Origin of the sequence: Ectobacillus ponti, from assembly GCF_024294785.1 — a bacterium.
GTDB lineage: Bacteria > Bacillota > Bacilli > Bacillales > Bacillaceae_G > Ectobacillus > Ectobacillus ponti.
Genome location: NZ_JANCLT010000009.1, coordinates 1 through 56,013 on the forward strand (window position 1 = coordinate 1; position 56,013 = coordinate 56,013).

The 56,013-nt window shown below is 52.6% G+C and carries 60 protein-coding genes, 1 rRNA gene and 1 riboswitch (1 of these 62 only partly in view); of the genes, 39 read left to right on the forward strand and 22 right to left on the reverse strand.

Annotation, left to right across the window (positions count from 1 at the left end):
- Positions 1-73: ribosomal RNA gene (gene rrf, locus NK662_RS24365) — 5S ribosomal RNA — on the forward strand; the annotation flags it as partial.
- 298 nt (positions 74-371) lie between these two features.
- Here the strand turns inward: rrf and NK662_RS15770 are convergent.
- Entirely contained in the window at positions 372-593 is a 222-nt protein-coding gene (locus NK662_RS15770) for a hypothetical protein (protein ID WP_254759902.1), read from the reverse strand.
- Positions 594-752: 159 nt separating this feature from the next.
- Here NK662_RS15770 and NK662_RS15775 point away from each other — a divergent pair, with 159 nt between their 5' ends.
- Both NK662_RS15775 and NK662_RS15780 read left to right on the forward strand, forming a co-directional pair.
- Positions 753-962, forward strand: coding sequence for a hypothetical protein (locus NK662_RS15775; protein ID WP_254759903.1), 210 nt, complete (start codon positions 753-755; stop codon positions 960-962).
- Between the two features lie 120 nt (positions 963-1,082).
- Positions 1,083-1,952, forward strand: coding sequence for a polysaccharide deacetylase family protein (locus NK662_RS15780; protein ID WP_254759904.1), 870 nt, complete (start codon positions 1,083-1,085; stop codon positions 1,950-1,952).
- A gap of 50 nt (positions 1,953-2,002) precedes the next feature.
- Here NK662_RS15780 and NK662_RS15785 read toward each other — a convergent pair whose 3' ends face one another.
- The 3 genes from NK662_RS15785 to NK662_RS15795 form a co-directional block, all read right to left on the reverse strand.
- Positions 2,003-3,133, reverse strand: coding sequence for a toxic anion resistance protein (locus NK662_RS15785; protein WP_254759905.1), 1,131 nt, complete (start codon positions 3,131-3,133; stop codon positions 2,003-2,005).
- Positions 3,130-3,774, reverse strand: coding sequence for a 5-bromo-4-chloroindolyl phosphate hydrolysis family protein (locus tag NK662_RS15790; protein ID WP_254759906.1), 645 nt, complete (start codon positions 3,772-3,774; stop codon positions 3,130-3,132). Before NK662_RS15790 ends, NK662_RS15785 begins: the two co-directional genes overlap by 4 nt.
- A gap of 113 nt (positions 3,775-3,887) precedes the next feature.
- Positions 3,888-4,511 (reverse strand): nitroreductase family protein, encoded by a 624-nt coding sequence (locus NK662_RS15795; RefSeq protein WP_254759907.1) that lies wholly within the window; start codon positions 4,509-4,511, stop codon positions 3,888-3,890.
- Between the two features lie 156 nt (positions 4,512-4,667).
- Here NK662_RS15795 and NK662_RS15800 point away from each other — a divergent pair, with 156 nt between their 5' ends.
- Positions 4,668-5,570, forward strand: coding sequence for an AEC family transporter (locus tag NK662_RS15800; protein WP_254759908.1), 903 nt, complete (start codon positions 4,668-4,670; stop codon positions 5,568-5,570).
- Here the strand turns inward: NK662_RS15800 and NK662_RS15805 are convergent.
- Positions 5,548-6,414, reverse strand: coding sequence for a LysR family transcriptional regulator (locus tag NK662_RS15805; protein WP_254759909.1), 867 nt, complete (start codon positions 6,412-6,414; stop codon positions 5,548-5,550). The two genes, NK662_RS15800 and NK662_RS15805, sit on opposite strands and share 23 nt — an antisense overlap.
- Before the next feature lie 125 nt (positions 6,415-6,539).
- On the opposite strand from NK662_RS15805, the gene NK662_RS15810 reads away from it, so the two are divergent.
- A complete protein-coding gene (locus NK662_RS15810) occupies positions 6,540-7,505 on the forward strand; it encodes a cupin domain-containing protein (RefSeq protein WP_254759910.1) in 966 nt (321 codons plus the stop codon).
- The gene (locus NK662_RS15815; RefSeq protein ID WP_254759911.1) at positions 7,495-7,716 is read left to right on the forward strand and encodes a DUF1450 domain-containing protein; all 222 of its coding nucleotides are present in this window, start codon (positions 7,495-7,497) and stop codon (positions 7,714-7,716) included. The genes NK662_RS15810 and NK662_RS15815 overlap by 11 nt, the downstream gene beginning before the upstream one ends.
- On the opposite strand, the gene NK662_RS15820 is transcribed toward NK662_RS15815, so the two are convergent.
- Entirely contained in the window at positions 7,713-8,474 is a 762-nt protein-coding gene (locus tag NK662_RS15820) for a MurR/RpiR family transcriptional regulator (RefSeq protein ID WP_254759912.1), read from the reverse strand. The two genes, NK662_RS15815 and NK662_RS15820, sit on opposite strands and share 4 nt — an antisense overlap.
- A 189-nt stretch (positions 8,475-8,663) precedes the next feature.
- Between NK662_RS15820 and NK662_RS15825 the strand changes: the two genes are divergently transcribed.
- The 4 genes from NK662_RS15825 to NK662_RS15840 are packed head-to-tail and all read left to right on the forward strand — an operon-like array spanning position 8,664 to position 12,400.
- On the forward strand, positions 8,664-9,380 hold the full coding sequence (locus NK662_RS15825; RefSeq protein WP_254760068.1) for a ThuA domain-containing protein: 717 nt from the start codon (positions 8,664-8,666) through the stop codon (positions 9,378-9,380).
- A 1-nt stretch (position 9,381) separates the two neighbouring features.
- Positions 9,382-10,416, forward strand: coding sequence for a Gfo/Idh/MocA family protein (locus NK662_RS15830; protein WP_254759913.1), 1,035 nt, complete (start codon positions 9,382-9,384; stop codon positions 10,414-10,416).
- A complete protein-coding gene (locus NK662_RS15835) occupies positions 10,413-11,435 on the forward strand; it encodes a Gfo/Idh/MocA family protein (protein WP_254759914.1) in 1,023 nt (340 codons plus the stop codon). The genes NK662_RS15830 and NK662_RS15835 overlap by 4 nt, the downstream gene beginning before the upstream one ends.
- Positions 11,432-12,400 carry a sugar phosphate isomerase/epimerase family protein gene (locus NK662_RS15840; protein WP_254759915.1) on the forward strand — a complete coding sequence of 323 codons (969 nt, stop codon included), beginning with the start codon at positions 11,432-11,434 and terminating at the stop codon, positions 12,398-12,400. Before NK662_RS15835 ends, NK662_RS15840 begins: the two co-directional genes overlap by 4 nt.
- A 90-nt stretch (positions 12,401-12,490) precedes the next feature.
- Here NK662_RS15840 and NK662_RS15845 read toward each other — a convergent pair whose 3' ends face one another.
- Positions 12,491-13,414, reverse strand: a complete 924-nt coding sequence (locus NK662_RS15845; protein ID WP_254759916.1) for an exonuclease domain-containing protein — start codon at positions 13,412-13,414, stop codon at positions 12,491-12,493.
- Positions 13,415-13,471: 57 nt separating this feature from the next.
- Entirely contained in the window at positions 13,472-14,668 is a 1,197-nt protein-coding gene (locus NK662_RS15850) for a multidrug effflux MFS transporter (protein WP_254759917.1), read from the reverse strand.
- 198 nt (positions 14,669-14,866) lie between these two features.
- On the opposite strand from NK662_RS15850, the gene NK662_RS15855 reads away from it, so the two are divergent.
- From NK662_RS15855 to NK662_RS15865, 3 genes are all read left to right on the forward strand, one after another.
- A complete protein-coding gene (locus NK662_RS15855) occupies positions 14,867-15,229 on the forward strand; it encodes a CidA/LrgA family holin-like protein (RefSeq protein WP_254759918.1) in 363 nt (120 codons plus the stop codon).
- Positions 15,229-15,897 (forward strand): LrgB family protein, encoded by a 669-nt coding sequence (locus NK662_RS15860; RefSeq protein WP_254759919.1) that lies wholly within the window; start codon positions 15,229-15,231, stop codon positions 15,895-15,897. The genes NK662_RS15855 and NK662_RS15860 overlap by 1 nt, the downstream gene beginning before the upstream one ends.
- A 74-nt stretch (positions 15,898-15,971) precedes the next feature.
- On the forward strand, positions 15,972-16,685 hold the full coding sequence (locus tag NK662_RS15865; RefSeq protein ID WP_254759920.1) for an HAD family hydrolase: 714 nt from the start codon (positions 15,972-15,974) through the stop codon (positions 16,683-16,685).
- A 38-nt stretch (positions 16,686-16,723) separates the two neighbouring features.
- Here the strand turns inward: NK662_RS15865 and NK662_RS15870 are convergent, their stop codons facing one another.
- Together NK662_RS15870 and NK662_RS15875 are read right to left on the reverse strand one after the other, a co-directional pair.
- Positions 16,724-17,305 (reverse strand): hypothetical protein, encoded by a 582-nt coding sequence (locus NK662_RS15870; protein ID WP_254759921.1) that lies wholly within the window; start codon positions 17,303-17,305, stop codon positions 16,724-16,726.
- Positions 17,306-17,450: 145 nt separating this feature from the next.
- Positions 17,451-18,800 carry an MFS transporter gene (locus NK662_RS15875; RefSeq protein WP_254759922.1) on the reverse strand — a complete coding sequence of 450 codons (1,350 nt, stop codon included), beginning with the start codon at positions 18,798-18,800 and terminating at the stop codon, positions 17,451-17,453.
- 131 nt (positions 18,801-18,931) lie between these two features.
- Here NK662_RS15875 and NK662_RS15880 point away from each other — a divergent pair, with 131 nt between their 5' ends.
- Positions 18,932-19,690, forward strand: coding sequence for a MerR family transcriptional regulator (locus NK662_RS15880; protein WP_254759923.1), 759 nt, complete (start codon positions 18,932-18,934; stop codon positions 19,688-19,690).
- Positions 19,691-19,726: 36 nt separating this feature from the next.
- Here NK662_RS15880 and NK662_RS15885 read toward each other — a convergent pair whose 3' ends face one another.
- The 5 genes from NK662_RS15885 to NK662_RS15905 form a co-directional block, all read right to left on the reverse strand.
- A complete protein-coding gene (locus NK662_RS15885) occupies positions 19,727-20,713 on the reverse strand; it encodes an inorganic phosphate transporter (protein ID WP_254759924.1) in 987 nt (328 codons plus the stop codon).
- A 44-nt stretch (positions 20,714-20,757) separates the two neighbouring features.
- Positions 20,758-21,369, reverse strand: a complete 612-nt coding sequence (locus NK662_RS15890; protein ID WP_254759925.1) for a DUF47 domain-containing protein — start codon at positions 21,367-21,369, stop codon at positions 20,758-20,760.
- A gap of 129 nt (positions 21,370-21,498) precedes the next feature.
- The gene (locus NK662_RS15895; protein ID WP_254759926.1) at positions 21,499-21,669 is read right to left on the reverse strand and encodes a hypothetical protein; all 171 of its coding nucleotides are present in this window, start codon (positions 21,667-21,669) and stop codon (positions 21,499-21,501) included.
- The gene (gene thiC / locus NK662_RS15900) at positions 21,669-23,408 is read right to left on the reverse strand and encodes a phosphomethylpyrimidine synthase ThiC (RefSeq protein ID WP_254759927.1); all 1,740 of its coding nucleotides are present in this window, start codon (positions 23,406-23,408) and stop codon (positions 21,669-21,671) included. The genes NK662_RS15895 and thiC overlap by 1 nt, the downstream gene beginning before the upstream one ends.
- A gap of 118 nt (positions 23,409-23,526) precedes the next feature.
- Positions 23,527-23,637, reverse strand: a riboswitch (TPP riboswitch).
- Positions 23,638-23,699: 62 nt separating this feature from the next.
- Positions 23,700-24,593, reverse strand: coding sequence for a LysR family transcriptional regulator (locus NK662_RS15905; protein WP_254759928.1), 894 nt, complete (start codon positions 24,591-24,593; stop codon positions 23,700-23,702).
- 76 nt (positions 24,594-24,669) lie between these two features.
- On the opposite strand from NK662_RS15905, the gene NK662_RS15910 reads away from it, so the two are divergent.
- Positions 24,670-25,098, forward strand: coding sequence for an NUDIX domain-containing protein (locus NK662_RS15910; protein ID WP_254759929.1), 429 nt, complete (start codon positions 24,670-24,672; stop codon positions 25,096-25,098).
- The gene (locus NK662_RS15915) at positions 25,095-25,628 is read left to right on the forward strand and encodes a GNAT family N-acetyltransferase (protein ID WP_254759930.1); all 534 of its coding nucleotides are present in this window, start codon (positions 25,095-25,097) and stop codon (positions 25,626-25,628) included. The genes NK662_RS15910 and NK662_RS15915 overlap by 4 nt, the downstream gene beginning before the upstream one ends.
- Positions 25,629-25,716: 88 nt before the next feature.
- Here NK662_RS15915 and NK662_RS15920 read toward each other — a convergent pair whose 3' ends face one another.
- Together NK662_RS15920 and NK662_RS15925 are read right to left on the reverse strand one after the other, a co-directional pair.
- The gene (locus tag NK662_RS15920) at positions 25,717-26,349 is read right to left on the reverse strand and encodes a signal peptidase I (protein ID WP_254759931.1); all 633 of its coding nucleotides are present in this window, start codon (positions 26,347-26,349) and stop codon (positions 25,717-25,719) included.
- Between the two features lie 158 nt (positions 26,350-26,507).
- The gene (locus tag NK662_RS15925) at positions 26,508-27,155 is read right to left on the reverse strand and encodes a hypothetical protein (protein WP_254759932.1); all 648 of its coding nucleotides are present in this window, start codon (positions 27,153-27,155) and stop codon (positions 26,508-26,510) included.
- A gap of 764 nt (positions 27,156-27,919) precedes the next feature.
- On the opposite strand from NK662_RS15925, the gene NK662_RS15930 reads away from it, so the two are divergent.
- Positions 27,920-28,033, forward strand: coding sequence for a beta-galactosidase trimerization domain-containing protein (locus NK662_RS15930; protein WP_368736071.1), 114 nt, complete (start codon positions 27,920-27,922; stop codon positions 28,031-28,033).
- 14 nt (positions 28,034-28,047) lie between these two features.
- Complete coding sequence (locus NK662_RS15935) at positions 28,048-28,389, forward strand: beta-galactosidase trimerization domain-containing protein (protein ID WP_368736072.1); 342 nt, start codon at positions 28,048-28,050, stop codon at positions 28,387-28,389.
- A 94-nt stretch (positions 28,390-28,483) separates the two neighbouring features.
- Here NK662_RS15935 and NK662_RS15940 read toward each other — a convergent pair whose 3' ends face one another.
- Positions 28,484-29,032: a hypothetical protein gene (locus NK662_RS15940; RefSeq protein ID WP_254759934.1), complete on the reverse strand. Its 549-nt coding sequence runs from the start codon at positions 29,030-29,032 to the stop codon at positions 28,484-28,486.
- Positions 29,033-29,250: 218 nt separating this feature from the next.
- On the opposite strand from NK662_RS15940, the gene NK662_RS15945 reads away from it, so the two are divergent.
- On the forward strand, positions 29,251-29,466 hold the full coding sequence (locus NK662_RS15945) for a hypothetical protein (protein WP_254759935.1): 216 nt from the start codon (positions 29,251-29,253) through the stop codon (positions 29,464-29,466).
- 41 nt (positions 29,467-29,507) lie between these two features.
- Here NK662_RS15945 and NK662_RS15950 read toward each other — a convergent pair whose 3' ends face one another.
- Entirely contained in the window at positions 29,508-29,729 is a 222-nt protein-coding gene (locus NK662_RS15950; RefSeq protein WP_254759936.1) for a WYL domain-containing protein, read from the reverse strand.
- Positions 29,730-29,893: 164 nt separating this feature from the next.
- On the opposite strand from NK662_RS15950, the gene mgrA reads away from it, so the two are divergent.
- Complete coding sequence (gene mgrA, locus NK662_RS15955; protein ID WP_254759937.1) at positions 29,894-30,883, forward strand: L-glyceraldehyde 3-phosphate reductase; 990 nt, start codon at positions 29,894-29,896, stop codon at positions 30,881-30,883.
- A gap of 32 nt (positions 30,884-30,915) precedes the next feature.
- Here mgrA and NK662_RS15960 read toward each other — a convergent pair whose 3' ends face one another.
- The 3 genes from NK662_RS15960 to NK662_RS15970 form a co-directional block, all read right to left on the reverse strand.
- Positions 30,916-31,578: a GGDEF domain-containing protein gene (locus tag NK662_RS15960; protein ID WP_254759938.1), complete on the reverse strand. Its 663-nt coding sequence runs from the start codon at positions 31,576-31,578 to the stop codon at positions 30,916-30,918.
- 120 nt (positions 31,579-31,698) lie between these two features.
- The gene (locus NK662_RS15965) at positions 31,699-33,330 is read right to left on the reverse strand and encodes a catalase (protein WP_254759939.1); all 1,632 of its coding nucleotides are present in this window, start codon (positions 33,328-33,330) and stop codon (positions 31,699-31,701) included.
- Positions 33,331-33,478: 148 nt separating this feature from the next.
- Positions 33,479-34,255 carry a coiled-coil domain-containing protein gene (locus NK662_RS15970; RefSeq protein ID WP_254759940.1) on the reverse strand — a complete coding sequence of 259 codons (777 nt, stop codon included), beginning with the start codon at positions 34,253-34,255 and terminating at the stop codon, positions 33,479-33,481.
- A gap of 237 nt (positions 34,256-34,492) precedes the next feature.
- Here NK662_RS15970 and NK662_RS15975 point away from each other — a divergent pair, with 237 nt between their 5' ends.
- From NK662_RS15975 to NK662_RS16065, 19 genes are all read left to right on the forward strand, one after another.
- Positions 34,493-34,873, forward strand: coding sequence for an ArsR/SmtB family transcription factor (locus NK662_RS15975; protein ID WP_254759941.1), 381 nt, complete (start codon positions 34,493-34,495; stop codon positions 34,871-34,873).
- Positions 34,874-34,888: 15 nt separating this feature from the next.
- The gene (locus NK662_RS15980; RefSeq protein ID WP_254759942.1) at positions 34,889-37,237 is read left to right on the forward strand and encodes a heavy metal translocating P-type ATPase; all 2,349 of its coding nucleotides are present in this window, start codon (positions 34,889-34,891) and stop codon (positions 37,235-37,237) included.
- Between the two features lie 164 nt (positions 37,238-37,401).
- Positions 37,402-38,007 (forward strand): methyltransferase domain-containing protein, encoded by a 606-nt coding sequence (locus NK662_RS15985; protein WP_254759943.1) that lies wholly within the window; start codon positions 37,402-37,404, stop codon positions 38,005-38,007.
- A 335-nt stretch (positions 38,008-38,342) separates the two neighbouring features.
- Positions 38,343-39,077, forward strand: a complete 735-nt coding sequence (locus tag NK662_RS15990; protein WP_254759944.1) for a GntR family transcriptional regulator — start codon at positions 38,343-38,345, stop codon at positions 39,075-39,077.
- Positions 39,078-39,134: 57 nt separating this feature from the next.
- On the forward strand, positions 39,135-39,944 hold the full coding sequence (locus NK662_RS15995; RefSeq protein WP_254759945.1) for a fructoselysine 6-kinase: 810 nt from the start codon (positions 39,135-39,137) through the stop codon (positions 39,942-39,944).
- A gap of 37 nt (positions 39,945-39,981) precedes the next feature.
- Complete coding sequence (locus NK662_RS16000; RefSeq protein WP_254759946.1) at positions 39,982-41,280, forward strand: ABC transporter substrate-binding protein; 1,299 nt, start codon at positions 39,982-39,984, stop codon at positions 41,278-41,280.
- Positions 41,281-41,332: 52 nt separating this feature from the next.
- The gene (locus tag NK662_RS16005) at positions 41,333-42,220 is read left to right on the forward strand and encodes a carbohydrate ABC transporter permease (RefSeq protein ID WP_254759947.1); all 888 of its coding nucleotides are present in this window, start codon (positions 41,333-41,335) and stop codon (positions 42,218-42,220) included.
- 2 nt (positions 42,221-42,222) lie between these two features.
- Positions 42,223-43,053 (forward strand): carbohydrate ABC transporter permease, encoded by an 831-nt coding sequence (locus NK662_RS16010; protein WP_254759948.1) that lies wholly within the window; start codon positions 42,223-42,225, stop codon positions 43,051-43,053.
- 117 nt (positions 43,054-43,170) lie between these two features.
- Positions 43,171-44,139 (forward strand): SIS domain-containing protein, encoded by a 969-nt coding sequence (locus NK662_RS16015; RefSeq protein ID WP_254759949.1) that lies wholly within the window; start codon positions 43,171-43,173, stop codon positions 44,137-44,139.
- 34 nt (positions 44,140-44,173) lie between these two features.
- Positions 44,174-45,187, forward strand: a complete 1,014-nt coding sequence (locus NK662_RS16020; protein WP_254759950.1) for an SIS domain-containing protein — start codon at positions 44,174-44,176, stop codon at positions 45,185-45,187.
- A gap of 196 nt (positions 45,188-45,383) precedes the next feature.
- Positions 45,384-45,608, forward strand: coding sequence for a hypothetical protein (locus tag NK662_RS16025; protein ID WP_254759951.1), 225 nt, complete (start codon positions 45,384-45,386; stop codon positions 45,606-45,608).
- 15 nt (positions 45,609-45,623) lie between these two features.
- Positions 45,624-46,352: a PIN domain-containing protein gene (locus tag NK662_RS16030; protein WP_254759952.1), complete on the forward strand. Its 729-nt coding sequence runs from the start codon at positions 45,624-45,626 to the stop codon at positions 46,350-46,352.
- Positions 46,353-46,486: 134 nt separating this feature from the next.
- Positions 46,487-47,452 carry a sugar-binding protein gene (locus NK662_RS16035; RefSeq protein WP_254759953.1) on the forward strand — a complete coding sequence of 322 codons (966 nt, stop codon included), beginning with the start codon at positions 46,487-46,489 and terminating at the stop codon, positions 47,450-47,452.
- Between the two features lie 13 nt (positions 47,453-47,465).
- Positions 47,466-48,932: a sensor histidine kinase gene (locus NK662_RS16040; RefSeq protein WP_254759954.1), complete on the forward strand. Its 1,467-nt coding sequence runs from the start codon at positions 47,466-47,468 to the stop codon at positions 48,930-48,932.
- The gene (locus NK662_RS16045; RefSeq protein ID WP_254759955.1) at positions 48,907-50,475 is read left to right on the forward strand and encodes a response regulator transcription factor; all 1,569 of its coding nucleotides are present in this window, start codon (positions 48,907-48,909) and stop codon (positions 50,473-50,475) included. The genes NK662_RS16040 and NK662_RS16045 overlap by 26 nt, the downstream gene beginning before the upstream one ends.
- A gap of 314 nt (positions 50,476-50,789) precedes the next feature.
- A complete protein-coding gene (gene mglB, locus NK662_RS16050; RefSeq protein WP_254759956.1) occupies positions 50,790-51,839 on the forward strand; it encodes a galactose/glucose ABC transporter substrate-binding protein MglB in 1,050 nt (349 codons plus the stop codon).
- A gap of 174 nt (positions 51,840-52,013) precedes the next feature.
- Complete coding sequence (gene mglA, locus NK662_RS16055) at positions 52,014-53,516, forward strand: galactose/methyl galactoside ABC transporter ATP-binding protein MglA (RefSeq protein ID WP_254759957.1); 1,503 nt, start codon at positions 52,014-52,016, stop codon at positions 53,514-53,516.
- 12 nt (positions 53,517-53,528) lie between these two features.
- Positions 53,529-54,548, forward strand: a complete 1,020-nt coding sequence (mglC, locus tag NK662_RS16060) for a galactose/methyl galactoside ABC transporter permease MglC (protein ID WP_254759958.1) — start codon at positions 53,529-53,531, stop codon at positions 54,546-54,548.
- A gap of 64 nt (positions 54,549-54,612) precedes the next feature.
- Positions 54,613-56,013, forward strand: partial view of a beta-galactosidase gene (locus NK662_RS16065; RefSeq protein ID WP_254759959.1) — the 5' portion only. It continues 522 nt past the right edge of the window; the window shows 1,401 of its 1,923 coding nt (coding positions 1-1,401); the start codon lies at positions 54,613-54,615; its stop codon lies beyond the right edge, outside the window.

Genomic DNA, 56,013 nt, shown 5'->3' on the forward strand with positions numbered 1-56,013 from the left:
ACACGGAAGTTAAGCTCTTCAGCGCCGATGGTAGTTGGGGGTTTCCCCCTGTGAGAGTAGGACGTCGCTAGGCAACAAAGAGGACCAGCCGCAAAGGCTGGTCTTTTTTCGTATGGTGATGTGGAACCATACGCTGTGTGGTGGAACAAAACAGGGGGAGATGGAACAATCACAAAAACCACATTCCCGGCAGTGGAACAAAAAGGTCAAAAAATGAAACAATCACTTTAAAAAATGAAACAATTCCTGCCGGGAGCCTGTCCAGTTTCTGCAATTCATCCCTCCCGGCTATAAAAAGCATCATTTTCCCTGCGGGAACAGGGCATCTCCAGGCAATTTAAAACTTTTATAGGGGGAGAGGGGTTTTTTTGTTACTCTAGAATCAAACCATCCTTGTAATCGCTCATGAATGCCTCTACCGTATCCTCCAAAGCGCCATCCGCTTCTGGTACCTGAATGATCAGTTCCTTGCGTTCTGGAATGGGGACAACAGTTACATTCTCAAAGCGGTTCACTTCTAATTGAACCTGCAAGTCTTCAGCCAGCTGATTGGCATCCCGCTTATTATTCAGCAAATATCGTAGGTTTCGCATTTGTTTCAGCTCCTTGCTGGGCAGTTTTACACATATGCTCAGTCTTCCGCAAATCAGCTTCATCTATGAACTGGGATAATTTTCATGTAGAATATATAAAATATTTTATATTATAATGGAAGCGTTTCAGTCTTATATACATAGCAAGGGGGAAATGAAATGTATTATGAGGTGTATGTAGTGGGAAATGACAGAGAGACAATCGGAGCATTTGAATCGGAATGGCGATTCAAGGAGAGAGAAAACCTGTTTATCCGACAGTATGGATTAAAGAGAAGCTTTATCATTCAGCATATTACACATGACATTTTGGAAAATGGCCGGCATGTGGTCCGTCTGTATTGCCAGGAAAAGCGGATGTACTATTAAAAATGGTGCTCCGAACCATAACGTTCTTTAAAAAGCACAAAGCGATGCAATGATTCTTTTTTAAAATAATTCACTGATGCGCAGTGGGCGTACCAGGGTGTTTCATAATGGGGGAAAAACATGAAAAAGCAGCTAAGAGCAGGAATCGTTTCCTTTGTTCTTGTGATGCTATGCCTGTTTGCAACTGGGCGTACATATGGACAAGGACCTACAGCAGCTGACCTGAATATAACAGGCAATGGTGTAGTTGTACTAAACTACCACCTTGTGCTTGATCAAGCACAGGATAGGAGAAGAGTGAAGGCGCTGGCGGGAGATCCGCAATTAACAACGTACAATATTTTCTTGAAGGACTTTAAGGACCATATAGCCGTTTTGAGGAAGCAGGGCGTTCGTTTCATCACACCGGATCAGCTCCAGGGCTATATGACAGCCGGAAAAGCGCTGCCGGCCGGGAAGTGTGTTCTCTTGACCTTTGATGATGTTGATGTCTCTGTATATAACAACGTTTATCCATTTGCGAGAAAAGAGCGTATTCCTTTTACGGTCTTTGTGGTGACAGGACAGGCCGGCAACCCGAATTATCAGGGGCTGGATTTGGCAGATTGGAAAGAAATCCGGGAAATGAAGGGCTCCGGCCTTGTATCGGTGGGCGCTCATACAAATAACATGCATTACTTTGACCCGCAGACAGGAGAGCCGCCATTTCTCAATCCGGCCAATCTTTCAGCCTTCCAGACTGATATCCAGCAATCGATTCTGACTTACCGGAGAAACCTTGGCGTGAAGCCGACATTGTTTGCGTATCCATACGGATTCGGCACGCCGGATACGGACGAAGCGCTGATGTCAGCGGGCTTCCAGATGCTGTTCTCCCTTCGTCCGGGCGTTGTGCACCGGGAGCCGAAGGACCGGACGTTCTTTATTAAGCGCGTCATGGTTACCTATGACACGTGGGATGCAGTCGCAGAATGGGCGGCGGCGAAATAAACTGTTTAGGCTATGTAAAAAGCCCGGCCAAAAATCGGCCGGGCCTTTCCTTATACAGGACTGCGGAGAGACACAACCTTCTCCTTCAGCTCCTGTTCCATTTTCAGTAATTCCTGCTCTGCGATTTGGCGCTTGATGCGGCCCTCCTGCTGAATCTGCAGCACTTCCTCGAGTGTGGAAACAAGGCTGCCTTGCGTTTGCTGGAGTGTTTCCAAATCGACCAGGCCCCGCTCGTTTTCCTGGGCAATGGCGACGCTGTTTGTCTTCAGCAGCTCGGCATTGCGGATCAGGATATCATTTGTCGTCTGTGTCACCTTCTTCTGCAGCTCCATAGAACGCTGCTGGCGGGACAGGGTGAGCGAGATAATGAGCTGATTCTTCCAAAGCGGGACAGCTGTCAGGATGGAGGATTGAATCTTTTCCACAAGCACCTGATGGTTTTCCTGAATGAGCCGGATCTGCGGCGCAGTTTGCAGGGAGATCGTACGGCTGAGCAGCAAATCATGCACGCGCTTTTCCAGGCGGTTGGCAAAACGGATGATGTCGTTCAGCTCCTCTGTCAGCAGTGGATCCTGGGACAGGGAAGCCTTGCGCTGCAGCTCTGGAATCAGCTCGTTTTGCAGCTCCGCCAGCTTGTACTTGCCGGCGGCGGCATAGATGCCAAGAGCCGTATGATACTCCTTGTTCTTCTCATAGACAGTATCCAGCATCGACACATCATACAGCAGCATATGCCGCGCCTTTTCCAGCTTCACCGCAATTTTATCCACATCTGCGCCCACCTTCTGATAGCGGCTGATGAGCTTTTGCGTGGATTTGGCAGCGGAGCCGAACAGGCGGGAAAGCAGTCCCGGCTTTGCCTGCAGCTCATCGACATTCACCTCTGTAATCTTCTCCAGCAGCTCTGCAATCACACCTGTTACGCCTGATGCGTCCTTTGTGCGCACCTGTTCAAGCATATCGCTGGTGAACTTGGACAGCTCGGCTTGCGCGGCCACACCAAATTGCAGCACGGCCTGCGGGTCTGCCGGATTGATTTGGTCAGCCAAGGCGATGGCCCGTTGGCGGTGCTCCGCCGGCAGCAGCTCCAATATCTCTACCTGGGACGGGGCGGACGCCTGCGGCTGGAACGGATTCTCCAGCAAAGCATCCAGTGTGGAATAGCTGTTTTGTTCCTTCATTTCGTGATCTCCTTTCCTTCAGTGTGCTCAGGCGGAGGGGCGGGCAGCAAATTCTGCTGCAGCACGTCGAGCTCCACCTGCAAATGCCGCACATCCTCTGCCAGAATGCGTGACAGCTCCTGCTCAAGGGCTGGCGCCAAATCCTGCAGCATGCGTTCTGTTTTGCGCAGGGCAATCCGTGTTTCTTTATCTTTTGCCGGTTGAGAAATGAGTAAATAATATTTCTCCAAAATGCTGCCGACCGAATCTACATAGACATTGAAAAATTGACCCGCCCGTTGGAACCGACCGGGCTCTTCCGCGACCACCCGCAGAATGTGCCGCGCCGCAAGCAGGATGCGGGAAATAGAAGGCCGCAGCCGCCACATGCGCGGCGAGAAGCGGTAACGCGAAATGCGCTTCAGCTTTCGCTCCGCCTCCCGGATTGCTTCGTATACATAGGCCCACTGAGGGGCCTTCTGTTTTCGCGTCAAGAGCCAGGCAGGGAGGCCCAACAGCAGGGCTGTGCCGGCCGCCAAGGCAAGGGACCATGAATCGGGCAGTCCCCGTGCCGACCCGGCGATGAAATACGCGGCCGACCCGATTCCAAGGGAGACAGCCAAACCAATGTATCTCCAAACAAATAGGAGCAGACAACTCACCCCTTTCCAAATCTCCCTCTATTGTAACATTTCTTTAGTATTATTTTATATAAATTTATATGTATAAAACTTGCCAATTGAAAAGGGAGCCGCCTGCAGGCAGCTCCGCTGTATCAATGATACGTTACAATTCGGTCAAGGGAGTGGCGGTGATGCGGATAGCCCTCTTGGTCAGCACGGCCAATCGGCAGCATGGCAGCAAACTTCGCGTGCTCCGGCAGGCCGAGCAGCTCTCTCACCTTCTGCTGGTCAAAGCCAAGCATCGGCACGCTGCCATAGCCAAGGCCGCGCGCGGCCAGCATCATGAAGCCGAGCGCGATGTTGGCCTGTGTCAGTCCCCATTGTCCGCGTTCCTCCACGCTCATGCCGCCAAAAATGGCAGACAGATTCGCCGCTTCCGATTGCTTGCGTTCCGGCGAAAGGCCGGGATGGAGTGTTTCCTCCAGATTTTGCAGGACGTCCTCCATATCACTCGCCAGCACGATGACAACAGGTGCCAGCGTCACCTGCTTCTGGCCGTAGGCGGCCTCCTGCAGCTGTTCCTTCAAGCCCGGGTCAGTCACTGCATGAATCCGCCATGTCTGCAGGTTCCAGGCGCTCGGCGCCAGGCTTGTCAGGCGCAGGATTTCCTCCAGGTCCTCCTTCGGCATCGGCTCCTGTACATATTGGCGGATGCTGTGGCGTGATTCAATGGCTTCCTTCACTGTCAACGGTTTCTGCAAGGTCTGCGTATGCAAGCTGAAAGCCCCCCTTTTCTTGTATGCTCCCGGCATACAGGATTAGTATGTCCGCCGGATGTATCCTTACTGTGGAAGAAAATAGGGGGCAAAGGGGTGAAGATGTGCTAAAATAGTACTAATTTTCATGTAATTCAAAGAAACGAAGGTGAGAGGATGGAATTCTTGACGGTGCTGCTGCCGATTTTCGGAATCTTTGTGCTCGGCTATATCGGCGAGCGGAAAATCGGCTTTGACACGAAAACCATTTCAGCAATGGCCATGTATTTAATGTCACCGGTGCTTGTGTTCCGGACCTTCTATAAGACCGTGTTCACGACAGAGTATCTGTACATGGCTCTCTATATGGTGGTGCTGTGCTTTGTGCTGATCGGGATCGTATATCTTGTTTCCTTTCTGCGCGGCTATTCGCGCCCGGAAACGTGCGGCATGATTTTGGCCTCTGTATTCATGAACAACGGCAACTACGGCACACCGGTTATTCTGCTGTTATTCGGCGCCACAGGCTTGGACTACGGCATTATTCTGATGGTGATTCAGTCGCTTGTGATGTGTACGGTCGGGGTGTATTATGCAGCGAAGGGCAGTCCGAACGGGGACGGTGTACGGTCGGCGCTGCGGGCGGTACAGCGCATGCCGATGATATATGGGGCCATGGCCGGCGCCCTGCTGCAGCTCATTCATGTGCCGCTTGGAAAGTCGGTGCTGGCGGCAGTCGATTTGGTGGCAAATGCCGCCATTCCAACCATTATGCTCGTATTGGGCATGCAGCTTGCGAAAATTTCAATCCGCAGCCTCGCCAAAGATAAAATTTCACTGTCGCTGCTCATCAAGCTGGCTATTTCACCGGCCATCGCCTATTTGCTGACACTTGTGTTCCCAATCGGGGGAATGGTCAAGCAAATCATGGTCATTGTGGCCGCCATGCCGACTGCCGCCAATACGACCATGTATGCGCTGCAGTTTGATACGGAGCCGGAGTTTGTCTCCAGCGCCACCCTGGTCAGCACCTCGCTCAGCCTGGCAACACTGCCGATCATTTTCCATTTTGTTTTGTAGCCAGCCTGATAAAAGCATCAATAAGAGGAGAATGGCTGTCCTTCCGCCAAGCAAGCCCCATGGCGGCGGCGGGCAGACCCTCTACCTCGAGGTAGGCCACATCCTGTGTATGAAGGTTCATGGCTGCCTGCGGCACAACCGCGATGCCAAGTCCGGCCGCCACCAAGCCGAGAACGGTCTGAAACTCCAGCGCTTCCTGGCAGATGGAAGGCCGGCAGCGGGCCAAAATTTCGTCATACAGGCCGGCCCAGGTTTGCCGGGACAGCATAACAAACGGATAAGAGGACAGCTCGGATGCTGTCAGTGTGCGGCTGTCAGTCAGCGGGTGCCCTTTTGGCACCGCCAGCAGGCAGGGGGAAGAAGAGATGAGCTTCATCTGCAAGGTGCTGTCGTTCACGGGCGGGCGCACCACGCCGATGTCAATCCGTTTGTGCTGCAGGGCCTCCATTTGCAGGGGTGTCGCCATCTCATGCAGCTTAACGTGGACAGCCGGATACAGCTGCCGGAAGTCACGCAGCATCGCCGGCAAAATATCGTAGGTGGCGGAGCCGACAAAGCCGATGGTGAGCGTGCCGATTTCGCCAAGATGCGCTTGCTTGGCGTGCTCGCCTGCCCGGTTCAGCCGATCCAAAATTTCTTGTACTTCTTCATAGTATTGCCGGCCCGCAGCGGTCAGCTCCACATGGCGGTTGTTGCGGTAGAAGAGGGGAAAGCCGAGCTCTCTCTCCAGGTTCTGGATATGCATGCTGAGAGGCGGCTGGGTCATATTCAATTTTTCGGCAGCGCGGCTGAAGTTCAATTCCTCGGCGACGGCCAAAAAGCAATGTAACTGGCGAAGCTCCATTCATAACCACTCTTTCCATAGTTATATGTTTTGAATATCATTGTGATTTGAATTATATATTGGACGCATGATATTTTGTCAAGCTATGATAGAAGGGAAAGGGAGAAATAAAGGGGGATTACACGATGACAAAGGTAGAAGCAGGCCAATTTGCGGTTGGCACAGTAAGTGAGAACTGGACAGGAGATGCGCGCTTTTTGGAGTACACAACAGCAGCTGACCCGATCGGCTCCGGCGCAACAAGCCCGATTCCAGTTGCACAATTCGGTGCAGATCTGTACAGCCAGGGGGAAACGAGAATTGTGACGATCGACGTTTCCAAGGACTTGCGCACAAGCTATCCGGCCACAAGCCCGTCTCTTTTGGCCCACTTCATCCGCATCAATGCCGGTGAAGCAGTAGAGACAGCGCCGAATGCGACAAGCGAACTGTACTACATCATTTCCGGCGCAGGCCAAACAGAAGTGAACGGCAGCACAATCAGCTGGAAGCAGGGCGATTTCTTGACGCTTCCATCCGGTTCCGTAAGCCGCCACACTGCATCTGAGACTACAACCATTTACTATATTACAGATACACCGCTGCTGAACTATCTTGGCGCAACTGCGACAGAAGCCCGCTTCACGCCGACGCTGTTCACAGCTGAAGAAGCAAAAGCGAAGCTGGATGAGGTGGCAAACGCACCGGATGCGCACCTGAAGAACCGTATTTCCATCCTGCTGAACAACGAGAAATTTGACCAGACACTGACAATTACTCACGTCTTGTGGGCCATGTTCGGCATCGTGCCGTCCGGCTCCAACCAAGCGCCGCACAGCCACAAGTCTGTTGCTTTGGACTTCGTTGTAGACGCAAAGCCCGGCACCTACACACTCGTTGGCGACAAGGTGGATCCAGTGACAAAGGAAATCATCGATCCAATCCGCGTAGACTGGGAGCCTGGCAAGGCGTTCATCACACCGCCGGGACTGTGGCATTCTCACCATAACGAGTCCGGCGAGCCTGCCTTCATCATCCCGATTCAGGATGCCGGTCTGCAGACATACCTGCGTACGCTTGACATTCAATTCACGCATTACGATGAAGAGTAAGCGAGTCGTCCAGTTCTGCCACAACAACAAACCGGGGCAGGAGGCTGTGGATTTGCTGCAGCGCGAGTATGGCGGGCAGATTGAAGTCCGGGTCATGGATTGCTTCCGCCGCTGCTTGGAGTGCCGGAAGCGCCCGTTTTGCCGGATGCAGCTGCGCACGATTGAGGCGGAGGACACCGCCGAATTAATTGAAAAAATCATGGCTCCCTAATGCAGGGAGCCATTTTTTTGATCATCGGCATACTGCCGGAACAGCATTTCGCCAATGATAAAAAAAGAAGCGAAGGAGGCAGTTCTGATGCCGCCCGCCAATGCAACTTCCGAGCTGCTGGCATACAGATTATAAGGTGTCATGCGCGCCAGCCGGTTGTTTTTCAGATTCGTCAGCGAGATGAACGGGACGCCTTTGGTAACAAGCGTTTGCACGGACGGGAACAGGGAAGGTGTGTCTCCCGAAAAGGAGATGATGATGACAAGGTCCCGCTCTGTCACTTGCGAAAGCACAAGCTCAAATTCACGCTGCGCCCGGATGACGTGGAGATGCTTGTCCACCGCCAAAAACATCCGCTGCAGCTCATCCGCGCAATTCAGCTGCACCGTGCCCGTTCCATAGACAAAGATGCGCTCCTGCCGCCGGATGAGGGCGCACAGCTCTGAAAAATCATGGGAGTGCGCATATTTCAGCGTTTCCTGGATGTCTGCCTGCAGGCTGTCCACGCCGCTTTTTCCCGCTGCAGTTTCCTCCTGCTCCTGCCATTTCAGAAAGACGCGGAACTCGCTGTAGCCGCTGAAGCCGAGCTTTTGCGCCAACCGCAGCACAGAGGAACGGGAGACATTGCACTTGTCCGCCAGGCTGTTGATCCCCAGCTCATAGCACGTATCCCGGTGGTTCAGGATATATTTTAAAATATGGAAATCGTTTTCATGTAATTGGTTATAGTATTTGTTGATGATCTCTTCCAGTCGCATACAACAATCCCCCCGTGCCATTGTATCACGGACGGCGGGAAAATTCCCGCATTTTGGGAAGAGTCACAAAGCATGTGATTTTAACCAGATTGCCGGATTGGGCTTGCCGCAGGGATTGCTTCATGTTAAAAAGAAGTGAAAGCGCAATCATTTGGAATCCATTCCAACTACATAAAGGAGCGAATCATGATGGTAAGAGTGACTGTATGGAACGAAAACCGGCATGAACAAAAAAATCCCGTTGTCCGGGACATCTACCCGGAGGGCATTCATGGCGCCATTGCCGCATTTTTGCAAGACGAGTTTGAAGTGCGCACCGCCACGCTGGACGAGCCGGAGCACGGCCTGACAGACGAGGTGCTGCAGAGCACAGATGTACTTGTGTGGTGGGGACATCTGGCGCATGGCGAAGTGAGCGATGAAGTGGTGGAGAAGGTCAAGCAGCGTGTGCTCGACGGCATGGGTCTCATTGTCCTCCACTCCGGCCATTTTTCAAAGATTTTCAAAACGCTGATGGGAACGTCCTGTGATTTGAAGTGGCGCGAAGCTGACGATAAGGAGCGGCTGTGGGTTGTGGATCCCAGCCATCCGATTGTGGACGGCATCGGGGAATATATTGAGCTCCAGCGCGAAGAGATGTACGGCGAGCATTTCGATATTCCCGCTCCAGACCAGCTCGTGTTTGTCAGCTGGTTCACCGGCGGCGAGGTATTCCGCAGCGGCTGCACGTATCAGCGCGGCAACGGCCGGATCTTCTATTTCCGTCCGGGCCATGAAACATACCCGACGTATCATAATAAAGAGATTCAGCGCGTGATTGCAAATGCCGTCAAGTGGGCGCAGCCGGTGGATCGCAAGCGTCCGGTGTATGGCAATGCCAAGGCATTAGAAAATGGGGGGAACTAAGATGACATTGAAAATTGGGGTAATCGGCTGCGGCAGCATCGCCCAGCATCGTCATTTGCCGGAATATGCGGGGCATTCCGGCGTGGAAATCGTTGCGGTATGCGACATCGTGCAAACGCGTGCAGAGGCAACAGCAGAAAAGTACGGTGCCAAGGCATATACGAGCTACGAAACGCTTTTGGCAGAAGGCATCGTCGACGCGGTGAGCGTATGTACGCCAAACTACCTGCATGCCCCAATCAGCATTGCGGCTCTGCAGGCAGGGGTGCATGTGCTGTGTGAAAAGCCGATGGCGACATCCCGCGCGGAAGCGGAAGCCATGATTGCGGCGGCAAAGGAAAGCGGCAAGAAGCTGATGATCGCGCATAACCAGCGCTTCGTGCCTTCCCACCAAAAGGCACGCGACCTCATTGCCAGCGGTGAAATCGGCAAGGTGTACAGCTTCCGTACGGCATTCGGCCATCCGGGGCCGGAAAACTGGAGCGCGGACGGCAAGGAAAGCTGGTTCTTCCAGAAGGAAAAAGCCTTTATCGGCGCGATGGGCGATCTTGGTGTACATAAGACAGATCTGCTTCGCTATGTACTGGGACAGGAAATTACGGAGGTTGGCGCCTTTGTGGAGACGAGTGCGAAAAGCTTCGCGGATGTGGATGATAATGCGGTTTGTATTTTAAAAACAGAAGGCGGCATCATCGGTACGCTCGCGGCAAGCTGGGCGTACACAGCCGGCGAAGACAATTCCACGATTATTTACGGCGAAAAAGCGATTTTGCGCCTGGAGGACAACCCGACTTACTCCCTGATTGCCCAGTATGCGAACGGCCAGGTTGTGAAATATGAGCTTGGCAAAATTCAATCCAATGAGGCCGGCGGCCAGAACACCTCTCATGTCATTGAGCATTTTGTGGACTGCGTTGTGAACGACAAGCAGCCGCTCATTGACGGCGAGGAAGGCATGAAGTCGCTGCAGGTCATCCTGGCGGCCTTGGAATCCCATGAGACAAAGCGCATTGCTGCAACGGGGGAAGGAGCATGACAAAGCTGAGAGTAGGCATCATCGGCGTCGGGGGGATCGCGCAGCAGCGCCATATCCCGGCTCTCTTGCAGTTTCCCGAATTGGCCGAGCTGCATGCAGTCAGCGATACGAATGTGGAGCGTGCGCAGGAAGTGGCGGCAAAGTACAAGGTGCCGCATGTCTTCCAGCATTACAAGGGCATGTTCGATGAGGTTGATGCGGTCATCATCTGTACACCGAACAAGTTTCATGCCGAGATTACAGTGGAAGCGCTGGAGGCGGGGGTGCATGTGCTGTGCGAAAAGCCGATGGCGATGAGCGCTGCGGAATGCGCCCGCATGGTGGAGGCGTCCCGCACATCCGGCAAGCAGCTGGCGATTGCATATCACTACCGGCATATGCCTGTGTCCCAGGCTGCCAAAAGCGTGATGGACGAAGTCGGCACACCGCTTGTGGTGCGGGTGAAGGCGCTGCGCCGCCGCAAGGTTCCCGGCTGGGGCGTGTTCACAAACAAGGAGCTGCAAGGCGGCGGCAGCCTCATCGACTACGGCTGCCATCTGCTGGACCTTGCGCTGTGGCTGATGGGCAACCCCAAGCATACAGCAGTGATGGGGAGTACCTACAATGCGTTAAGCCGGACGCCGGGGCAGCTGAACCAGTGGGGCAGCTTCAACCATGAGACATTTGGCGTGGATGATCATGTAACGTCTTACATCAAATTTGAGAACGGAGCTTCTCTCTTATTTGAAACATCCTGGTCTGCCAACATTCTGGACGATGAAGAGCATCTCAGCATTTCCGGAACAAAAGGCGGTTTGAGCGTGTTCCCGTTTGAAATGTATACAACGAAAGGGCAAATGCTCTTAAACAGCCAGGCGGCCTGGATTCAGGGGGAAGAGGACCCTGGCCTGCCGCAGCTGCAGAACTTTTTGGAGGCATGTGTGCACGGAGCCGAGCTGGTTGTCAAACCGGAGGAAGCGATGCAGGTGTCCCAGATTATAGATGAGATTTATCAAAGCGCGGGGGGAACAGAGCGATGAAGCTAGGTGTATTTACCGTCTTATTTTCCGGAATGAAGTTCGAAGAGATGCTGGACCATGTGAAGGCATCCGGCCTGCATGCGGTGGAAATCGGCACGGGCTGCTATCCGGGCGATGCCCATTGCGATCTGAATTTGCTGCTCGAGGATGAAGCGGCACGCGCCGATTACATCGCGAAGGTGCGCGAGCGTGACCTCATCATCAGCGCGTTCAGCTGCCACGGCAACCCGCTGTCGCCGGACAAGGAATTTGCAGAGCGTTCCCATGATACGCTGCTGAAAACCATCAAGCTGGCATCCCTGCTGGAGGTGCCGGTGGTGAACTGCTTCTCGGGTACAGCGGGCGACCATGAAGGCGCGAAGTATCCGAACTGGCCGGTGACGGCTTGGCCGGACGAATACAACCATGTGCTGAAGTGGCAGTGGGAGGAAAAGCTGATTCCATATTGGAAGGAAGTCGGCCAATATGCGAAGGACCATGGCGTGAAAATCGGCCTCGAGCTGCACGGCGGCTTCCTGGTGCACACGCCTTACACACTCTTGAAGCTGCGTGAGGAAACATGTGACGCCATCGGGGCCAACCTGGACCCGAGCCATCTGTGGTGGCAGGGCATCAATCCGGTGGCGGCCATCAAGATTTTGGCGAAGGAAGGGGCCATCCACCACTTCCATGCAAAGGATACGTATATTGATCCGGACAATGTGAACATGTACGGTTTGACGGACATGCAGCCGTACGGCAACGTGCAGTCCCGCGCCTGGACATTCCGCTCTGTCGGCTGCGGCCACAGCCTGCAGGAATGGTCCGATATGATGAGCGCTCTGCGCATCTATGGCTACGACTATGTGGTAAGCATTGAGCACGAGGACCCGATCATGTCCATTGACGAGGGCTTCAAGCGGGCGGTGCAGAATTTGAAGTCTGTGCTGATTGAAGAGCAGCCCTCCCAGATGTGGTGGGCGTAACGAAGGAAGACCAAGCAGCCGCTTGGTCTTTTGCTTTGCAAGGTTATCTTACACTTTTTTTGATTTATCTTACACTTTCTTGAATTTATCTTACAGTTTTTTGGATTTATCAATTAAATCCTGAAATTGTGCCTCGCTTATCATCCGAATTGGCTTGCCCTGCTGCTGCAGAAGCTCAGCCTGTTTGATCTTGGACGACTTGTTGCCCCGCTGGAACGGACTTGGCTTGTTGCCGATGACCACATAGTCGGTATGCTCGTCCACATAGTCCTGCGGAAGGCCGCCCTGCTGCGCTGTCAGCTCGGCGGCCTTTGTGCGCGTCAGCGACTCGAGCTTGCCGGTGAAGACAATGCGCTTTCCGTACAATGCACGGGCAGGGTCAGCGTTTTGGGAAGCGGGAATGCTGATGCTCCGCTTTGATTTGGCCGCAGAGGCGCGGGAAGGGACGTAGGTGCCCGGCGCGATTTCGCCGGCGGTGATGCGTGTTTTTTCGTATAAAGCCTCCAGGCTGCGAATCTGAAAATCATGGGTCAAATGCAGCATGATTTCCGCGCAGGCTCTGGCATCGTCAAGCGCATGGTGGTGGTTGGACAGTTGGATGCCAAAATGCTGCGTGAGATGCTTCAGTGTATGGCTTGGCTGCTCCGGCAGCAGCTTCTTGGACAGCTGGTACGTGCAAAGCAGCTGGTTGAAGGCCGGCGTGATGCCGTAGCGGGCCAGATTGTCCCGCAGGGCGTATCCGTCAAACGGAAGATAGTGCGCGACCAGCAGCTTGCCCGCAAACCGCCCGTGATGCTCCCTGTAAAAGGAGTCGAAGGTCGGCGCATGCTGCACATCCGCCGGGGTGATGCCGTGCACCGCAATGTTGTGCGGGTTGAATGCTTCCTCCGGATGGATGAGCTCATACAGCGTATCCACAATTTCTCCGTTCTCCACAAACACCATGCCGACCGAGCAGATGCTGTGCCGGCGCTGGTTGGCCGTCTCAAAGTCAAAGGCGACAAAGTCCTTCATGTGCACACCCTCCTTTTTCCTCCATTATACAGCAAAAAGAGAGGCTGCGAGAGCCTCTTACTGTGCCGTTTTTCGTACGAGCAGTGTGTAGGACAGTACTGCGCCCACACCGAGCAAAGCGATGACGAGCCCCATCGGCACGGCAGACGCTCCGCCGCCAAGTCCGACAAGCGGTGCAGCGAGGCCGCCGAGCGCCATTGACATGACACCAAGCAGGGCAGAAGCGCTGCCGGCAGATTTCCCTTGTGTTTGCATCGCCAACGAGAAGCTGGAGGTGCCGACCATCCCATTGCTCGAAACCACAAAGAACAGCGGGATCAAGACAACCCAAAGCGGCGCGTGCAGCGAGACCGCCAAAAGCAGCAGCAAGCCGCCAATGGAGCAGGCGCCAAGGCCCGCTGCGAGGAACTTCCGCTCACCTACTATCCCAGCCAGCCGGCCCGTTGTCTGGCTGGCAATCATGATGCCGATGCCGTTCATCGCAAAAATGAGGCTGAAGGTCTGTGCCGATGCCCCGTATATAGTTTGCACGACAAAGGGTGAGCCCGAGATATACGAGAACATGGCCGCAAATACGAGCCCTTGTGAAAGGGCGTAGCCAACAAAGCTGCGGTCACCCAGAATGCGCCCGAAGGTACGGACCGTGTTGCCGATCCCGCCTTGTGAGCGCCGCTGTGCCGGCAAGGTTTCTGCCAAACCGAATAGTACGACAAAGAACATCGTAAGACCGATCCCGCCGAGGACAGCGAACACGCCTTGCCACGGGGCAAATCGCAGCAGCTGCGCGCCGATCACCGGCGCCAAAATGGGGGCGACCCCGTTCACGAGTGCCAGCAGCGCAAAAAACTTCGTCAGCTCCGGCCCGACATACAAATCGCGCACCACAGCGCGGGAGATGACAATGCCGGCTGAACCGGACAGCCCCTGGAGAAAGCGCAGGGCAATAAACAGCCCGATGGATGGAGTGAATACACACAGCAGGGAAATGACCGTGTAGGCGGCAAGGCCGATCAGAAGCGGCCTGCGCCGGCCGTACACATCGCTGAGCGGACCTGACAGCAGCTGTCCGGAGGCCAAGCCCAGCAGGAAAAAGGTGAGGCTGAGCTGCGCCAGCGACGGAGCGGCATGAAAATCGGCTGCCAGCTCCGGGAGCGCCGGCAGATACATGTCGATGGACAGCGGGGCGAATGCCGCCAGACTGCCGAGGATGGCGGCAATTCCAAGCCGCTTTCCTTTTGAAAGGGTAGCTTCCATAATGCAATCTCCTTCTATTTTTATGCGATATAAAAACCGTAACGGGAACGGGCAGGAAATGCAAATATTTTGGGACTACGGAGAAAATCTGACAGGAAATTGAAGAAAGTATGTCAGATTATATGACGAAGGAGCGGGCAGTCTTCCCAACTTCTCATATACTGTGTTTAAAGCTTCACATAGTTGGGAGGGCTGGAGATGCAGACAGGAAAGGCCGTGCTGCAAATCGGTTTGCTGTCGCTGCTGTACTTGCTTGGCGCCTGGCTTCAGCAATACTGGAAGCTGTCCGTGCCGGGGAGCCTGATCGGCATGCTTCTGCTGCTGGGCTTGCTGGCAACAGGAATAGTGCCGGTGCGATGGTTTGAGGCGGGCGGCGAGAGGCTGTTGACGCTGATGCCGCTGCTGCTTGTTCCGTCCATGGCGGGGCTGATGGAATATGGGCCATTCCTGCTAAAGAAGGGCGGGGGCCTGCTCCTCACAGCTGTCATCAGCACGCTGCTCATCATTATCGTTGCAGGGCATACCGGGCAGTACTTAGCAAAGCGAAGGGAGAGAAAATAATGGGGATTGTTCTTACCGTATTTTTATATGAAATAGGAAGACGCCTGTATCAGCGGATTCCGAGTCCATTGACGATGCCGGTGCTTACAGCAGCTGCTATGCTGATGGCGGTTTTGCTGTTTTTACAAATTCCATACCATACTTATATAGAGCAGGGTGGAAGCTGGATGACGAAGCTGCTTGGTCCGGGCATCGTTGCCTTGGCCATCCCGCTGTATAAGCAGCGCGGCATTTTGAAAAGATATGCCGTTCCGATTCTGGGAGGAGCCGTCGTCGGCACACTGGTTGCCATTATGAGCGACCTTGTCATCTCGTTTTTCTTGGGTGCCGATCAGAGTTTGATTCTGACCATGCTGCCAAAATCGGTGACGATGCCGGTGGCCATGAGCGTGTCGGAAGAAATTGGCGGCATTCCGTCCTTGACGGCGGTGTTTGTCATCATTGCCGGCATCACCGGCGTCCTTACGGGGCCATGGCTGCTGCAATGGAGCGGTGTGACGAGCTTTATTGGAAAAGGAATCAGTGTCGGCTGCTCCTCGCACATGATGGGAGTCACACAGGCAATGAATCGGGATGAGCGGGAAGGGGTCATTGGGTCTGTCACCATGACACTGGCAGCCGTACTGACCTGTGTGCTGGGGCCGCTGTTTGCCCGTCTGTTCGTATAAATCCTATATAACTTCCAAAATAGCATACCAGCGCGTACAATGGAGTTATAAAGAAAAGAAGCAGGAGGAAAGCCATGATTCAAGCTATTTTCTTTGATTTGGACGACACGCTGCATGACAGCCAGCGGCCGTTCCGCCGCGCGATGGAACAGAGCTTTCCGCATCCATATGCGTCTGTTCCGTCGGACACTGCTTATAAGATGTTCCGGCACTTCAGTGATCTGCTTTGGCCGGCCTACTGCAGAGGGGATGTATCGCTCGCCGACCTCAGGGCGGAACGGATCATTAGAATGATGGAGCACCAGGGCTTCGTCATCTCCAGGCAGGAGGCGGAGCGATTTCAGGCATGCTACGAGCGGGAGCAGCAGCGGATTGAGCTATTCTCCGATGCTTCGGCTGTTTTAACTGAGCTTCAGGAAATGGGTCTGCTGATCGGCATCATTACGAACGGCCCGGTGAAGCATCAGGCCGGCAAGATTGCTGCTCTTGGACTCGATTCTGCTATTCAGAGCGAGCACATATTTATCTCAGATGCTGTCGGCATTGCCAAGCCGGACCAGCAGATTTTTGAATGGGTTGCCCGGCAGGTTGGCCATTCCCCCGGACATCTGCTGTATGTCGGGGATACATGGGAAAACGATGTGGCTGCGGCGATGGAGGCAGGATGGCATTCCATTTGGTACAACCACCGTTCCCGGAAGCCGGAAACGGACCATCAGCCATTGGCTGAGATTCGGCTGCTCTCTGATATCTTAGATGTATGGAAGGGAGCAGAAAAAGAGGGCTGACCAAGTTGGGTCAGTCCTCTCGTGGCGGAAGAGCGCTTCTATCTGCTCTTTTTTCGGTTTTCGAGCTTCTTCTCAGCCTCCTTCAGCCTCGCAAATCCACTCTTTCGTGCTTGCACTTGTTTTGTTTTTTGTTTTTTCTCCTTCTGCCCGCCGTTGGACCACTCTCCAAAAAAACGGACTAATAGAAACGAAATGCCAATGGCGAATACGGGAGACAAACCAAAGTACAAATAGCTGGGCCAAAAGCGGGACTGGCTGCCTTGTGCAAGCAGAAAGTCGCCCACGCTGGTTTGGTCTGCGAGAAAGCCAAACGGCGCGAGGAAGAATAAAGGCGCGATGATCATATAAGGAAAAGCAAGAAAGGCGGCAAGTACGCTGCTCCCGAATTTTCCTTGGCTGCCGCGGTGGGACAGAATACAAAGGGTAATCGTAAAGACAAGAAATAACCCGGTAATGGTGCCCCAATGGTAATACGCCCCAATCATAATGGCGCCGGCAAAGAGCATGAGAAGGAAGGGGGCGAAAAGAATTCCCAAAATAGCTGCAAGAATTGTACTGCCGCCGACTTGTTCTATCTTCAGAACTCTCCCCATTGCGTCTGTAATCACTCTGAATTCCATAAGTTCCCTCCTTTTTCAGTTCATTGAAATTATATAATGTAAATATGCTGAAGAGAAGGGAAATATTGTACTTTTTGTAATATTGGGCCAAATAGTGAGGCGCAAAAAGGGCATCCTCTGATGTGGAGGGTGCCCCTTTTGCGGTTCAGCTGATTTTGCTCTTCGCCGGAGTTGTATGCCCCGTGGACGTATCGTTTTGAATGAAGAATGATGTCACCAGCGCCAAAATGCTGCCAATGAAGCCGAACAGGAACAGATGGTGGATGCCTGCCATGAAGCTGCCGCCCGCCGTGAGCAGCGCTCCCATGACAGTCACTCCGATTGCCGTGCCCATATTGCGGCAGAACATGAAGAAGGATGTGGAAATGCCGCGTTCATGCGCGCCGACGAGCTGTTGCACGCCGATGAGTCCGACGGTGGACAGCAGGCCGAATGCCAGACCCTGGACAATCATGGTCATGAAGACGTACCAGAAGCCGTGGCCTGGATTCAGCAGCACGAGCATCACACCGGACAGCAAGAGAAGCGCGTTGCCGATCAGCAGCAGGCTGCGGTAGCCGTAGCGGATGATCCAGCGCCCGGCCGGCACCGCGACGCACATCCAGCCGATGGCCGTGCCAAGCAGCGCCACACCGCTTAAGAACAGCGACATGCCGGCAACATTTTGCAAGAAGAGCGGAATGAAGCTGGAGGCGCCGAACAGTGCGACTGTGCCGATGAAAGTATTGATATTAATCCAGGAAATGGTCTTGTTTTTGAACATGCCCAGCGGCACAATCGGCGACACCTGCTTCTTCTCATAGAAGTAGAAGGCGACAAGAAGCGCTGCGCCAAGCAGGCCGTACAGCACCTGATTCTTTGCCACAATCGTAACAAGCAAGAGAGCCGTTACCCCGAGAGCAAAAAGAATTGCCCCGACATAATCCACGCTTGCCTGTTTCGGCTCATATTTCTCCTTGTACGGCAATAGTGTGATAAATGCGATCAGGCAGACAGGCAGATTCACGAAGAAAATCCAGCGCCAGGTCATGTACTCTACGAAAAAGGTGCCAAGGAGCGGCGCCAATACCGCGGATAAGCCCCACATGGCTGTGAACAGCGCTTGAATTTTACCGCGTTTTTCAATCGGGAACAAATCGCCTGCGATAATCGCCGGAAATGGCATCATAAAGCCCGCGCCAATGCCCTGCACGGCCCGGAAGATGACCAGCTGTACCATATTGGCGGAGATGCCGCACAGGAGCGAGCCAGCCAAAAAGAGCAGGATGCCGGAGGCGAATACCTTTTTCCGGCCGAACAAATCGGACAGGCGGCCGGCAATCGGCGACAAAATGGTGCTCATAATCATGTAGGAGGCAAACGACCAGGCGTACAGGTCGAAGCGTCCCAATTCCTTTGCGATAATGGGCATCGTTGTATTCATGATAGTTGAATCAATGGATGCCACGAGCATGGCCAGCACAATGCTGATCATGACAGATGTTCTGCTTTTCATGGAATTCCCCCTTTTATACCGTTCAAACGATTTATTATATCCTATTATGTTCAATAGGAAAAATAAAATGAATCGGGGGCTGTACCTTGCCGTTGCGTCAAGGTATATAGTAAAGGCAGGAGGTGAAAGCAGTGGAGTATACCGTGCAAAAGCTAGGCAAACTGGCGGGGGTGAGCGCACGCACGCTGCGCTATTATGATGAAATCGGGCTGCTGAAGCCGGCGCGGGTCAGCTCGAACGGCTACCGGATCTACGGGCAGGCGGAGGTGGACCGGCTGCAGCACATTCTCTTTTACCGGGAGCTCGGTCTGGGGCTTGAGACAATTCAGCGGCTGATGACGGCACCGGACTTTGACAGCACCGGCGCGCTGAAGGAGCACCGGGAGCAGCTGCTCGCCAAACGAAAGCAGTTGGATATGCTGCTGGCAAACGTGGAAAGGACAATTGCGGCGGCGGAGGGAGGAGAAGCGATGAGCGATCATGAAAAGTTTGCAGGCTTCAAGCAGAAGCTGATTGAGGACAATGAGAAGAAGCATGGCAAAGAGGCGCGCGCGAAGTATGGAGATGCGGAGGTCGACAGGGCCAACGCGAAGCTGCGGCATATGACGGAGAAGCAGTATGGGGACATCGAGCAGCTGGGGCGCGATGTCATCACCGCCTTCCAGGAGGCCTTTGCAGCGGGCGACCCGGCTGGGGAGCTGGCACAAAAGGCAGCCGACTTGCACCGGCAATGGGTCAGCTTCTACTGGGACAGCTATTCGAAGGAGGCGCATGCCGGACTCGCGCAGATGTATGTGGATGATGAGCGATTCACAGCGTACTATGACCAGCATCAGCCGGGGCTAGCCGTGTTTATCCGCGATGCGGTGCAGGCTTACACAGCGAAGTAAAAAAGAGGTACCTGACTTGTTCAGGTACCTTGCTTTTTACATGAAAAGCTTCAGGATTGTCATGATAATCCCGGCAATGAGGGCAGAAATCGGAAGGGTGATCACCCAAGTCGTCACAATGCGGATGGCAACGCCCCAATTGACGCCGCGGACCCGCTTGGAGGCACCCACACCCAATATGGAAGAAGAAGATACGTGTGTGGTGGAAACAGGCAGCCCGAGCATGGTGGCACCCTGCAATACAAGAAAGGTTGTTAAGTCGGCCGCGAAGCCATTGACCGGCTGCACCTTGAAAATCCGTTTCGCAACCGTTTCAATGATGCGCATCCCGCCAATCATGGTTCCGGCGCCAATGGTTGCCGCACACAGCACCTGCACCCAAAACGGCACATCCAATGTGGACTGGAAGCCTCCCGCAACCAATGCGAAGACGATGATCCCCATGGTTTTCTGTCCATCGTTGCCTCCGTGGGAAAATGCCGCCAGACCGGAGGCCACAACTTGGAATCCCCGGAAGCCGCGTGTTGCCTGACGGGGGTTGGCATTCTTGAAAAGAACGGCCAAGATCTTCATGATGATAAAGCCCCCGAAAAAAGCCAGGAATGGAGAGATGATTAAAGCCTTAATAATATCGGCAAATCCCGCCCAGTTAATCGTTCCGAAGCCTGATCCGGCAATGACAGCGCCGGCAACGGACCCGATCAAAGTATGTGACGAGGAGGAAGGAATGCCGTAGTACCAGGTCAGCAGATTCCAAAAGATAGATGAAATCAGGGCCGCAATAACAATCAGCAATCCGTTTTCAATGTGAAAGGGATCGGCAATTTTGCCGCCGATGGATTTGGCGACGGCCTGCGAAACCAAAGCACCTACAAAATTCAGGGCACCTGCATAGAACACCGCAAACCGCGGCGACAAGGCCTTGGTGGAAACTGACATGGCAATCGCATTGGCCGTATCATGAAAGCCATTGATGAACTCGAAGGCTAGAGCCAGAATGAGAATGATAATAATAGTTGTCATTCGAACCTCCTAACTGAGATAGTCCTGCTGGGGCTGGCGCGCTGTTATGCATTTTTCATAATAATGCTTTCCAGCGTATTGGCGACAGCCTGGCCGAAGTCTGCGATATTCTCCAGCTCCTCATAGATTTCCTTGTACTGAATAATGCGGATCGGGTCCTTCTCATGGGCAAACAGATTTTCAATCGATTCCCGCAGAATGCCGTCGCAGGTGGATTCCAAATCTTTAATTTTAATGACATGCTCCCGCATATTCAGCAGCTTCTTGCTCGCCAGCATGTCCACTGCGGTTTGAATTTCTGCCGCAGAGCTGCGGATCGCATCGGAAAACCGGCGCATATAGGTATCAGGCGTTGTAACAGAATACATCTCAAATAAAGCCGCAGTATGCTCCAGGCCATCCAGCACATCATCCAGGCTCATCGTAAGAGCCAGAATATCCTCGCGCTCGATGTAGGTGATGAAGGCATGATGCAAATCCTTAATGATTTCATGGACCATGGTATCACCCTTGGACTCATACTCCTTCATTTTCTCAGAAAACGTTTTCAGATCGCTTACATTTTTGGGTGTATGATCCGCAAAATAATCTGCCCCTTGCTTGAGGTTTGCGGCAATGCCTTCTAAATGGGCGGCGAACTTATCCTTTTTAGCCATGCGATTCCCTCCGTGTTTGATAAAGTATGGTAGATATCAATGTTAGCTTATCCCAGTGACACTTGCTCATACTTAAAAAGAAGGGAAATGAGCAAGAACCGGACCCCGAGGGAGGATCCGGTTCTTGCTTCACCAGCTCAGGCTTTCCGTCATCCGGCACTTCCGGCACATCTGCATATAGGGTGTGCGGATAAAATCGTGCCGGCAGCCGTGCTGCAGATCGGAAAGCTCTTGCTTGAGCTGCTCCAGTCTGCGCTGCAGCTCCTGCATGTCCCGCTGTATGTCCACGGCGGTCCGCATCAGTGCTGCTTCTCCACGTAAATGACACTGCCGTGTTCCTTGAACGCACGGGCTTTTTCCTGCAGGCCGTCCTCGATATAGGCAGAGCGGATGTCATGCGAAATGCGCATGCTGCAGAACTTTGGGCCGCACATGGAGCAGAAGTGCGCCGTCTTGGCGCCTTCAGCCGGGAGTGTTTCATCATGGTATTCCAGCGCCCGCTCCGGATCGAGCGACAGGTTGAACTGGTCGCGCCAGCGAAATTCAAACCGCGCCTTGGACAGGGCATCATCACGGAGCTGTGCGCCCGGATGCCCTTTTGCCAAATCGGCTGCATGGGCGGCGATTTTATAGGTGATGACGCCGGTCCGCACATCCTCCTTGTTCGGCAGGCCGAGGTGCTCCTTCGGCGTAACATAGCACAGCATGGCTGTGCCGAACCAGCCGATCATGGCCGCGCCGATGGCGGAGGTGATATGGTCGTAGCCCGGCGCAATATCTGTTGTGAGCGGTCCGAGTGTGTAGAACGGCGCCTCCTGGCAAATCTCCATCTGCTTCTCCACATTTTCCTTGATGAGGTGCATTGGTACATGCCCCGGTCCTTCAATCATGACCTGTACATCATGCTTCCAGGCGATCTTCGTCAATTCGCCCAGCGTCTCCAGTTCCGCAAACTGCGCTTCATCGTTGGCATCGGCGATGGAGCCCGGCCGCAGCCCATCTCCCAAGGAAACAGACACATCGTAGGTCTTCATAATCTCGCAGATTTCCTCAAAATGCGTGTACAGGAAGTTTTCCTGATGGTGGGCCAGACACCACTGCGCCATGATGGAGCCGCCGCGGGAGACGATGCCGGTGACGCGCTTTGCTGTCAGCGGAATATACCGAAGCAGCACGCCGGCGTGAATGGTGAAATAGTCCACGCCCTGCTCAGCCTGCTCAATCAGGGTGTCGCGGAATACCTCCCAGCTTAAATCCTCGGCAATGCCGTTCACCTTCTCCAGCGCTTGATACATCGGCACTGTGCCAACGGGAACCGGACAGTTGCGGATGATCCATTCGCGGGTGGTGTGGATGTTCTTGCCGGTGGACAAATCCATCAGGGTGTCCGCACCCCAGCGCGTGGCCCACGTCATTTTTTCCACTTCCTCCCCGATGGAGGAGGTGACCGCAGAATTGCCAATGTTGGCGTTAATCTTTACGTGAAAGCTTCGGCCTATGATCATTGGCTCCGCTTCCAGGTGGTTGATGTTGGCCGGCAAAATGGCACGGCCCCTGGCAATTTCACTCCGGACAAATTCAGGGGAGACGTGCTCGCGTATCGCCACAAATTCCATTTCCGGGGTAATGATGCCTTGGCGGGCATAATGCAGCTGCGTTACGTTGCGGCCTGTCTGAGCCCGCAGCGGCTTCCTCTGCAAGCCCGGAAACACCGTTTTCGCGCGCGGGTCATCGGTACGATAGCCATTATCCTCCGGGCGGATATCGCGCCCTGCATATTCTTCCGTATCGCCGCGTTTGAGAATCCAGTTGCGTCTGATCGGCTGCAGACCTTGGCTGATATCGACGGTGGCAGTATGATCCGTGTATGGACCGCTTGTGTCGTATACCCGCACAGGCTGATTGCCATGGCTGAGCTGAATTTCGCGCATCGGCACACGGATATCAGGGCGTGATCCCTCCACGTACACTTTTTTACTGCCGGAAAAGCTGGACATGATGGATACGTTCACATCATGCAAGGAATGGTTTGCTGTCATGGTACTCGCTCCTTTTTCTGTCAGGTGAAAGGACGCAGATCCAAGCGCAAGCAGGAAAAAGCCGGATCCAAAGGAGGACCCGGCTGAATGTTAGCACATAGAACACGGCAATATGCCATGTTATCCGCAATAACTTCCCCACGCTGGTACGAGCCAGATCAGGTCCAAAGGGTTAAGAAGCGTGCGCCTCTCTCTCAGCCCGGCAGTTCGGGCACCCCTAGTCAATTTCAGTTTTACAAGCTTTACTATAGATGTTATAGAAAATTTTGTAAAGTATTTTTATGGAAGTTTTCACCATGTATGACTGGCGGCAAAGGCCTCCAGCTTGCGGATAAACGCATCCGCAGCCTTTGAAGAGGGCTCCCGGCGGCGGACGATGGAGAGCGGCCGGGTGATTTTGGTGTTACGGATGCGGAGCGTCTGCACCTCGCCGGCAGCGAGCTCCTTCCGCACCGTCCAGCGCGACAGCACCGCAAGGCCGAGGCCTGCCATGACCGCCTCCTTAATGCCCTGGCTGCTGCTGAAGACAAATTGTCGCTTCATGTGCAGCTGCAAATCGGCAATGAACTTATCGCTGTACGCCCTTGTGCCTGAACCGCGCTCCCGGGTAATCCATACCTGATCCTGCAGCATGCTGCCCTCCAGCAGGCGGCGCTGCGACAGCGGGTGGTCCGGCGGTGCGATGACAATCATCTCGTCCTCCATGAACGGCACCACCTCGATATCCTCCTGCACCGTATTTCCCTCAATAAAGCCAAGGTCAATTTCGCTTGCGCGGAGCGCCTGCACGACCTCCTCCGTATTGGCAATCTTGACCCCAATGTCCACCTGCGGATACTGGTTCGTGTACGCCGCCAGCACCTTCGGCAAAATATATTCCCCAACTGTAAAGCTGGATCCGACCCGCAGCGTGCCGCTCACCGAATGCAGCATCTCCCGAATCTCCTGCTTCGCGTCCTCATAGTGCGCCAGAATCTGCTTCGCCCGCGCATACAGCAGCTTGCCGGCCTCCGTCACCCGCACCTGCTTGGGCGAGCGGATTAGAAGCTGTACCCCGAATTCCTCCTCAAGATTGCGGATATGCAGACTCACATTCGGCTGTGAAACATGCAGCAGCTCGGCGGCCCGGGAAAAGTTCTTCTGCTCCACCACCGTCACAAAAATTTGCAAGGGATCGACAATCATACGCTCACTCCGTTCTCTTCACATACACGACATTGTACCACAATTCCAGTAGAATGGAGAGAAGGGGGAGAGGAAGATGAAACGAATTGATGTGGCATCGGCGCTCATTCAAAATGAAAAGGGAGAGCTGCTGCTGGTGAAAAACAAAAAAGGCGACCGGGTGTACTGGGGCTTGCCCGGCGGCGCGGTGGAGGAAGGCGAAACACTGAAGCAGGCCGCCATCCGCGAGATAGAAGAGGAAACAGGATATACCGCGACTGTGACCGGACTGCAGTCTGTGCGCGAAATGTTCATCACAGAGCGCAATGATCACGCAGTCATCTTCACGTTTACCGCCCGCATTACAGGCGGACAGCTGCGGGTGGAGGACCCGGACGGAGATATCATAGACGTGCGCTGGGCTGACCACAGCACGGCACAGGCGCTCATGCCTGTTCTCTATACCACATTGCGGCTGACAGCACCTGGCCCGGCTTTTTATGCGTTTGAAGGGGTACGCGTATGATGAACGGAAACGGCTTACAGATTCGCAGACTCATAGAGGATGATAAGAGCCTGCTGGTCAAATGGCTGAACGACCCGCGGGTGCTGCAATATTACGAGGGGCGGGACAACCCGCACGATTTGCAAAAGGTGGAGGCGCACTTCTACCGCCCGGACGATTCAGGGGTCCGCTGCCTTGTTACATATGAGGAAATATCCATTGGCTATATCCAGTTTTACGAGCTGGGAGAAGAGGCGAAGCAGGAATATGGCTACAGTAGGAAACTCCGTATTTATGGCACAGATCAATTTCTCGGTGAGCCAGGGTATTGGGGCAGAGGCATCGGAACACAGCTTGTGCAGCTGATGACAGGCTATCTCATGCGGGAAAAGGGAGCGGATGCAGTGGTGATGGACCCACAGGCTTGGAATGAGCGGGCGTTGGCTTGCTATGAGAAGTGCGGGTTTCGGAGGGTGAGGCTGCTGCCGCGGCATGAATGGCATGAGGGGGAGCTGCGGGATTGCTGGCTGATGGAATACGCCGGTAAGTAAAGTACAGGCAGCGATGGCATGTTGGGCACACCAGCCATGCAGGTCAAACAAAAAAAGCCTTGTGGTATAAGGCTTTTTTTGTTTGACTCTAGGAAATCATCCTTTGCAAATCTTCTATATACTTTTTAAGAGAACGAATTTCCTGATGCAAGGCATTCAGCTTCTCCGTCTGCTCGTGCAGCTCGGCTTCCATCTCTTTTGTCGTATCCGGAACGAAGCGCGCCAATAGGCTCTTTTTTCGTTTGTTGAGGTAATTAGATACTTCATACAGGATATACATGCCAAGGACGGCTAACAGGAAGTACATCCCTTGCTGGCTGTAGAGAAACAAAATTGCATAGCCGGCATATCGATAGGATTTATACATCTTCCCTTTAATGTTGTTCCCAGTCAGTGTATAAGGGTCTTCCGCATTATTATTATCGCCCTTGATACGGAATTGCAGCTCCGGGCCGGAGTTGTCCACCTTCACCACACGGTGGATGACGGAAGCCGGTAATTGCAGGGTGCTCTGGGACTCGGAAGGAGGGGTCACAACAACAACATCTCCGACTTTTATATCCTCAGGCTTTACATTTTTAACGAGTGCCAAGTCTCCGACGTGCAATGCCGGCAGCATACTTGTACTCGGGATTGCGACGAAAGGAGGGGTAAAGAAGCGGTTTACAATAAAGAGTGCAAGAACGAGTGCGATGATGAGATATAGAGGCAGTCTTTTCATTGGGCAACACCTTCTGTATGTTAGATTTAGTTGAGCACTGGATGCAGGCTGCCTGGGACAGGCTAAACTCCATCCAGTGTTCACATTTGAAAAGACAAGCATCCGCATAGTGGGTACTTGTCTTCTCTTCGTGTATATGTACTTAACGTACAGTGAGATTATTGTCTAGCAATAGCCCCAGCTTTTGTAGTGATGGTAGCAGAGTACTTTGGTGCTTCAGCAAGAGCGTCGTTAACACTAGCATCTGCGTTTAAAGAAATTGCCTGTCCGTTATCGCTGCTAATGGAGTATGTGTTGCCGCCCTCAAGTACAAACGTAACAGAACCGTCTTCTAAGGAAATGATGTTATCTTGGTGAAGATTGTCATATTCTGTCCATGTTGCTGCTACATCATTAGCAGTGCCCGTCGCATCTACAGGAGCCGTAACTTGCTTAAATACTTTCAAGTTTTGGAAAAGGCTCTGGTAGTTCTGAGCTAGTTTGTCTGCGTTATCAAGATGCACAGTCACCACTACATCCTTCTTTGCTGCATTACCCGTTTGTTGAGCGTTGACAACAAACAAGTCCACACCGTTACCCTCAACAAGTTTAACCGCACCAGTTCTTGATGTAGTATAGCTAGAAGATGCTGTCCCGTAGTTTCCTACATTTGCGGCTACCGTACCAGTTTCTGCTGGTTCTATTGTAGCATTTGATGTTACCTTTGCTGTAAAAAGGTTTGCTGGTGAAGCTGTAATTGCCGCAAAGCTAACACCGGAAACTACGAATGCGCCCGCAATACCTGCGGCTAGAAATTTCTTTTTCATTTCTCATTACCCCCTAGTTAAGTTATTGACTATTACACTGAATATACTAATATTCGGTATATCGAATGTAAATAGTTTATGCGGAAAAATATTTCTTTTTTTTGAAAATTTGAACAAGCTTATTTTTATTTAAAAATATTATATATTTTTATTTTAGTAATACATAAGGATGGTTAAATTATTGTGAAATGTCTTATATTCATGCTGTTTATTACTGTTTCATGTATTTTAATAAGGATTTGGTGATTTCATTTTGTATTTTGGAATAATAATTAATCTATCGCGTTTCATTGTAGAGCAGAACGAGGTATTTTTTTACAAGTACATAAATATGACAAATGTGAAGCGGTTAAAATTGGTGTTTCTAGTTTTTGTTCATTATAAGAAAAATCTTAATATATAGAATTAAATTGGTATTTGCATTGCTGCGGTGTATATGACCGTCACTTTTGCCAAGCATTCCGATGCCAATCAAGCTAGTCTTAGATAAACCATTTTATAAAATTTTCATATATTTCCAGATCGACTTCTTTGCGCTCCCATGAAAGGGATGAGACCGTTTTAAGGAATGAAAGTTAACATGATGAAGGAATTTTTGCCCATTAGTGATAAAGTACTCCGTTATCAGCATGGAGCCGATTATACCCCCAAGTCAACGGCTGCAGTATCCGGAGATTCTGAAGGAAGACATCCGCCTGATGAAGGTCGCTATCGTGTAAAACCTCCGAGCCATCAAGTATGCACAGGGTCCGCACAAGCAGGGCATTCCAGTGGATGTCACCAATATGAACGACGATTTCTCGAGCTATAAACTGATGGCACCGATGCTGTCCATAATTCGCTGCGGTGTTGCTGAAAAGCTGGAGCAGTTTGTGTAGAATTTCTTGTTGCAATCTACGGGTCAGGCATTGTTGATAAGCATACTCTATGCTTCCCCGGCTCACTGGTAAGGGTGCTCGGCATTGGGGCGGAGGAAAATGACTTGGGACTGATTGGCACTTATGAAGTGCATGAGCTATGCGATCTTATTCATGCGGAGAGTGCTGGCAGTGTATGCTCAGGATTTCTATGCCGGGCGGCGCTGACAGCGAACTCGTTTGGCGAGGGTGAGGCATACTATGCGTCTTCCCGCAATAAGCTGGACTTTCAGCGTGAGCTTTTTGGCAGACTGATTGCGAAGCATGACATCCGCCGGTTGCTCAATACGGAGCTGCCCTATGACGTGACGGCGTAGCTGTGGACAGATGGGGTGCGTGAGCTGCGTAGGCTGCATCAGGTGTAGCATAGAAAAAGAGCTTGGAGTGCTCCCAAGCCCTTCTTCTATGTAGTTATCTGTAGTTTGCCGTAGCGGAATACTTTGGTTGTAAAGTAGTATCTTTTGAAGCGTATGCCCATGAAGTATGCTCAGTAGTATTACTAACAGTGATGGCATACTTTTTTCCGCCTGAAAGAGCAAACGCAAGTACACCGTTTTGTAGAGACAGTTGCTGGGATTTGCCTTGTACAGATTTCCAAGTGCCATTTTCTTCGGAGTAGACTTGTATATTCTCGTAGAAGGTAGAATAGTCTCCAGACATTTCAACACCGTTTTCCAAATAAAGAAATACTGATAACACCTTTTCAGGAGTACTGTTTGTTGCGTTTATAATAAACAAATCTCCCGCGTTTAGGGTACGACTGTCTTTCTCTACAAACGTATTCCATGCGGGCTTGCTCCCATACGGCCCTCCGCTGGCAGTATTTTCAGCAACAGTGGTCACAGTCGGATTACTTATTACTGATGCGGTCATAGAGTTTGAAGTGATTATAGATGCATAGCTCACACCCGAAACCGCAAAAGCACCGGCAATGCCGCATGCCAATAGCATTTTCCTCATTTCCATTCATCTCCTGCACGTACAATGTTCTGTATGCTTAATATAATAATATTCGGAAACTTAAAAGTAAACGATTTTTATACATCGTTTTCTATATAATGTATAATCCTGTTATTTTTGATATAGCAGCAAGGATGAGGTGCACATGGTGAAACCCATAGTGCCGCCAGCATAGACAAGCAGGCGGGGACACTGAGGGATGAGGCTGTGCATTATATATGGAATCAGCCATACGCAAAAAAGAAATGATTGTAATTTATGTATTTGAATTTCTATTGATATATTCCAGATCCAGCAGCCGTGCAGGCGCTCTAATCGTGCTTGTGATGACGGGAGACACAGAAGAGCAGCTGCCGTTGTCTTCTACATTGGAGTTTGCGATTGTGAAAGATTCCGTTCCAATTGACAGAGGAAAAGCCATCGCGGACTCCTGAAATCGTGATGTCATCAACAGCAATGCGGAAAGCGCCGCCCGCTAGGCTGATTCCGTCCGCCGCCCCTTTACCATGCGGGCAGCCAGTATATGGTTGAGCTTGAAGGTGCGCTCCTGGTTCCGCAGCAAGCAGCGCGCGCGTACAGTGTGGCCGTTGATTCCTTTTATTAAAATGGTCCGTTGGGTAATGTGCCCGTTTGCCGCCAAGTAAATGATTTCAACCGGTGTTTGCTGCTCCAGGCAGCACTTGAAGGTGCTGTTCATCTTCTCATCCCCTTTTGCATCTATTATAACAGAACAAACGTTCTTTTTCTATTCGGTGAGAACGTTTGTTTGTGGTATTTTTTCCAGAATATGCGTTTTCATTTGTTCCAGTGCATGTTTTCTTTTATGATAGAGGGGAAGTCATACATAGGAGAGGATCCGTCATGGTATATCAAGCAAGCAGGGAACGATATCAGCGTATGCAGTATGAGCGCTGCGGAAGGTCAGGAGTGCAGCTGCCCGCCATTTCTCTGGGGCTGTGGCATAATTTTGGAAGCGTAGATTCCTTCGAAAATATGAAAGCGCTTTTGTTCCGGTCCTTCGACCTCGGCATCACGCATTTTGATTTGGCCAACAATTACGGGCCTGTGCCAGGGTCTGCGGAAGAGAACTTCGGGAGAATTCTGCGGCAGGAAATGGGCAGCTACCGGGATGAAATGCTGATTTCGACAAAGGCCGGCTATACGATGTGGGAAGGGCCTTACGGAGATTGGGGCTCCAAGAAATACTTGGTGAGCAGTCTGGATCAAAGCCTGAAGCGCATGGGCCTGGAGTATGTCGATATTTTCTACCATCACCGTCCGGATCCGCATACACCGCTTGAAGAGACGATGGCCGCGCTCGACCTGATTGTGCGGCAGGGAAAGGCGCTGTACGTGGGGATTTCCAACTACAACGCCGAGCAGACAGCGCAGGCTGTCGAGATTTTGAACAAGCTGGGCACTCCATTGCTCATCCATCAATTCCGCTACAGCATGTTTGACCGCTGGGTGGAGGGAGGCCTGCAGGATGTGCTGCAGGAGGCCGGCGCAGGCTCCATCGCGTTTTCACCGCTGGCACAGGGCTTATTGACGGAGCGCTATTTGAAGGGCATTCCGACTGATTCCCGGGCGGGCAAGCCGAACACGTTCCTGCGGAGCGAGAATGTGACAGAGGATGTGCTGCAGAAGGTACAGGCGCTGCATGCCTTGGCGCAGGAGCGCGGACAGAATCTGGCGCAGATGGCGCTGTCCTGGGTGCTGCGTGAGGGAAGAGTGACTTCCGCACTGATTGGGGCGAGCCGCGTAGAGCAGATTGAGGAAAATGTGACAGCGTTGGAAAAGCGGACATTTACCGAAGACGAACTGCGTATCATTGACAGCATTCTATGTTGACAGAAGGGGGGCCTGCAAAAGGTCCCCCTTCTTCACTGCATCGATGTCCGGGTGAGTTGTTTCTGCTCGTACATACAGCAATCGGCAGCATGCACAAGCGCATCCAAATCCTGCTGCCGCGCACTGGCATCAGGTAAAACTCCGATGGAGGCGGAAAGCGGAAAGTCAAGCTGTGCCGACAGGCCCTGCAGATTTTGCTGAATGAGCTCCCGCAACTGGGTGGGACAAGCTTCTCCTTTGGCAATAATCAGGAATTCATCGCCGCCCCACCGGACAATCATATCGGTTTTGCGGAGTGTCTGCTTCAGAATATGGGCAACTTTGGCAATGACTAAATCCCCAGTGCGGTGTCCATGCGTATCATTGATGAGCTTGAAGCGGTCAATGTCCAGCAGCAGCAGGCTGAAGGGTTCTTGTCGGCCCCGGCATGTTTGCAGGCGTTCAAACCAGTTGTACAAATAGCGGCGGTTATACACTCCTGTCAAGGCATCCCGTTCTGACAAATATTGCACCTTATCAAACTGCAGGCCAATCCACCAGGCTAAGACAAACTCGGCCAAGTTTCCGAAAATATGAATAAGTTCGTTTGTCCCGGAGGTCCAAATCGCGCCATATTCCAAGTACGTATGAAGGGTCCAGCCGATGTAACCGCAAATGCAAATCAGAAGTGCCAGGGCTCTGCCACGGTATTTCATTTGTTTCTCCTTTTATATATGTTATTAAATGTATAAAAGAATTGTAATTGTTTGAAGTTAAGATTCCCACGCCTTTTTTCTGGAAAAAATAAAAGACCGGGGAGATTCCCGGTCTGCGCATCAATAGCCGTCTGTTTCGTGGCCCATGTTCTTCGCATCTTGTACAGCCTGATCCGCTGCAGCTGTGCTTGTGTGACTTTGTGCCTGCGGGGCCTGGTTCAGGCCTTCGCGTACGCGGCGGCCGTAGTCAGGGTCGGCGCTTGTGAAGTATTCAATCATCTTATCCTGGATGGCCGGACGGCAGACGCTCAGCGCGCCGACAAGGTTGGAAATCAGCTCATCGCGTTCGACATCGTCAAAGGCGCGGTACGTTTGGCCGGCCTGCCCGAAGTCGTTGGTGCGGTCAATTTTCTGGCGGACAAGGTTTGCATCGTAGTGCGGCTCATGCTCTTTGCCGTTTGGCTCCGCTTCCTTCAGGCCGCCGATGATGGACGGCTCGTAGTTGACGTGCGGGTTTTGGCCCGGCGCCATGTCGACGCTGTATTCCATTTGGCCGTCACGCTGGTTTGTCGCCACATGCTTCTTCGGCGCGTTGATCGGCAGCTGCAGATAGTTGGTGCCGACACGGTAGCGCTGTGTATCGGAGTAGGAGAACGTCCGGCCCTGCAGCAGCTTGTCGTCAGAGAAGTCCAGGCCGTCCACAAGCACGCCTGTACCGAAAGCCACCTGCTCTGTTTCCGCAAAGTAATTGTTCGGATTTTGGTTCAGCACAAGCCGGCCGACTGGAAGAAATGGGAACTTTTCAGGGTCCCACAGCTTTGTCGGGTCAAGCGGGTCGAAGTCGAGCTCCGGATGCTCGTCGTCGCTCATGATTTGCACGAACATTTCCCACTCCGGATGCTCGCCGCGTTCAATCGCTTCGTACAAATCCTGTGTCGCATGGTTGTGGTTCGTCGCCTGAATCGCGTCGGCTTCCTTTTGCAGCAGGTTTTTAATGCCCTGCTTTGGCTCGAAATGATACTTCACGAGCACGGCCTGGCCGTCCTTGTTCACCCACTTGTACGTGTTCACGCCGGAGCCCTGCATCTGGCGGTAGTTCGCCGGAATGCCCCATGGGGAGAAGATGAAGGTTACCATGTGCGTGGCTTCCGGTGTTTGGGACAGGAAGTCGAACATCCGCTCAGGGTCGGACAGGTTGGACACCGGATCCGGCTTGAAGGAATGCACCATATCCGGGAACTTCAGCGGATCGCGGATAAAGAAGATTTTAATGTTGTTTCCCACCAGGTCCCAGTTGCCGTCCTCTGTGTAAAACTTAATTGCGAAGCCGCGCGGGTCACGCAGTGTTTCCGGCGAATGCCCGCCGCCGACTACTGTGGAGAAGCGCACGAATACAGGCGTCTGCTTGCCTGCTTCCTGGAACAGCTTCGCCCGCGTGTACTTGGAAACCGGCTCATCGCCGACTTTGCCGTATGCCTCGAAGTAGCCGTGCGCTCCGGCGCCGCGTGCGTGTACAACCCGCTCAGGCACGCGTTCCCGGTCAAAGTGCGTAATTTTCTCTAAGAAGTGGTAGTTCTCCAGCGTTGTCGGACCGCGGTTTCCCACTGTTCTTACGTTCTGGTTGTCTGTAATGGGGTGGCCTTGCCGGTCTGTTAAGGTATCAGCACCCTCATTCGTTCCGAAGCGCTGATCCTCCGGGCCGCCGGCGCCGTTGACATTTGTTCCGTTCTCGTTATTGTTTTGATCCGTCATGGTCGTACACCTCCGTGAAGCATTGTCGAATCTATCGTGTCCTGTGCAGGGTGTTGTTATGCGGGAATTTCCAATAATTTTCCTGTATTTGGATTTCATGTTCTTTAAAAAATGGAAAAACGTGCAGAGGCCATCTGCACGTTTTTTCTTATTCCGTATCCGATTGCTTCTCCTTGCCCCGATTCAAAATGGAGAAGGTGAGGGGCTTGTCGGAACCCGTCATCAGCTTATATACATAGGCTGAGGTGAGTTTATAGCCGTCCTCGATTTTGGCGGCGAGATAGTTGGTGCGTTCAAACAGAATGGAGCGGATGTGCTGCAGCTGGCGGGACATTTTCTCCGTCAGCGCTTCCTGCTGATCCAGGCGCTGCAGCACCGTCTCTTGAAATTGGGCTGTTTTCTCGTGCATCGTCAGCTGCTCGCTCAGCTGGGCGGACAGCTTCTCATTCGCGGTTTCATGCTTGGCGAGCTGTTCCGTGATATCAGACTTCAAGGCATGGATGTCTTCTGCCATGGTTTTTGTCGCGGCACGCTCCTGCTCCAGCTGCTCTGCCATGCTTTCGCTGTTCTGGCGCAGGGCGCCAATTTCCTCCAAAAGGGCATTTGTGGCGGCGCGCTCCTGCTCGAGAGCATGCTGCAGCGTTGCATTTTTCTCCTGCAGGTGCTGCAGCTGCTGTGTGATGGCGGCGGTGGACAGCTGCTGTCCTTCCCGGATGCCATGCATTTCGTGCTGCAGGGAGGCGTGGTTTGTAGTTTGTGTTTCCTGCAGGGCGGATAATGCCGCAAGGACAAGCTGTGCGGCGGCCTCTTGGTCGCTTTTCAGCTTGGTGAGCGAATTGATCCGCGCCAGCTTTTGATTGGAAGTGGCGGCGTGTTCGTTCTTATATAAAGTTGGATGGTGCTCATGGTTCATAAATAGGCTCATCTGAACTCTCCCTTCTTCGTGCTGTAACTTATCCTATGCGCTTAACAAGGAGGCGTTTCCAATCCCAATGTATGCAGGAGGAGCGGGGAATCATTCCGGCCATTTCGGCAAATGCTGAGACGGGCAAGAAAAAACTGGAGATTCGTTGACACATATGAATGACCGCGCATATAATGAGAGCAAATACATGAATATCTGAGTGAATGTTCATATGTTCATAGATTGTGGGGGAGAAGGATGACAGAGGCAAAGCTGGAGGTATGCGGTGAGACTTGCAATGCGCCGGTGATTCATCAGGATGTGGTCGAGCAAGTACAGCGCACCATTCCCGGGGATGAATCATTGACAGATGTGGCAGAGCTGTTCAAGGTGCTGGGCGACCGGACCCGGACACGCATTCTGCATGCCTTGTTTGAAGCAGAGCTGTGTGTATGCGACTTGGCTTACGTGCTGGGCATGACCCAGTCCTCCATTTCCCATCAGCTGCGGGTGCTGAAGCAGGCAAAGCTTGTGCGGAACCGGAAGGAAGGCAAGGTTGTCTATTATTCATTGGCGGACCACCATGTGAAGCACATTTTTGAACAGGCGTTCCAGCATGTGAATGAGGACCGCAGCTAGAGGGGGAGAAATCGGATGGGAGAGCCGGCTATCAAGCGTGAATTTATATTGGATGGATTGGATTGCGCGAGCTGCGCAGCCAAAATTGAAAACGGTGTGCGCGGGCTTGAGGATGTGTCCGCCTGTTCACTGAACTTTGTGACAAAGACCTTGACGGTGGAAACTGTTTCGGGCAAGGATGAGCAGGTAGCCGAAGAGGCAAAGCGGCTGGTGAAGCGGCTGGAGCCGCATGTGGAAGTGAAAGAGAAGCGGGCAGCGGCAGCCAAGCAAGTATTGCTTTTGCAAGGACTGGACTGTGCCAACTGTGCCGCAAAAATTGAACGGCAGACAGGAGAGCTTGCCGGCATGGCAAGCAGCACGCTGGATTTCGTCTCCAAGCGTCTTATTCTGGAGGCGGAAGACCGGAGGCAGCTGCCGGAATTGGTGAAGCAGGCCACAGCGATTGTGAAAAAACTGGAGCCGCACGTGGAGGTTGTTCCGGAAGAGGCGCGAAAGCCGGAGGAGCATGACCACGGGGCAGGCGAACTGCGCCGCAGCCTGGCACGCTTGTCCGCTGGTGCTGTTCTGACTGGAATGGCCGCGTTTGCACCCTTAGCGTTTCCTTATGATTTGGCGTTATTCGTGCTGGCTTACGTGATCGTCGGCGGCGACATTGTGCTGCGGGCATTCCGGAATATCCTGCGCGGCCAAGTGTTTGATGAGAATTTCCTGATGGCGATTGCCACGCTGGGTGCGTTTGCGATTGGCGAATATCCGGAAGCGGTGGCCGTTATGCTGTTCTATCAGATTGGCGAGCTGTTCCAAAGTCTGGCGGTCAACCGTTCCCGGAGATCCATCACCGCTTTAATGGATATTCGTCCGGAGTACGCGAACGTCCGCGTTGGCGCTGAAATCAGGCAGCTGCCGCCGGAGGATGTGTGCATCGGCGATATTATCATCGTGAAGCCGGGCGAGAAGGTGCCATTGGACGGCAGGGTGCTCGAAGGGACAGCGATGCTTGACACATCGGCGCTGACAGGCGAATCTGTGCCGCGTGAGGCGGGAGCAGGCAGCGAAGTGCTGGGCGGTTTTATCAATAAAAATGGGGTGCTGACCGTTCAGGTTACAAAGGAGTTCGGCGAGTCTGCCGTTTCCAAAATCCTGGACCTTGTGCAAAATGCAAGCAGCCGCAAAGCGCCGACAGAACACTTCATTACGAAGTTTGCGCGCTACTACACGCCATTTGTGGTCATTACCGCTGCGGTGCTGGCATTTCTGCCGCCGTTGTTCATCAGCGGTGCAGCTCTTTCCGATTGGGTCTACCGCGCGCTTGTGTTTCTGGTCATTTCTTGTCCGTGTGCCCTGGTTGTCTCCATTCCGCTTGGCTTCTTCGGCGGCATCGGCGGCGCCTCTAAGCGCGGCATTCTGGTCAAGGGCAGCAACTACCTGGAAGCCCTGAACGACGTGAAATATGTAGTGTTTGATAAAACAGGCACGCTGACAAAGGGTGTATTTGAAGTAACCAGCATCCGTCCGGCAGGCGGACTGACAGAGGAGCAACTGCTGGAGTATGCGGCTTTGGCTGAAGCTCATTCCAACCATCCCATTGCGGTCTCCATCCGCAAGGCATATGGAAAAGAAATGCCTGAGGTGCAATCCTACGAAGAGATTGCGGGACATGGCACGAAGGTGCAGGCCGGCGGCGCGGACATTCTGGCCGGCAATGCGAAGCTGATGGTGCGGGAGGGCATTCTCTTTACGGCGCCGGATGAGGCAGGGACAGTGGTCCATGTGGCAGTCAACGGCAAGTATGCCGGCTTCCTCGTCATTTCTGATGAAGTGAAGGAGGATGCCTCAGAGGCGATTGCTGCTTTGAAGGAGCTGGGTGTGAAGCGTACGGTCATGCTGACAGGCGACGCGGCGGCTGTCGGGGAAGCGGTCGGCAAAGAGCTGGGCCTTGATGAGGTGCATGCGGAGCTGCTGCCGCATCAGAAGGTGGAGCAGGTGGAAGCGCTGGATGCGAAGAAGCAGAAGCGGGAAAAAATCGTGTTCGTCGGCGACGGCATCAATGACACGCCGGTGCTGGCCCGCGCGGATATCGGCATTGCGATGGGCGGGCTTGGCTCGGATGCGGCGATTGAAGCGGCTGACATTGTCATCATGACAGATGAGCCGTCCAAGATCGCGACTGCCATTGGAGTGGCGAAGCGGACGCGGCGCATTGTGTATCAGAACATCATCTTTGCCCTCGGTGTAAAAGCAGTGTTCCTGCTGCTTGGCGCCTTCGGCATCGCGACGATGTGGGAAGCAGTATTCTCCGATGTCGGCGTCACGCTGCTGGCCGTGCTGAACGCCATGCGGGTGATGAAGGTCGAGAATTTGTAAACAACAGGAGCTGGCTGATTAGGGATTGCCTTAGCGAGTCAGCTCTTTTTTTGTTGAATTGCGGGAAAGCGGCTGTGATTTGTAGGAAAGCTGTTTTGAATTGTAGGAAAGCCGCTGTGATTTGCGGGAAAGTGCGCGCGAGTGTCGGGAAAGGGGAGAAGGAGATGAAAAACGAGAGCAATCGCAGGAAATATAGGCTGTTATCCGCCATTTACGATCAGCTTATGGGGAACAGATGGTTTGTACAGGCAAGAAAGAGAGCCTTTTCGCTGCTGCCGTTTGCAAAGGGGCAGGAGGTGCTGCTGGTCGGCGTTGGCACAGGGCAGGACTTGCCGCTGCTGCCGGACGGCTTGCAGGTGACGGGAATTGATTTGTCGGAGGATATGCTGGAGCGGGCACGGGAGAAGGCGGGCCGCCATACCGTGCTGCGCCGGATGAATGCGGAGCAGTTGGATTTTGCGGACCGCTCTTTCGCCTTTGTTATTCTGAATCTTGTGCTGAGCGTGGTGGAGCAGCCGCAGCAGGCCTTGCGGGAAGCGGTGCGGGTGCTGAAGCCGGGGGGCACGATTTTGGTGTTTGATAAATTTTTGCATGATGGGGAAAAGCCGGCAGCCGGGCGCAGATTGCTGAATGTGTTGACTGCGGCGGCAGGGACGGACATAAACCGGCGGTTCCGGGATATCAGCAATGGGGTGGAGGTGCATGTCACGCATGAGGAGGCTTCCATCATGGGCGGCGCCTACAAAATTTTGCTGCTGCGCCGCGAATAAGGTGCACCCAACTGAGGTGCACCTGCATTTTCAAAAAAGTATATTGACAAGTCGGAAAATTTAAAATATATTAAGGATAACTTCAATGCTTCTCTCCTCAAATGTGTACTCGCAAGACAGAACCAGCAGACCTGCTCCATTCCTATTCCATCACACACTAATGAAAACGCTTTCTGTAAGATATCTTATATATTCATTTCCTCTGCGGTTTTCCGTCAGTCAACTGGCTGAAATGGTATATACCAATCTGCAGGAGCCAGGCATATGCCTTATGTAAGATTGGAAAATCTAGTATACTGGAAGTAAGCGATACCATTTTAGGGCAGGGGAAGCAAATGAGTAAATTAAGAGATGAAGAGGATCAGCCCTTTTACAGGAAGCTGAAGGAAAAGATTTTGGAGGACATTGAGAGCGGCAGGCTGAAGCATGGCGACAAGCTGCCTTCTGAGCGGGAGCTGGCAAGCCAATATGGCATCAGCCGCATGACGGCGAGGCACACTCTTTCCATTCTGGAACGGGAGGGAGTGGTGGAACGGCGCGTCGGGGCAGGAACCTTCATCTCCAATCATAAGATTGAGATGGACTTTATTACCTTTAACAGCTTTACGAACACGATGCTGGGCAAAGGACTCGTTCCAAGCACGCAGATTTTATCCATTCGCCGCACGCCGGCACGGAAACGGCTGGCAGACCGCCTGAATATTGCGGAGGGGGAAGAGCTGTTTTCCATTAAACGCTTGCGGATTGTGAATGACCGGCCCATCGCGATTGAAGAGTCCTTCATTCCGGGACATTACTGCCGCGGCATTGAGGCACATATTACGGAGCAAAGCTCGCTGTACCGCATCCTGGAGGAGCAATACGGCATTGTGCTTGTAAAAGCAAGGGAGCATATGCAGGTGACGGTGTCTGATGAGGATGACAGCAAGCTGCTGCGCGTCCGTTCGGGGAGCCCCTGTATCTTTCGGGAGGCCGTTGCCTACGATGAGGAGGCTACAGCGATTGAGTTCTCCACCTCGCTCACGAGAGGGGATATTGTCAAATTTTATTCTGAACTCAGCCTGAAATGATGTCCATTTCAGCTGTGGTGAAATTGGTATATACCATTATGATTTGGGGGATATGAAATGAAGGTAATTGGTGTCGGTGACAACGTAGTAGACAAGTATATGCACAAAGGCATGATGTATCCGGGCGGCAACGCGCTGAACTTCAGCGTGTACGCCAAGCAGCTGGGGGTGGAGGCGGCTTACCTGGGAACCTTCGGCAATGACCGCGCGGCTTCTCATATTATGGAAACCCTGGAGGAGATCGGGGTGGATCTGTCCCATTGCCGCCAGCACGAGGGGCCGAATGCCTATGCCGGCGTTGATCTGGTGGAGGGCGACCGGGTATTTATCGGGGGCAACAGCGGCGTGCAGAAGGAGCATCCCCTTGTGCTGACAGAGGAGGATCTCGGCTATATCCGGACCTTTGCGATGGCGCACACAAGCGTGTACAGTCGCATTGAGAGCGAGCTGCCGAAGCTGAAGGAAACCGGCATTCTCTTATCCTATGATTTTTCTGCCGACTATCACGAGGACATGCTGAAGCAGGTTTGTCCGTATGTGGATGTCAGCCTCCTGTCCTGCGGGCACTTGTCTGAGGAGGAGACGAAGACGCTGCTGCTGCAGGTCTGCTCCTTCGGCAGCCGGCTGGCCATCGGCACAATGGGCTCCAAGGGCGCCATGGTGTATGACGGGCAGGAGTTCTATCAGCAGGCTCCGCATTTTGTGAAGCCTGTCGACACATTGGGAGCAGGCGACTCCTTCTTCACCGCATTTATCCTGCAGTACCTGCAGGGGAAAGAGCTGCCGGACAGCCTGGAGGCAGGCGCGAAATTCGCCGCAGAGACTTGCTTGGTTGACGGCGCTTTTGGCTACGGAATTTCCTTTTAACATACAAAGGGGATATTCAAATCAGGGAGGGACAAGGATGAGAGGGAAGCTGAGAATGTTATGTGCGGCCATGCTGCTGGTAATGCTGGCGGTGGCCGGGTGCTCGAGCAATTCTTCCAAAACATCGGGAGGGGAGTCGGGCAAGGTTGTCTTAAAGTTTCTGCATAAGTGGCCTCAACCAGAATATGCTCCTTATTTTGAAGAAGTCGTCAAAGAATTCGAAGCCCAAAATCCAAACATTGAAGTCAAGATGGAAGCCATTGCGGATGAACCGATCAAGGATAAGCTTCGCGTCATCCTTGGCGGCAAGGATGTGCCGGATGTCATGTTCTCCTGGTCAGGGGAGTTTGCCCGCAAGTTTGTGCGCGCGGGTGCGGCACTTGATCTGACAACGTATTTGAATGAAGACAAGGCATGGAAGGACAGCTTCATTCCAGCGTCCCTGCAGCCATTTGCGTCTGACGGCAAGAACTACGGCATTCCACTCCGCTTTAACGGCAAATTCTTCGTCTACAACAAAAAGGTATTCGAAAAGTATAACCTGCAGGCGCCAAAAACGTGGGATGAGTTCCAGCAAACGCTTGACACGCTGAAAAAGGGCGGCGAAACACCGATTGTACTGGGAAATGAAAAGCCATGGGCCGCGATTCACTATCTGACAGGCCTGAACCAGAAGATGGTGGCGCAGGATGTGCGCATGAAGGATTACAATCCGAAATCCGGCCAATTTACAGATCAAGGCTATGTAACGGCTATGGAAAAGCTGGCGGAGCTGAACACGAAGGGCTATTTCATGAAAAATGTAAACTCCAGCTCCCATGATATGGCGAAGCAATTATTCTTATCCGGCAAGGGTGCTATATTCTATGTGGAATTGGAAGAGTTCCAAAGCATTGAAGACGGCTTGAAAGGAAACTGGGGCTTCTTCCCGATGCCAAGCATTGCGGAAGGCAAAGGCAACCAAAGCTTCATCACCGGCGCGCCGGACGGCTTCATTGTTTCCTCCAAGACAAAGCATCCAAAGGAAGCGATCGCGTTCCTGAAATTTCTGACAAGCAAGGAAAATGCGACAAAGCTCGTGAAGAAAATCGGCTGGCCAAGTCCGATTGACGGCGCGACAAATGCAGACACAGCCTTGAAGCAGGTGGCAGAAGGCGTGGATGCGCTGAAGAAGGCGGAAGGCATGGCGGAATGGCTGGATACAGACGTGCACGCGAAGGTGGCGGATGTCTACCTGTCCAATATTCAGCTGCTGCTGGACGGCACGAAGAAGCCGGAAGAGATTATTAAGGAAGTACAGAAGGTGGCCAAGGAAGTACAAAGTGAAGTAGAGTAAGCAGAATCGGGCAGGCGGCGCTGCCGCCCGCCCCCTTCTAGGAGGGAGTACAATGAAGCAAACCTTTAGAAGCAGACAAACGGCGATTCTCTATATCCTGCCGGCGCTCCTCCTCATTCTCTCTTTCGTATTTCTGCCTATTATCCTCAATGTCTATAACAGCCTGTTCAGGTGGAATTCATTTACTGCAGAGAAAGTCTTTGTCGGCTTAAAGTACTATAAGAAGCTATTTGCGGATGATATTTTCTACACATCGCTGAAAAACAATTCCTTGTACGCGGTGATCTCGCTTGTCTTCCAGGTGGGCGGCGGCCTGGTGGTGGCAGCCATTTTGGAGGATAAGGTGATCCGCAGATTCCAGCCGTTTTTCCGGACGGTGTTCTTTATCCCCTCTGTTATTTCCATTGCGGTCGTAGGGCTCCTGTGGCAGCTGCTCTATAACCCGGAGGTGGGGCTGGTGAACGGCGCGCTGAAAGCGATCGGGCAGGCAGATTGGGCCCGCTCCTGGCTCGGCGACAGTAAAACAGCCATCTATGCTGTCATTGCTGTGTCGCAGTGGCAATATACCGGCTATATGGCGATGCTGTTTCTCGTTGCGATGCAGAAAATTCCGTTTGAGTATTATGAAGCAGCCATGATTGACGGGGCTTCCAAGCTGCGGACCTTCTTTTCCATCACGCTGCCGCATATTAAAGAAATGGTTTTGGTGGGAACGGTCATTACAGTGATTGGCGCCTTCAAGGTATTTGATGAAGTGTATGTCATGACAGCCGGGGGGCCGGGCCGCTCGACAGAGGTGCTGGGAACCATGCTGTACCGTGCTGCCTTTCGAAACGATGAAATGGGATATGCTTCGACAATCGGTACGGTCATCTTTGTGATTACACTTACGCTTTCACTTATTCAGATGCGGATTGGAAAATCAGGAGAGGAGGCCTAGAAATGGTTACAGCCAGGGATCGAATCTTTCAAATAGTTGTCCTCCTTGTCTTTAGCATCTATGCGTTGGTTATCATTTATCCTCTGATTTGGCTCGTATTGAGCGGCTTAAAATCCAACAAGGAATTTTTCCTGCATACATGGTCGCTGCCGAAGGAATGGCTTTGGAGCAATTACACAGCTGCCTGGGATGCCGGGATTGGGCGCTTCTTCTTCAACAGCATTTTTATCACGGTCACCTCCGTGCTGGCGGTGCTGCTGCTTGGGTCCATGGCGGCCTATGGGCTCAGCCGCTTTCAATTCCGGGGGCAGGGGCTGCTCCTCCTCATCGTGCTGAGCGGGCTCATGCTCGCGCCGCAGGTCAGTCTCATTCCGCTCTACAAGCTGTTTCAGGCAACCGGCCTGTACAATACATACGGGGCGCTTATTCTTCCTTACGTCGCCTTTCAGCTGCCGTTCTCCATTTTTCTCATGCGGTCCTACTTTCTCTCGATTCCGCGCGAACTGGAGGAGTCGGCCATTATCGATGGGTGTAATAGCTGGCAGGTATACCGGCATATTATCTTACCAATGGGAAAGCCGATTATTGCCTCCTGCGCCTTGCTCAGCGGCATGAACGTCTGGAACGAGTTCATGTTTGCCCTCGTATTCGTGGAGGATTCCAGTCTCCGGACGATTCCGGTCGGCCTGATGAATCTGCGCAGCCAGCTCAATACGAACTTCGGCGTACAGCTGGCCGGCCTGGCCATCTCGGCGCTGCCGATGGTCATTGCGTACATCGCGTTCCAAAAGCAATTTGTCCGCGGCATTTCCAGCGGAAGTGTCAAAGGATAGCGAGCAGGAAATTTAAATTTCCTGTCTCCATGCTCTTCGAAATGGTATATACCAAACGTGGATTCGCCGCAACAGCGGCTCCAATAGATGCTTCATTCACACAAGGAGGGAAAAACAATGTTGGCAGATGTGCAGAAGGCTTTAGATGCGTTTGGGGAAAGGGAGATTAACCGCGTGTTCTTCGTGGGCTGCGGCGGTTCTTCCTCCATCATGTATGCGAGCAAGTATGTTATGGACCGGGAGAGCACAAGCCTTGCTTCTGACCTGTACAGCTCGAACGAGTTCATTCACCGGAATCCGCGCCAGCTTGGGCCAGAGTCGCTGGTCATCCTGTGCTCCCACTACGGGAAAACACCGGAAACAGTGGAGGCAGCCAGCTTTGCGAGAGAAAAAGGGGCACTGACGGTTTCCTTGACCTTCGATCCGGATGCGCCGCTGGCAAAAGCATCCGAGTATGTCATCATTTATGAAGACGGAAAGCAGGGCGGCACCTTTGCCAATGAAGCACCGGCCATTATGCTGGAGCTTGTGCTGGGTCTGTTGTCCAGCAAGGAAGGGAACACGAAGCTGGATGAGCTGCTTCCGTCCCTGGAAAACCTGCGGGGCATCATTGACGGGGAAAAAGCGAAGTCACTGGCGGCTGCCAAAGCGTTCGCCGAGGCGTATCAGGATGACAAGGTCATCTACACCATGGGAAGCGGCGCCAACTACGGCATTGCCTACTGGTTTTCCATCTGCCTCCTGATGGAGATGCAGTGGATCCACTCCCACGCACTGCACGCAGGCGAGTATTTCCACGGCCCGTTCGAGATTTTGGATGAGCAGGTTCCGGTCATTCAGCTTGTCGGCTTGGATGAAACGCGCCCGCTGGAGGAGCGCTCGCTGGAGTTCACACAGCGCTATGGCAAGCGCATCATCGTGATTGATGCGAAGGAATTTGATTTGGAAGGTGTGGCGCCAAGCCTTCGCGGCTACCTCGCGCCTTTGGTGATGCAGGCTGTATTGCGTCAGTATGCGGAGGAGCTGGCAACTGCCCGCAATCATCCGCTGACGACAAGAAGATATATGTGGAAGGTGGCGTATTAAGATGGCGACAGTGGAAAACAGAGGAGGTACCGGAATGTTGAAGTTTGATCGGGAGCTGTTTGTGCAGGCGTTGAACGAGGGCGCATTAGGAAAGCGCGGGGAGCTGGAGCGCGTGGTGGATGAAATCTCCGGAAAGGGCTTCTCCAACATTTTCTTGATTGGCTCCGGCGGCACTGTTGCGATGATGTACCCGTTTGAGTACATCTTCAAGTCCTACTCCGCGCTGCCGGTGCGCGCGGAAATCGCGGCGGAGCTTTTGGTGACGGACAACCGCCAACTGACAAGCAAGTCTGTCTGCATCTTTGCTTCCGTAACAGGCACAACAAAGGAAACAGTGGCAGCCGCACAGTTCTGCCGCGAGAAGGGGGCAACGACCATCGGTTTGGTCGGCATCCCGGGCACGCCGCTGGCGGAAGCTGTGGACTATGCCATCACGTTCGGCCGGGAGAAGCATGCCTTTGATGTCTTCTACCTGCAGCTGCAAATCCTGACAACCCGCTTCCTGCAGCAAAACGGTGAGTTCCCGCAATACGAGCAGTTTGCAGCGGAGCTGGCAGCCTTGCCGCAGGGCATGGTGGCTGCGATGGAGGAGTTCGATGCGCGCGCCGAAGCCTTTGCAATCAAGCATAGAGAGACAGACTATCACATGCTGGTCGGCGCCGGCAATCTGTGGGGCAACACTTATTCCTACGCGATGTGCATCCTGGAGGAAATGCAGTGGATCAAGTCCAAGTCCATCCACGCGGCTGAGTTCTTCCACGGCACGCTGGAGCTCGTGGAGAAGGATACCAGCGTCATCCTCTTTAAGGGAGAGGATGCAACACGGCCGCTTGTCGAGCGGGTGGAGCGCTTTGCGGAGAACATTACGAAAGAGCTGTTCATCATTGATACGAAGGACTATGCGCTGCCAGGCATCAGCGAGGAATTCCGGAAGCTCGTGGATCTGAACGTGAACTGGGCGCTCACCAGCCGCATCAGTGCATACCTGGAGCGCGAGCGGAACCACCCGCTGGAGATTCGCCGGTATTATCGGAAAATGGAATATTAAGAGTGAGGCGTACGGCAGGCTTGCCGTACGCTTTTTTTGTAAGGGAAAAGGGCCGCCATTGGGCGGTTGATGAAACTATCTTCTATGGCAGGTTCACAAGCAGTTCTTGCCATCATATGTTTAAGTACAGGGTTGGTATGGCTAGCATGTGTACTAGCATATTTTTTCAAAGCCCGATGGATGAAGGAGGAAAATAATGAGTGGCAGTCGAAATAAATGGGATAGTCCAGACAGGGAACAAGAGGACGTGGGGGTGATTGATATGAATGAGGTAGTGGATCACATAGAGGAACAACTGCCGGTGTTGGACAAACAATTAGTGGAGCGGGCGCCGAAGGATGCATTGGAGCTGCGTAAAATGATAGGCACACGGTCAATCCCTGGCAGGACCTTGGTGGATTTATACAAAGAAAATCGCTAGGGGGAGCAAAGCCAAATGACATCCATGAAGGGATTAGATGCTGTTTCAAATATAAAGCAAGCATCTGTGTATGTAGATGCTTGCTTTATATTGGCTTTTTTAGATGAAGCAGACCGCCGCTCCGTGAAGGTTGCCGCGCTTTTGGACAGCTGGAAGCACAGAGAGATTCGTCTGGGAATCAGCTCACACACGTTTACGGAGGTTATCGGGGTGCTCATGGCCAATACAATTATGCGGGCCCTGCAAATTTATCGGGAGAAGCAGAGCGATATCGCCTCTGACGGACTGGCAGCTTTAACAGAAGAAGAGAAGAGAGATATCGTCTCGATAGATGCGGCCCGCTGCATCCATGAAATTGTGCACACGCTTTTACGGTCACCGAAAAAGCACTATTCTCATGAGAGAGCAATGGTTCGGGACATATTGAAGGTTGGTAAAACGAAGCCTGCGAGACGAGAGCTTCTGGGGGAATGCTACACTCGTTCGGTCCAGGTTTTTCAAGGATTCATTTACTCTCTTCGGGAGCACTTTGGAATACAGGTGGAAATTCTGTCATCGAATGAGAAGACTCTGCATACGGCCAGCCAATATATGACGCTGTATCAATTGGAGAGCTATGATGCAGTGCACCTGGCCTTGGCAAGAAATCAATACGATTTCTTCATCACGTTGGACAAGGACTTCATTCAGGACTACAAGAAAAAAGACCGGAATCTGCAAACAAAGGTTGTCTTTATGTCATAACACACAGACCCTGCGAGACGCTGCCATAAGGGTGCAGCGTCTTTCTTCTACAAGCAGAAGTCCTGTATTGTCGATTCTTGTAGAATTCCGTATAATATGGACATATCGATAGACACAGGGATAGGGGATACTGGATGCACAAATGGAAGGTCGTAGCTTATACGTTAGGGGTCATTGTATTTTTGGTCAGCTGCACGTTATCCATTTTTTACGGCTATCAGGTCATGAATCATAAAGCTCCTTCAGCGAAGGAGGAAAAAAAGACGTATCAATATCATGTGGTGCTCATTCCGGAAGAGCTCGACAATGAGTACTGGCGTGTGGTTGAGGAAGGCGCGAAGGCCGCAGCCGAGAAGTACGGAGTGCTGCTGGAGTATACGGGGCCGAGGCAGGCCGATTTGCAGGAGCATTTGAAAGCGATTCAAATTTCTGCGGCGGCAAGGGTGGACGGCATTTTGACGCAGGGGCTGAACGATGAGCAGTTCACGCCGCTCATCAACCGGATTGTGAAGACCATTCCGGTGATCACTGTCGATACAGATGCGGCGGGCAGCAATCGCATTTCCTACGTCGGCACGGATAATTATCACGCCGGCTATTTGGCCGGACAGGCGCTGCTGGCGGATACGAAGGGACCTGTGGCGGTCGGCATTGTGACGGGCAACTTTTATGCCAATCACCAGTTGCAGCGGGTGCAGGGCTTCCGGGATGCCATTCGGGGAGAAGAAAGAGTGCGGATTGTGGATCTGCAGCAATCCGGCATCAGCAGAGTGAAGGCGGCTGAAATCGCTTACGCCATGCTGCAGAACCATCCGGACATTAATGCGTTTTATGGAACAAGCGCATTGGATGGAATCGGCATTGCCCAGGTGGTGGAGAAGTATAAAAAGCAGAAGCAGCCGTACATCATCGGCTTCGATACCCTGCCGGAGACGCTGGCTTATATCAACCGCGGCATGATCCAGGCGACCGTGGTACAGGAGCCCTATGAAATGGGCTACAGATCAATTGAGATGATGGTGGATGTGCTGAACGGGAAGACCATTCCGTCAGTCGTGCACACCGATACCCGCATTTTGCGGCAGAAGGGCTTGCAGTAAAGGAGGGATTCGCATGCTGTTTCGCATTCGCTCAAAGCTGCTGCTCTATTTTATTATTTTAGTAGTCATGCTGAGTGCAGTCGGGGTATTTTTTTATAAAAGCAGTAATCAGCTCGTGGCCGAGTATGATGACAGCCTGCAGCAGTTTCTGCTGCTCAACAGCATGTCTCAGCGGGTAAATTCCATGACCGGCAATATGCGCGCGTACCTGCTGGATAAGGAGCAGTCCTATACGGCGGATTATGAGCGGGACAAGAAGGCGCTGCTGGCGGACCGGAAGCAGCTGAAGCAGGCCATGCAGACAAACGATGTGCTGCTGCTGAATTATGTGAACCTGATTGACAGCTTTCTGCAGTCAGGCGATGAGACGGTTGCCGCCTTCAAGGCCGATGATATTGACGCCTATTCGCAGCACTTCAACAGCATGGTGCAAAACGCCGGCTTTTTGCAGGAAAGCACGCTGAATTTGATCGACCATCGGCTGACCGCGTACCAGAAATTCTATCAGCAGCTGCAGGTGCAAAATCACAATTACAAGCTGATGGCGCTTTCCTTGTTTACCGCGGCATTCCTGCTGAGCACGCTGCTGGCGCTTTGGATTTCCGGCGGCATCACCCGCCCCATCACCCGTTTGTCGGAGGCGGCTGAGCAGATTGCCGAGGGCAATTTGGCCGGCGAGGATGTGAAGGTGACCACGCATGATGAATTGAAGCTGCTGACTGAAACCTTCAATCAAATGCGCAGCAGCATCCGGCAGCTTGTCACAGAGATTCAAGAGAAATCGGAGCTTGATACGCTGCTGAAGGAGCTGGAGCTGAGGAGTCTGCAAAATCAGATGAACCCGCACTTTTTATTCAATACGTTAAATACGGTTTCCAAAATGGCGTACTTGGAGGAAGCGATGATGACATCGCGGCTGATTGAAGCGGTGGCGGCCATTCTCCGCTACAATCTGACAAGCCTGAAGCAGGCCTCCACTCTGCGGGATGAGATGCAGATTGTCAAGGAATACTTCTTCATCCAGAAGACGCGCTTTGGCGACCGGATCGACTTCATGACCGAAGTGGAGGAGGATTGTCTCGACGTTGAAATTCCCAGCCTGATTCTCCAGCCATTGGTGGAGAACGCGATTATGCATGGCGTCGAGTCGCTGGAGGAAGGCGGTGTGATCGGGGTATACGTCTACCGGCAGCCCGGGCAGATTGTGGTGGAAGTCGCGGACAATGGCGAGGGCATGGAGGAAGAGGTGAAGGAGCAGCTGCAGGCATATATACAGGCGGCCAAGCCGGATGAAAAGCCGCTGAACGCGAAAGGAAACGGCATCGGGGTACAAAATGTCATCCGCCGGCTGCAGCTTTTCTATCAAAAGCAGGATGTTGTGGACATTACGTCCGGGCCGGGGAAGGGCACGGTGTTTAAGCTCATCATTCCGGATGAGGGGGAGGGGGAAAGACATGCTGAAGATTTTGATTGTGGATGACGAGATGCTGGAGCGCAAGGCGGTCGCCAAAATTTTGACAGCTTCTCTTGCGGATGCGGAGGTGGTCGGCGAGGCGCAGAACGGGCGCAAAGCCATTGAAATGGCCGCGCTGCATGAGCCGGACATCATTTTTATGGATATTAAAATGCCGGGCATCGACGGCCTGCAGGCAGTGAAGGCGATCAAGGAGACAAATGAGACCGTAAAATTCATCATGGTGTCGGCTTACAATACGTTTGAGTATGCGAAGGAAGCGATGCAGCAGGGCGTGAAGGAGTATATTCTGAAGCCAAGCAGCCCGCAGGACATCCTGGCTGCGGTGGAACGGGTATCGGCGGAGATTGCCGCGGAGCGGAAGCAGCGGCAGGAGCAGCAAAGCCTGCGGGACAATCTGGACCGGGCGGTATCCATTGCCCAGAAGGAGTGGGTATCCTCGCTGCTGTTGAATCAGGTGCAGGACATTACCTTTGATGAATGGGGCCAGCTGCTCGGCATTGAAATCACCTCCGGCCACATTATGCTGTTTGCCCTCGAGCCCGCATTGCCGGCCGAGGAGCGGCAGCGTTTTTGCGGCTGGCTGAAGGATGCACTCGGGCAGCTGGTGAAGAAGCAGGAGATTATGATGGGGCCGATGAGCGACATGCAGGTGCCGGTGCTGTTTCTGGACAAGGAGCGTACACAATTCCGGGCGACCGCGCAGGCTATTGTCGAAGGCGTGCTGCAGCAGTTCCGCCAGGCCGGCTTTGCGGCAGAGCTCCGCATCGGCATCGGGCAATCGTACAATCAGGCCCATAAGCTGAATCAGTCGTATCATGAGGCGGCAGCAGCCCTGAAGCAGCTGGCAAAAACAACGGGGCAACCCTACTTCTTCAGCGGCAGGCAGGAAGCTGCCGAGGCCCAGTCGCCGTCAGCCTTTCTGGAAGTGGAGAAGAAGCTGCTTGATGCCGTGCGCCAGGGCGACCTCAACCAGCTGCTGCTGTTATTTGAAGCCTTTGTCCTGCAGAGCGGCCACTCCTTGGAGCCGGCGGCTGTCCGGGAATCGTTCCAGGAGCTGTTCGTCCTCGTGTCCCGGATGCTGCACGAATTCGGCATCAGCGGCGAGCGGACGCCGAGGCTTGAGACAAATGATATGGCGCAGTTGTTTGAGCAGTGCAAGACGTATCTTGCCTCGGTCACCCGCCAGGTGCAGGCATGGCGCAACAATCATGCGAAGGGTCTCCTGCATAAAGCGAAGGAGTATATTGAGAAGCATTATGCGGACCTCATCACGCTTGAAGCTGTCGCTGAATATGTGGATCTCAGTCCTTACTATTTCAGCAAGCTGTTCAAGGACCGCTTTGGCATGACGTTCATTGACTATGTCACCGAAATCCGCATTCAGCGGGCCAAGGAGGAGATTGCGGATCCGCAGAAGAGCCTGAAGGAGATTTGCTTTGCGGTCGGCTATAAGGACCCGAATTACTTCAGCCGCGTGTTCAAAAAGCATACCGGCCTGTCACCGTCGCAGTTCCGGCGGGCGGCTTTACATGAAGAAACCATATAAAACAGCGGGACTCCCAAGGCGGGAGCCCGCTGTTTATTTTGTCAGTAAAATGTTGGGGGAGCAGGGGGAACAGGAGCAGCTGTTACATTTGTTAGTTTTTCAGACAAGAAAGAAAAATTGTCGAATAGAGTCATACTCTTTCAATATATCTTTGAAACCGTTTGCAAAAAAGTCTAGGTGATAGCAATTTAATGCTATTCTTTCAATCTATTGAAAGCGTTTTTATCGTGCTACTATATGTTCAAGGGCTTACAAGAGCCAGAAACAAAGTAAAAAAGTGCAGATTATTAAATGAGTAAAGGGGATCAACTCACATGTTTAAAAACAAGAAAGCACTTCTTTCTGTAACAGCAGCATCCGCAATTCTGTTGGCAGCAGGCTGCAGCAGCAACTCTACAAGCGGCACAGCAAGCAGCGGCGGCAAAACTGACAGCAAGCTTCCAGCAGTGGGCGCAACAATCTATAAATTTGACGATAACTTCATGTCCTATGTACGTCGTGCGATGGAAACTTCCGCTAAGGACAAAGCAAACCTGATGCTGAACGACTCCCAGAACGACCAAGCGAAGCAAATCGAGCAGGTTGACACATTGATTGCAAAAGGCGCGAAAGTATTGGCAATCAACCTGGTTGACCCGAAAGCGGCACAAACAATCATCGACAAAGCAAAGCCAAAGAACATTCCGGTTATCTTCTTCAACAAAGAGCCAGATGCAAGCGTTCTGAAGGGCTATGACAAAGCGTACTACGTTGGTACAAAGTCTTCTGAAGCAGGCGTAATCCAAGGTGAAATGATCGCGAAGCTGTGGGAAGCAAACAAAGCAACTTGGGATAAGAACAAGGACGGCAAGCTGCAATACGTATTGCTGAAGGGCGAGCCTGGACACCCAGATGCTGAAGCCCGTACAAAGTTCGTTGTTAACACAGTGAAGGAAAAAGGCATCCAGGTAGAAGAGCTGGCAATGGATACAGCAATGTGGGATGCAACAAAAGCAACTGAGAAGATGGATGCTTGGTTGTCCAAGTACAACGACAAGATTGAATTCGTAATCGCCAACAACGACGGCATGGCGCTTGGCGCAATTGCTTCCCTTGATAAGGCTGGCAAGTCTGTTCCGGTTGTAGGCGTTGACGCAATTCCAGAAGCACTGCAAATGATCGAGAAGGGCAAGATGGTTGGTACAGTTCTGAACGACGCGAAGAACCAAGGTAAAGCAACTGTTGACCTGTCTGTAAACGCTGCAAACGGCAAGGACGTTCTGGACGGCACACAATGGAAGCTTGACGATTCCAAAGCGGTTCGTGTTCCTTACGTAGAAGTAACAAAAGACAACATCCAAGTTGGTAAAGACGCTTACAAGTAAGCCGATATAGAGAAGGGCGCCTCGTATATGAGGCGCGCTTCGAACGAAGGAAAAGAAGCTGCTTTTCCTTCGTTCGGAGCGTTTCTTTTACAAATAGGATGAACTAACAGAATGAGAAGCATTCCTGAAATGCTTTCCATATCTCCGAAAATGGTGTGGCAAGGAGGTCCAAGCATGTCGGAAGTCGGTACACAAAACGTACTTGAAATGATTAATTTGACAAAGCAGTTTCCCGGCGTTCTTGCACTGCAAAACGTGTCTTTGAAGGTAAAGCGCGGCACAGTGCATGCTCTGATGGGCGAAAACGGCGCAGGAAAATCGACGTTAATGAAATGCTTATTCGGAATTTACTCCATGGACGAAGGGAAAATCCTGCTCGAGGGCAAAGAGGTGGCATTCGCCAACTCCAAGCAAGCGCTTGAAAGCGGCGTGTCCATGGTGCACCAGGAATTGAACCAGGTGCGGCAGCAAAATGTTATGGAAAACCTGTGGCTCGGCCGCTATCCGAAAAAGGGCATCTTCGTGGATCATAAGAAGATGTATGAAGAAACAAAGGACATCTTCAAGGGGCTGGATATCAATACAGATCCGCGTGAAAAGGTAAGCAACCTGTCTGTATCCGAGATGCAGATGATTGAAATTGCCAAGGCGGTTTCCTACAATTCCAAGGTTATCGTAATGGATGAGCCGACGTCCTCTTTGACGGAGCGCGAGGTTGATCACTTATTTAAAATCATCAACAAGCTGCGCAGCCAGGGTGTAGCCATTATCTATATTTCACACAAGATGGAAGAAATCCTGAAGATTTCTGATGAAGTTACGATCATGCGTGACGGCCAGTACATCGCGACAAAGAGCGCGAAGGAGCTGACAACAGATGAAATCATCAAGCTGATGGTGGGCCGTGACCTGTCCCAGCGCTTCCCGGCTAAGGAGAACAAGCCAAAGGATGTCATTTTGAAGGTATCCAACATGACGGCATCCACACAGCCATCCTTCCAGGATGTCAGCTTCGAGCTTCGCAAGGGAGAAATTCTTGGCGTAGCCGGTCTTGTAGGCTCCAAGCGTACAGAGGTAGTCGAAGCGCTGTTCGGATTGCGCGGCATTACGTCCGGCAAAATTGAAGTGCACGGCAAGGAAGTCAAAAACGACTCGCCACAGCACGCGATTAAGAATGGCTTCGCACTTGTAACAGAAGAGCGCCGTACAACAGGTATCTTCCCGCAGCTGAGCATCAGCTTCAACTCGGTGATTTCCAACCTGGGCAAGTATCGGAAAGGCGTATTCCTGTCTGATGCCGAGGTGGGCAAAGACACGCAATGGGTCATCGATTCCATGAAGGTCAAGACGCCGAACCAGAAGACTGCCATCGGCACCCTGTCCGGCGGTAACCAGCAGAAGGTCATTATCGGCCGCTGGCTGCTGACAAATCCGGAGATTCTGCTGTTGGATGAACCGACACGCGGTATCGATGTTGGCGCCAAGTTTGAAATTTATCAGCTCATCAACCAGCTGGCGGCAGAGGACAAGGGGATCATCATGATTTCCTCGGAAATGCCGGAGCTGTTAGGAACAACAGACCGGATCTTGGTCATGAGTAACGGCAGAGTAGCCGGCATTGTGGATACGAAGACGACATCCCAAGAAGAAATTATGCGGCTGTCAGCCATGTACTAGGAGGAGACGGAAATGGAACAGGCTTCAAAGCAATCTAATGTGCTCAAATGGCTATTAGATAATGTAATTTATGTTGTAATGGTACTTCTTGTAGTCGGGATTGTCATTGCATCCCCAGACTTCTTATCAGTAACGAACTTAATTAACATCTTGAGCCAGGCATCTTCCCGTGTCATTATCGCACTGGGTGTAGCCGGCATCCTGATTACTGCCGGAACGGACTTGTCCGCGGGCCGTATGGTTGGTTTGGCAGCGGTTATCTCCGCTTCTATGCTGCAGGCGACTGATTATGCATACAAAATGTATCCGCATCTGCCTGACCTGCCATTGTTTGTGCCAATCCTGCTGGCAATGCTTGTAACTGCAGCTCTCAGCGCCCTGAACGGCGTAATCGTTTCTAAGTTCCATGTACCTCCATTCATCGCGACACTCGGTATGATGATCGGCGTATATGGTCTGAGCTCCATCTACTTTGACCGCCCGCCATACGGCGCGCAGCCAATCGGTGGCTTGAGCCAAAAGTTCACAAGCTTCGCGCAGCGCGGTTTTACAATTGGCCAATATGAAGTGCCTTACCTGATTTTCTATGCAATCATCGTATCTGTCATCATCTGGGTCATCTGGAATAAGACTGAAATTGGTAAGAATATGTACGCAATCGGCGGAAACCCGGAAGCGGCAAAGGTTTCCGGTGTTAACGTAACAAAGTACCTGATTATCATCTATACAATCGCTGGTCTGCTGTACGGCTTGACGGGTTCTCTGGAAGCAGGCCGTGTCGGCAGTGCGACAAACAACACAGGTAACATGTACGAGTTGGATGCGATCGCAGCCTGCGTAGTCGGCGGTGTGTCTCTGTCCGGCGGTATCGGTACAGTTCCTGGCATTGTAACCGGTGTACTCATCTTCCAAATCATCAACTACGGTTTGGCGTTCCTGGGAGTAAGCCCGTACATCCAGTTCATCGTAAAAGGTTTGATCATCATCTTGGCAGTTGCCTTCGATATGCGCAAGCACGCAAAGAAGAAGTAATGTAGTGCATACTAAGAAGCGGCTCCGGCCGCTTCTTTTCATTTTACAGTGGGGTGGGGAAAGCATGTATACAGGTGTAGATTATTATCCGGAGCATTGGCCGTTCGACATGATGGAGGAGGACATGGAGGGCATCAAGCTGCTCGGCTCCAACATGGTTCGCATTGGAGAATTCGCATGGCACAAAATGGAGAAGACCGAAGGGGCGTTTGACTTTTCCTTCTTTGATGATGTCATTGTAAAGCTGAAGCAGCATGGCCTGGATGTGATGTTCGGCACGCCGACGGCCACATTCCCGGCATGGCTGGCTGCCAAGCATCCTGACATTTTATCCAAGGATGAAAACGGTGTCACGCGTGTATTCGGCGGCCGCCGCCAGTATTGCTTCAACTCAAAAACATACCGCGCGTACAGCGCCCGGATTACAGAGAAGCTGGTGCAGCATTACCGCAATGAAGAGGCAATTGTCGCCTGGCAGATTGACAACGAGTTCGGCCACGAAGGCAGCGATATGTGCTATTGTGAGCAGTGCCACAGCGCATTCCAGACATTTTTACAGGAGAAATATAAGAACATTGACGTCTTGAATGAAGCGTACGGAACCATTTTCTGGGGCCAGACCTATAACGATTTCAGTGAAATTCCGGCTCCGACCAAAACAATTACCGTGCACAATCCATCCCTGCAGCTCGATTGGGCGCGCTTCCGTTCGCATTCCATCAACAGCTATGCGAATGAAATGGTGGACATCGTACGCAAGCACAAGGGGGAGCATCAGCTGGTGACGACAAACGTGTCCGGCGGCTTCTTCGGCAAATGGTTCGACCATGAGGAGAACGTCAAGGGCATGGACTTCGTGTCCTATGACAACTACCCGGTATGGGGCGGCTTAGTGGAGCCGATCACGCCGGCGGCCATCGCGATGGCGCATGACTTCAACCGCGGCTTGCTCGATAAGAACTTCTGGATTGTCGAAGAGCTGATGGGGGCACAAGGCCACAACGTCATCGGTTATCTGCCGCGTCCAGATCAGGCAAAGATGTGGTCATATCAGGCATTTGCCCACGGCTGTACGGATATGCTGTATTTCCGCTGGCGCGGGATGAACAAGGGCACGGAGCAGTTCTGCTACGGCATCGTCGACCACAGCAACCGCCGCGGCCGCAAGTACAAGGAAGTGCAGCGCACGTTTGCGGATATCCGTCCGTACGAGAACGTACTGCAGACAGCAATTCAGTCTGATATCGCAGTGCTGTATGACTATGACAACGTCTGGTCCTGGCGCTTCCAGCAGCAGAGTGCGGGCTTTGATTTCACAAACGAGCTGCTGCGCCTGTATACGCCATTTTTCAAGCTGAACACACACATGGACGTCATTCCGGCGCACCGCGACTTCTCGAAGTATAAGGTGCTGCTTGTACCGGCGCTGCAGATCATTGATGAGGAACTCGGCTGCAGATTCACA

Coding starts and splice junctions, on each gene's coding strand:
- NK662_RS15770 (WP_254759902.1), bottom strand. CDS start 593: ATGCGAAACCTACGATATTTGCTGAATAATAAGCGGGATGCCAATCAG.
- NK662_RS15775 (WP_254759903.1), top strand. CDS start 753: ATGTATTATGAGGTGTATGTAGTGGGAAATGACAGAGAGACAATCGGA.
- NK662_RS15780 (WP_254759904.1), top strand. CDS start 1,083: ATGAAAAAGCAGCTAAGAGCAGGAATCGTTTCCTTTGTTCTTGTGATG.
- NK662_RS15785 (WP_254759905.1), bottom strand. CDS start 3,133: ATGAAGGAACAAAACAGCTATTCCACACTGGATGCTTTGCTGGAGAAT.
- NK662_RS15800 (WP_254759908.1), top strand. CDS start 4,668: ATGGAATTCTTGACGGTGCTGCTGCCGATTTTCGGAATCTTTGTGCTC.
- NK662_RS15805 (WP_254759909.1), bottom strand. CDS start 6,414: ATGGAGCTTCGCCAGTTACATTGCTTTTTGGCCGTCGCCGAGGAATTG.
- NK662_RS15810 (WP_254759910.1), top strand. CDS start 6,540: ATGACAAAGGTAGAAGCAGGCCAATTTGCGGTTGGCACAGTAAGTGAG.
- NK662_RS15815 (WP_254759911.1), top strand. CDS start 7,495: ATGAAGAGTAAGCGAGTCGTCCAGTTCTGCCACAACAACAAACCGGGG.
- NK662_RS15820 (WP_254759912.1), bottom strand. CDS start 8,474: ATGCGACTGGAAGAGATCATCAACAAATACTATAACCAATTACATGAA.
- NK662_RS15825 (WP_254760068.1), top strand. CDS start 8,664: ATGGTAAGAGTGACTGTATGGAACGAAAACCGGCATGAACAAAAAAAT.
- NK662_RS15830 (WP_254759913.1), top strand. CDS start 9,382: ATGACATTGAAAATTGGGGTAATCGGCTGCGGCAGCATCGCCCAGCAT.
- NK662_RS15835 (WP_254759914.1), top strand. CDS start 10,413: ATGACAAAGCTGAGAGTAGGCATCATCGGCGTCGGGGGGATCGCGCAG.
- NK662_RS15840 (WP_254759915.1), top strand. CDS start 11,432: ATGAAGCTAGGTGTATTTACCGTCTTATTTTCCGGAATGAAGTTCGAA.
- NK662_RS15845 (WP_254759916.1), bottom strand. CDS start 13,414: ATGAAGGACTTTGTCGCCTTTGACTTTGAGACGGCCAACCAGCGCCGG.
- NK662_RS15850 (WP_254759917.1), bottom strand. CDS start 14,668: ATGGAAGCTACCCTTTCAAAAGGAAAGCGGCTTGGAATTGCCGCCATC.
- NK662_RS15855 (WP_254759918.1), top strand. CDS start 14,867: ATGCAGACAGGAAAGGCCGTGCTGCAAATCGGTTTGCTGTCGCTGCTG.
- NK662_RS15860 (WP_254759919.1), top strand. CDS start 15,229: ATGGGGATTGTTCTTACCGTATTTTTATATGAAATAGGAAGACGCCTG.
- NK662_RS15865 (WP_254759920.1), top strand. CDS start 15,972: ATGATTCAAGCTATTTTCTTTGATTTGGACGACACGCTGCATGACAGC.
- NK662_RS15870 (WP_254759921.1), bottom strand. CDS start 17,305: ATGGAATTCAGAGTGATTACAGACGCAATGGGGAGAGTTCTGAAGATA.
- NK662_RS15875 (WP_254759922.1), bottom strand. CDS start 18,800: ATGAAAAGCAGAACATCTGTCATGATCAGCATTGTGCTGGCCATGCTC.
- NK662_RS15885 (WP_254759924.1), bottom strand. CDS start 20,713: ATGACAACTATTATTATCATTCTCATTCTGGCTCTAGCCTTCGAGTTC.
- NK662_RS15890 (WP_254759925.1), bottom strand. CDS start 21,369: ATGGCTAAAAAGGATAAGTTCGCCGCCCATTTAGAAGGCATTGCCGCA.
- NK662_RS15895 (WP_254759926.1), bottom strand. CDS start 21,669: ATGCGGACCGCCGTGGACATACAGCGGGACATGCAGGAGCTGCAGCGC.
- thiC (WP_254759927.1), bottom strand. CDS start 23,408: ATGACAGCAAACCATTCCTTGCATGATGTGAACGTATCCATCATGTCC.
- NK662_RS15905 (WP_254759928.1), bottom strand. CDS start 24,593: ATGATTGTCGATCCCTTGCAAATTTTTGTGACGGTGGTGGAGCAGAAG.
- NK662_RS15910 (WP_254759929.1), top strand. CDS start 24,670: ATGAAACGAATTGATGTGGCATCGGCGCTCATTCAAAATGAAAAGGGA.
- NK662_RS15915 (WP_254759930.1), top strand. CDS start 25,095: ATGATGAACGGAAACGGCTTACAGATTCGCAGACTCATAGAGGATGAT.
- NK662_RS15920 (WP_254759931.1), bottom strand. CDS start 26,349: ATGAAAAGACTGCCTCTATATCTCATCATCGCACTCGTTCTTGCACTC.
- NK662_RS15925 (WP_254759932.1), bottom strand. CDS start 27,155: ATGAAAAAGAAATTTCTAGCCGCAGGTATTGCGGGCGCATTCGTAGTT.
- NK662_RS15940 (WP_254759934.1), bottom strand. CDS start 29,032: ATGAGGAAAATGCTATTGGCATGCGGCATTGCCGGTGCTTTTGCGGTT.
- NK662_RS15945 (WP_254759935.1), top strand. CDS start 29,251: ATGGAATCAGCCATACGCAAAAAAGAAATGATTGTAATTTATGTATTT.
- NK662_RS15950 (WP_254759936.1), bottom strand. CDS start 29,729: ATGAACAGCACCTTCAAGTGCTGCCTGGAGCAGCAAACACCGGTTGAA.
- mgrA (WP_254759937.1), top strand. CDS start 29,894: ATGGTATATCAAGCAAGCAGGGAACGATATCAGCGTATGCAGTATGAG.
- NK662_RS15960 (WP_254759938.1), bottom strand. CDS start 31,578: ATGAAATACCGTGGCAGAGCCCTGGCACTTCTGATTTGCATTTGCGGT.
- NK662_RS15965 (WP_254759939.1), bottom strand. CDS start 33,330: ATGACGGATCAAAACAATAACGAGAACGGAACAAATGTCAACGGCGCC.
- NK662_RS15970 (WP_254759940.1), bottom strand. CDS start 34,255: ATGAGCCTATTTATGAACCATGAGCACCATCCAACTTTATATAAGAAC.
- NK662_RS15975 (WP_254759941.1), top strand. CDS start 34,493: ATGACAGAGGCAAAGCTGGAGGTATGCGGTGAGACTTGCAATGCGCCG.
- NK662_RS15980 (WP_254759942.1), top strand. CDS start 34,889: ATGGGAGAGCCGGCTATCAAGCGTGAATTTATATTGGATGGATTGGAT.
- NK662_RS15985 (WP_254759943.1), top strand. CDS start 37,402: ATGAAAAACGAGAGCAATCGCAGGAAATATAGGCTGTTATCCGCCATT.
- NK662_RS15990 (WP_254759944.1), top strand. CDS start 38,343: ATGAGTAAATTAAGAGATGAAGAGGATCAGCCCTTTTACAGGAAGCTG.
- NK662_RS15995 (WP_254759945.1), top strand. CDS start 39,135: ATGAAGGTAATTGGTGTCGGTGACAACGTAGTAGACAAGTATATGCAC.
- NK662_RS16000 (WP_254759946.1), top strand. CDS start 39,982: ATGAGAGGGAAGCTGAGAATGTTATGTGCGGCCATGCTGCTGGTAATG.
- NK662_RS16005 (WP_254759947.1), top strand. CDS start 41,333: ATGAAGCAAACCTTTAGAAGCAGACAAACGGCGATTCTCTATATCCTG.
- NK662_RS16010 (WP_254759948.1), top strand. CDS start 42,223: ATGGTTACAGCCAGGGATCGAATCTTTCAAATAGTTGTCCTCCTTGTC.
- NK662_RS16015 (WP_254759949.1), top strand. CDS start 43,171: ATGTTGGCAGATGTGCAGAAGGCTTTAGATGCGTTTGGGGAAAGGGAG.
- NK662_RS16020 (WP_254759950.1), top strand. CDS start 44,174: ATGTTGAAGTTTGATCGGGAGCTGTTTGTGCAGGCGTTGAACGAGGGC.
- NK662_RS16025 (WP_254759951.1), top strand. CDS start 45,384: ATGAGTGGCAGTCGAAATAAATGGGATAGTCCAGACAGGGAACAAGAG.
- NK662_RS16030 (WP_254759952.1), top strand. CDS start 45,624: ATGACATCCATGAAGGGATTAGATGCTGTTTCAAATATAAAGCAAGCA.
- NK662_RS16035 (WP_254759953.1), top strand. CDS start 46,487: ATGCACAAATGGAAGGTCGTAGCTTATACGTTAGGGGTCATTGTATTT.
- NK662_RS16040 (WP_254759954.1), top strand. CDS start 47,466: ATGCTGTTTCGCATTCGCTCAAAGCTGCTGCTCTATTTTATTATTTTA.
- NK662_RS16045 (WP_254759955.1), top strand. CDS start 48,907: ATGCTGAAGATTTTGATTGTGGATGACGAGATGCTGGAGCGCAAGGCG.
- mglB (WP_254759956.1), top strand. CDS start 50,790: ATGTTTAAAAACAAGAAAGCACTTCTTTCTGTAACAGCAGCATCCGCA.
- mglA (WP_254759957.1), top strand. CDS start 52,014: ATGTCGGAAGTCGGTACACAAAACGTACTTGAAATGATTAATTTGACA.
- mglC (WP_254759958.1), top strand. CDS start 53,529: ATGGAACAGGCTTCAAAGCAATCTAATGTGCTCAAATGGCTATTAGAT.